This is a genomic window from Acidobacteriota bacterium, from assembly GCA_039028635.1.
In the GTDB taxonomy this organism is placed as follows: Bacteria; Acidobacteriota; Thermoanaerobaculia; order Multivoradales; family JBCCEF01; genus JBCCEF01.
Window position 1 is genome coordinate 1 of sequence record JBCCHV010000003.1, and the last position, 57,671, is coordinate 57,671.

Sequence of the window (57,671 nt, forward strand, 5' to 3'; positions counted from 1 at the left end):
ACCAGGACACGTACGGCCTGGGCGTAGCGTCCGATGGCTTGCGCTTGCGCTGCCAAAGTCTGGAAGCGGGTCTGCGCCTCGGTGACGTGGCCAAGATTGAGCGCCAGCCATGCCAGGTTCTCCTCGACCATCGAGGCCGAGAGGCCATCGCCCACCTCGCGAAACCCCGCCGCTGCATCCGCCCATAGGCGTGTCGCCAGAGCGCCCTCGCCACTTGTCGCCGCGCGCACCCCCAGGCAGGTGTCGACGCGGGCATTGCCCGCGACATCGCCAAGTCGGGAGAATGTCTGACGAGCTTGCTCTAAATACCGAGCAAACTCGGCACGATCGCCACTGGCTCGCGCCAACAATCCCCGCGCCATCGCGATGTCTGCCTCGAAAGCCGGATCCGGGTGATCCCGGACAATCGAGCGGGTTTCGTCGAGCAGGCCCTGCGCCAAGTCGACCTCGCGGCGCTCTACCAGCTTGACGGCAAATCGTGCCAAGACCCGGCCGGTACTGACCAGATCACCGGACTCGGCAAACAGCTGGCGTGCGTTTTCGGCGGCGACCAGCGCCTCGGGCAGGCGCGCGGCCGAGAGCAGCGAATACGCTTCGGCTTGATGCGCTCGCGCCGCCAGGTGGGTGGCGCCGAGCGCCGAAGCCAGGCTCGTTGCCTTGCGGGCAGCTTTCGCCGCCGCCTCATGCCGCCCCATCTGTTCGGCGGAGGCAGCGGCGATCAGCTCGATCCGGGGGTCCTGCTGGGCTGCAGGGTTGCTGCGCAGGCGCTCGATGCTGTCGAGCGAAGCCTCGAGCATCCCGGCGCGCAGCTCGGCCTCAGCGGTTCGCAAGCCGTACTCGAGGCTCTCCGGCGACAGCAGCCAGAGCGCCCGATACTTTCTAGAGCCGCTTCCCACGAGCGCGCCGCCCGGGAAGCGCCGGCCTCGACCCAGAGACGTTGCTCGTTGGGCAGGCCCGGGGCGAGCTCGAGCGCGGTGGCCGCGACTCGCCGCGCCTCGTGGTAGTCGCCGAGCTCCGACCAGGCTTTGGACAGCGCCAGGTGCGCCAGCGGTTGGGACGGGTCTTCGGCGATCGACATTTCCAGCTTGGCGCGCGCCGCCGCGGCTCGATGACGCTGCAACAGCCACTGGCCCTCGTGAAACAGACGCGCGGCCAACGAGGAACGGGAGCGAGCATGTTCGTCGCCGAGCGGCCGTCGGATCGCTTCGCCGCCCAGCCCCAGGCTGGCCCGCAGCCGAGCACCGACCAAGGCCAGCGTCTGGAGCAACTCATCGGCCGGGCGCTCTTCGATCAGCACCTCCTGCAAACCGCCCGGCGCCGAGGTGTCCTTGACCCAGACGTTGATGCGGAGAGCTTCCTGCTCCCCCTGGCCATCTGCCAAGAAAGAGCCGAAGACCACGAGATCCACACCCAAAGCCGCTGACAGATAGCGATGCCCTTGCTCGTCGTCCGAGGGATCGGTCGACAGCTTTCGTTCGACGCTGCGCACCGCCGCCGTCGGCACGACCCGCAACTCCGGAGCCGCCGCCAACTCGGCCGACAGGCTCTCCGCAAGCCCGGTGGTCATCCAGTCATGCTTCGTAGCACCGGTCAGATTCTCGAATCTCAGCACCGCAACCGTTCGCCGCGCTGCCATCGGCTCGTTCGAGACGTCGACGGCGACTGGGCCGTTTCCCGTTGCTGGGATGAGCGGGGCGCCTCCCTTCAGCAGTCCGATGACGCCCCAGGCGCCCGCCAAGACGAGCAGTGCCAGCAGCACCGCGACCCAGGGAGGCCGCCTTGGCCTTCGCTCCTCGGATGGCGCCTCAGGGACCGCTGGGCTCTCGACGACGGCGACCAGGCGGTAGCCGCGGCCCCGCACCGTCTCGATGTAATCCGGGTTCTTCGCGCTGTCGCCCAGAAGCTGACGCAGCTCGGACACGCACCGCGCCAGGGCCCCGTCTTCGACCTCCGCACCTCGCCAAACCGCTGCCAGCAATTCGGCCTTGCTCACCAGCGCCCCTGGACGGGCGCAAAGGAACACCAGCAGATCCATTTGCATCGGGCTCAAGGCCCGATCCTCACCACCGCGTCGAATGCGCAGCTCGCGCGGTTCTACCAACCAGTCACCGACGGTGAAGTCACTGGCCAACAGCGGCTTGTTCGTCACGAGCGCGGACATGGGGATCGAACGACGATTCGCGGGCCTCGCCTGGATTGGTGGACGGTGTTTATGTCGACCCTAGGATATCTCGAAGGATCTATGCGCTACCTCGGATCCCGGAGAGCGCAAGGCAGGGCGCGAAGGTCGGGCGAAGAAACCGCGGAGGAATCGCGAAGCGGAAGCGAAGGACCCAGCGGTTCCCACGAAGCCACAATCAAGCTCACAACGCAAAGGGCCCGCAGACGTCGATTCGCGTTCAGAACCGGCGTTCCGGGTGACCTTCGACAGAGCCAAGGAACCGTGCAGCCTAGCGACCTCGACCCGCGTGATGCCGGCAATGTCGATGGAGACGAGATTGCACGCCGCAATCCACGCAGGAGGAAACCGTGAAGAAAACACCCTGGATGGTTTGGAGCTTGTTCTTGTGTATCGCCCATCTTGCCGCGCAGGCCGAAGCCCAGACGATCATCGACCTGGGGCCCAACGCGATCGTTTCCGGAATGAGCGACGACGGCCAGGTGGTCGTCGGCTCCTTCGGGCTCGGCGGCTCTGCCTTTCGCTGGACTCGGGCCAACGGCCTCCAACTGATCGGCGGCAGCGGGCCGCCCTACGTGTCCGGTGACGGCGCGGTGATCGGCGGCACCATCATGGATGGCGCGATCGAAAAGGCGGCGATCTGGGTGAACGGCACAAACTGGCAGCTGCTCGGCGATGTTCCTGGTGGGGCGCCTTGCGACATCCTTAGTAGCAGTGTCTGGGGGATCAACGGGGACGGGTCGGTGATCGTGGGTTTGGCCTGGCATGACTGTGTCAGCGCTCGAGCCTTTCGCTGGGACGAGGTCAACGGCATGGTCGACCTGGGTGCCGTCGGCGACAACAGTCGGGCCAACGGCGTGTCGGAAGACGGCACGACGGCCGTGGGATGGGATGCAAACCCTGACACGGGGACATGGGAAGGTGCTCGTTGGGTCAGTGGCACAGAAAGCCCTCTGAGCGACGAAGAGACCGTGGGAGAGGCGACGGCGGCCAATTCGGACGGTTCGATCATCGTCGGCGGGCGCGGCGGAGCACTCTCCAACCAGGCATACCGCTGGACCAGCACCACCGGTATCGAGCTGATCGGGGTGCTCAGCAACCCGGCCGGAAGTGCGCGGGCAACAGATCTCAGCGAGGACGGCAACCTGATCGTCGGATTCAGTGGCGGGTCACCCATCGATCGCGCTGGCTTCGCCTGGACCCCAAAGGACGGTATGGTCCGAATCGACGATTACCTGACGACGCAGGGTGTCGAGGGGCTCCAATCCTGGTCCTTGGATACACCGATTGCGGTGTCTCCGGACAAGCGCTTCATCGCCGGCTGGGGCATACGCAACGCCGCGTTTCACGGCTTTCTCGTCGATTTTCTGGGCCTGTTCACCGACGGCTTCGAGAGCGGCGACACGTCCGCCTGGAGCGCCATGGCTCCCTGAGCCGACCCACCTCGCAACGACGTCGCCACACCGGTCGGCGCGATCGGCGAGTGCAAAATTTCGAGAGCCCCTTAACCCGGGCGCCGGCCTTCTCCGGCCCCGGGAACGGCTACTCGAGCGGGAAGAGCGCTGCTAGGACCTCGGCCATCCGGCCCTGCCGAAGGCCCTAGCCAGCGCCGTCGAAGATCATCGGCGGCCGTTCGTCGAATTCTTCGACCGCCACCACCAGGCCCTGCCCCTATCCACCCGCGTTCGACAACAAGGCGACGATCACCGGTGCGACCGTCTCGCCGATGAGGTTTCGAGGCTCTCGCACATCTCGCGAAGTCAAAGGGTGGCACCTCTACCAGCCCGGCCCAGCACCTCTACCAGCCCGGCCGGCTGGAGAGCACCAACTGCGAAGGACATTCGGGAACTCGTGAAACGGGATTTCGAATCGTCCATCGAGCCATCGGCTCAGGGATCCATATTTTCATGGATGTCGAGAGCCACTGACTCCTAGGAATCCTCGATCCTCGGCTCGAGGAATGACTTAGGCCCGGCAAAGCCTTGGGACTCAAACCACTGAACCCATTGATCTAAGTCAATCCCAACTCAAGCGGACGGCAACTACTTCTACAGGCCCTGTCTCACCTGGCCCTGGGCGAGGCACTAACGATAATAGGTTCTCATTTTCATTTCTTTATTCGATCCAATGTAGATATATGTATCCATTGACTGATCGGATAAAGAAGAACGCGGGCTCGCGACCGGAGCTCCGGCCGCGGGCCCCCTCCCAAGGGAGAGCAATCGATGAAGTGGATTTCCAGTGCTGCGATTCTGATGTTGGTGGTGGTGCCGGCCTTCGGCACCGAGGTTGGCTCGGAAGTAGTGTCCGGACAGCTCGATCCGGCGGCCCATGCCCATGCCATGCATGAACTGAACTCCACGCTCCTAACCCTCGAAGCGCCGGACCGCGAAGCCTTGGTGGCACCGCTGCCGGTGGAGGAACAGACCCGCCTGGAGAAGGCCCCGAAGGATCAAGGCCGACTGCTGGTGGGCTCCAACATCGCCCTGGGCCTGAAGGTTAATTCGGCCTCGGAGGGCGGCTTCGGGCAAGTCCTGCGGCGCGCCGAAGGGGACGTCTGGAGCGCCGCCGTGCGCTCTCCTGGGGCCATCGCCGTGCGCCTGCACCTGGGAGACCTCGACCTGCCCAAGGGCGCCGAGCTCTATGCCTACAACGCCTCCGGCCAGGCCTTCGGCCCCTACACCGGCCGCGGGCCCCTGGGGGACGGCAGCCAGTGGACCCATACCCTCCTCGGCGACGAGATCCGTCTGCAATTGCACCTGCCACCGAGGGCCAGGGGAAATGCCGCTTCGGCGGGAGCTTCCTTCACCGTCAAGGAGATCGCCCACCTCGGGCCTAACTTCTTCCTCGCCCAGACACCCGAGGCCTCCGCTTTTTGTGGCTTCAACCAGGCCTGCACCACCAACGCCGCCTGCGAGTCGATCCCCAGCGCCATCCAGCCGGCGGCGGACGCTACTGCCCATCTGCTGTTTGCCGTCGGTAGCAGCTCCTTCATCTGCTCAGGCGGTCTGCTCAACGACACCGACACCTCCACCCAGGTTCCGCTGCTGCTGACCGCCAACCACTGCTTCAGCAGCGGCTCCTCGGCCAACAGCCTGGAGGCCTACTTCCAGTACACCACCCCCTGCGGCGGCGCCTGCTTCAACCCCTACTCCGCCTCATTGCCGCGCACCGTGGGCTCGACCATCCTATCCACCAGCTCCTCCAGCGACTACACCCTGGTTGAGCTGGCCCAGCAGCCGCCAGCAGGTAGCGTCCTGTTGGGCTGGACCGCCACCGCGGTGGCCAACTCCGCCGGCACCAACTTGTTCCGCATTAGCCATCCGGGCGGCGCGCCCCAGGCTTACTCGGAGCACAGCGTCAACACCACCGCGGGCACCTGCGGCTCCTGGCCGCGCGGCCCGTGGATCTACAGCGACGACACCCTGGGAGCCACCGAAGGTGGCAGCTCCGGCTCCGTGGTGCTCAACTCGAGCGGCCAGGTGGTGGGCCAGCTCTCCGGCGCCTGCGGCCTCTCTCCGGAGACCTCCTGCGACGGCGACGACCGTACCGTGGACGGCGCCTTGGCGGCCTACTACTCGAGCGTCGAGCCGTTCCTGGACCCCGGCTCCGGCGGCCCCAGCGGCAGCTGTCCGGCGGGCTACACCGAGTTCAACGGCACCATCTCCGCCGGCAACCCGGACCAGGTGACCAACATCTTCCGCGATAGCGGGAACTTCAATGGTCTCCTGATCTGCTCCGGCGCCGATCTGGACCTGTACCTCGACCGCATGCGCAGCAACGGCAGCTACCGATCCACGGTAGCTTCCTCGACCAGCAGCGGCTGCAACGAGGTGATCAACTACACGAACAACCGGCTGCGCTACTACCGCTGGCGCGTGAGCGCCTACTCCGGCTCGGCCAGCTTCACCCTCTGCGTCAACAAGCCCTAAGCTTCGTTGGCTGAAGCCCCCCAGTCGCGCCGAAGCGCGCTGGGGGGCTTAATTTCTGGGGCCACGGGACCCTCATCGCACGACGTCGCGGGTGACCTCGGCAGAATCTGGTGGACTTTGCGGCGCAGGTTCCTGACGACTTCGTCGAAGGCGGTAGTTCCACCAAGGCAGCGCCCAACTCTTTCGGGTCGATCGCCAGGCCTCTCTCGATCATGCCCCGATGGTAGTCTCGCCCCATGGCCGAGAGCATCAAACACGCGAAGGCCCGGGGCACCATCGAAGGCCCTCTTCTCGATCGTGAGCTCGAGCAGCTCCGTGACGAGGTCGATCCCGGGCTTATCGACTGGTTCCGATCACTCGACGTTTCCGAGCGACTCCGCGTCTGCTCCCACGCCGCCCGAAGTCTCGCTCGCCTGCGCCATGCTGCATCCTCCGACGGCTGACCTCGAAGGCCTCCTGGCGGAGATCACAAGAGCCGAAGTCGAAGTCATCGTCATCGGAGGCGTCGCCGCGGTGATCCATGGAGCCCCAATCACCACCATAGATCTCGATGTCGTCTACCGACGGACCTCGCAGAGTCTCGACCGCTTAGAAACGCTCCTGAAGCAGCTCGACGCCCGAGTCCGCGACCCAGCCGGCCGCAGCCTTCGACCCACCCGCGGTCACCTCGAGGCAGACGGAGCCCTGCTGCTGACCACCCGCCTGGGACCCTTCGACCCTCTTGCCACGCTGCCCGATGGTCGAGACTTCGAGGCCCTCCTTCCCGACTCGGAGGTCGTCGCAACCCAAGACCTCTCCGTCCGGGTCCTGACCCTCGATGCCCTGATCGACATCAAGCGGTCTACAGGGAGAGCAAAGGACCGTCTGATGCTTGGCCCTCTCCTCGCACTCAAAGAGAAGTAGTTCGGTTCGAAACTCACCGACCGACGCCGGCCTGGTGAGACGGAAACTCCTTCGCGCCTTCTCTTTCCGATCGAATAGAATCGAAGTTAGTAAGAGACGCTCAGCATTTGGTCGAGTTCCACAGGAGAGAACATAGGTTGCGGAAAGGCACGCGGCCCGCAAAGCTAATCCTCCGCTCAACTTATAGGACGGACGGGAATAACAACGATGGCTCCCTCGATGATTTGGAGCCTACATGCATTAGGAGCGCAGAACCAATGGCTTAAGCATACGGCGAACGCCGTTGCTTAGCCCGGGAGTCATACGACACTATGACATCGCATCCTTTCGCATTCCGTAGTCTTGCTGGCGTTGAGCCAGGAGTCACGACACTGAACGACGTTCAAGATCGCTTTGGCGATCCGGATTCGCAGTCGCTGACCCAATCGTCTAACGCCACCGGCGGAGATCCTGGAGGCGATCTTATCTGGCATTACCCTCTTCTTGGAGTTCAGGTTTATATAGGCCGTGACGATACGGAAGCGCTAAACCCCTTGGTCGACGAAGTCCACATCATTGCGCCATTCGATCAGCCGCTGCGATGCGGATTGCATATTGGTCAATCGTTGGAATCGGCACGCAAAGTCATTCAGGAGAACTTTCAAGTCACCGACGAATACGAAGACGCAATCTACTTTGTGCCTGCAATCGGCTATCGATTGCTTGCCAGCGTCGAGAACCTGAATACAAACAAAGTCGTGAAGATAGAGTTGATGCGACACCACGACGGAAATGCGGAATAACAAGTGGATAATCCCACTTGAGTTAAGAGGCTGTGACCTCTACCCAAGGGCTGCCACCGCTCCCGGAAATGACGGACCGCAGCACGCCGGGCCGAGGGCGTCACCATTTTCTTGAAAGAGCATCCTTGAGGGCCTGCTGGCGAAGCGTCAAATCCGCCACCGCCACCTTCTAAGTAAGAGGCTGGCTCTTCAGCCAACGGGGCCAGTACCTCGCTCAAAACAATCTGGTCGCTGCAAGCCGGCGGGTCGAGCGACTCCGGAAGCGAGCGCAGCAAGCCACCAAGCATCCTCGTTCAGGCCGCCAGATTCCTGGAACCGTCGAGCCTGAGTCCGGGGAATGATCGAGGCCCAGCGCCGGCCCAGGACTCAAGCCACTGATTCCATTGACCTAAGTCAAGTCGGTGGCACCTCCACACGGCTGACCTAAGTCAAGTGGGTGGCACCTCCACACGGCAGGCACGCACTGACCTAAGTCAAGTCGGTGGCACCTCCACACGGCAGGCACGTACTACCGCTGGAAGGCCAAGTTCGGCGGCACGGACATCAGTGAGGCCAGGCGCCTACGAGAGCTCGAGGAGGAGAACAGACGGCTCAAGGCAGCCGTCGCCGAGCTGACGCTGGACAAGCAGATCCTCAAAGAGGTCGTGGCGAGAGAATGGTAACGCCCACGGCCCGGCGTGAGGCGGTAGGTGTCCGGTGCTCGATTCGATTGTTGGCGATCAGGGCACGGTCACCGACCATGCGCTGGTATCGCCCGACTCGAAGCCGTCCGCGAAAACCAACGACGGGATCAGCGTGATGCGATCGACCAGGGCCACGCTCGAAGCGGCGTCGGTGGTCCGGTAGCGCAAGCGCGGGCGGGCCGAGACTACGTTCTCTGGCAGCTCGACCGAGGCCTTCGACTCCAGCCACGCCATACCGGTGCCGCCCTCCACGCTCGACATCGCCTGCGACGTCACCAGCGTGCCTTGGCAGCCGCTCTCGTCGAAGAAGTCGAGCTCGAGCACGACGGCCGGGGACGCGCCGGTCGGGTCGTCGATCCACACGAGCATGGACGATACGAGGCCGACCTGGCTGGCGTCCACCTCGATGCACGGGTGATCCAAGACCGCCTCCGTGACCGGCATGGCTGCCGTCGCCCCGGAAGATGGCGCCCCATCGGCATCCTCGTCGCTCCAATCGAAGTCGAGCGAGGACCACGGCGCCAAGGCCTGGTCGAAGTTCGGGTTCTCGAGCAGGCTGGAGGCACGGACGCTGAAGCCGACACCGAAATCGCCCCCGGCCACACCATCCACGTCACCGTCGAGCAACTGACCGGCGGCGTCCTCGATCTCGTCACCGCAGGCGAGGACCCGGTACCTTCCCTTCTGCAGTGGCAGCCCCGCGCCGAGCTCGAGCCGGCTGGTCGGCGTGTCGTAGAGCACCGCATCGTCGTAGACCGTCGAGACGATCGTGATCTCCTGATCGTCGCCTTGGAGACCCAGGCAGGACGACGAGACGACGCCGTCGGCTCCGGCCTCGAACAGCCGGAAGCTGTCGGCGGCCGCGCCACCCGTCACGGACTCGGAGAACGCGAGCAAAATCTGGGTGATCGGCACCTCCACGAGGTCGCCGTCGACGAGCCCCTCGGCCAACGGCATGGCCACGGTGTCTACCCCTTCGACGATCGGCGGCAGGTCGACGGGCGTCGCGAGCGCGTCGGTGTTGTCCGCCGGGTTCACGTCCACTTCCCCACTGTTGGTCGTGATCGACGCTTCGTTGGTGATCTCGGTCACGTCGCGCGAGAGCGACGCATCGACGAGGACCACGAAGGCGACGGGCGACGTGTCTCCGCTCGCCAAATCTCCGACGTCGAGGGTGCACGCCGAGCCGGCCGTGGCGTCGGGCACGCATTGCCAACCGGCGTCGCTCGCCGCGCTGTCGAAGCTGGTGTGGTCGGGCACGGTCCCGTTGAGGACCACCCCGGTCGCATCCGACGGGCCGACGTTGCTGGCGGTGACCTCGTAGGTCAAGGTGCCGCCTGGCAACACAGCGGACAGGCCGCCGGCCTCCACCAGAGAGACCGCCAGATCGAGCTCGCGCACGATCGAGGTCGACTCGCTGGCCGTGTCGTTCGACGTATCGCTGTCCCCCTCGTTGACCGCCGTGATGGTCGCCGCGTTGGTGATCACATCCGTGCCCGCGGCCGCCGAGGCGTCCGCTGTCAGCGTGACGGTCAAGGTCTCACTGGTACCCGCGGCCAAGGTCCCGAGGGTCCAGGTCGTGCCGCTGAACGTGCCGGCCGACGGCACCTCCGAGTCCGCCGCGACGCCCGTGGGCAGGGTCAAGCTGTTCGACAGCGTCACTCCCGTGGCGTCGGACCGACCGTCGTTGGTGACCGTCACTGTGTAGACCAGGTTGCCCACGCCCGAGCCGGCCACCACAGGATCGATCGACTCGCCGACCGACACCGACACGTCGACCCCGCGGCCGATGGACGTCGACTCACTCGCCGTGTCGTTCGACGTATCGCTGTCCGCCTCGTTGACCGCCGTGATGGCCGCCGCGTTCGCAATCACGTCGGTGCCCACAGCCGCCGAAGAATCCACGGTCAGCGTGACGGTGAGGGTGGCACTGGCGCTGCTCGCCAAGGTGCCGAGGGTCCAGGTCGTGCCGCTGAACGTGCCGATGGTCGGCACCTGCGAGTCCGCGGCGACGCCTGCAGGCAGGGTCAAAACGTTCTCGAGCACGACACCCGTGGCATCGATCAGACCGTTGTTGGTCACCAAGACCGTGTAGACCAGATTGCCGACACCCGCGCCGGCCACGGCCGGGTCGATCGACTCCGCCACCGACACGGCCAAGTCGAGCTGGCGCGTGATCGAGGTCGACTCGCTCGCTGCGTCGTTCGCGCTGTTGGCATCGGTTTCGGTGACGGCGGCGACGGTCGCCGCGTTGGTGATCACGTCCGTGCCCGCGGCCGCCGAGGCGTCCACCGTCAAGGTGACGGTCAGCATCGCGCTCCCACCCGAAGGCAACGAACCGAGGGTCCAGGTCGTACCGCTGAGCGAGCCCGCAGAGGGCACCTGCGACACGACCGTCACACCGGTCGGTAGCGTCAACACGTTCTCCAAGACCACACCGGTGGCGTCGCTCGGCCCGCCGTTCGATGCGGTGACTGTGTAGATCAGGTTGCCCATACCGCTGCCGGCGACGGCCGGGTCGACCGACTCCACAACCGAGACACCCAGGTCGACCGAGCGTGCGATCGAGGTCGATTCGCTCGCCGTGTCGTTCGAGGCGTCGGTGTCGGTCCCGTCGACCGCCGTGACGGTGACCGTGTCCGCGATCGTGTCGACGCCCGCGGCGGCCGACGCGGCGGCCGTCAGCGTGACGGCCAGCGTCTCGCTGGCACCCGCACCAAGCGGGCCCAAGCTCCACGTCGTACCGCTGAACGACCCGGCCGACGGCACCTGCGACACCACCGTTACGCCCAGCGGCAGGGTCAAGGTGTTGTCGAGCACCACCCCGGTGGCGTTCACAGGGGCCTCGTTGGTGACCGTCACCGTATAGACGAGGTTGCCGACGCCCGAGCCCGCGACGACCGGGTCGATCGATTCCGCGATCGAGACGGCGAGGTCGACGAGTCCGGCCACCGTGGCGCCGTCCGAGAACTCACTGGTGTTGCCTTCGTCGTCGGTGGCGGTGCTGACGACCTGCTGACCGGCGGCCAGGCCGAGCGTCGTGATCGCGCCCAGGTTGACCGTCTTGGGGCAGGGCGCCGCGCCGCAATCACCGTAGTCGTCCACGCTGTACTCGGCCATCCCGAGCGGCAATGCGCCCTGGGCGTTCGCCTCGTCGGCGACGAAGAGCTCGACCGTCAGCGGATAGGTGGCTTGGGCTGGAGGCGTGTCGACCTGGAACGTCACGAGCAGGTCGCCGGTGGCACCGTCGACGGTGGTCAGCACGGGGAAGTTCTGCCCACGATTGGCGGTGTCGTCGACGTCGCCGGCATCGTTCGGCGTGCGTCCCGAGGTGCCTCCGACCTCGAGGTCGATCGCGAGTGTGTCGTTGGCGAAGAAGGCGTTGCCGCGAATGGCCACGCCGTCGCTGTCCTCGGGCACGATGATGCCGGTGTCGTTGAACGCGAAGGTATTGCCTTCCCCTTCCTCGGATCCGCCGATGAGCGGGTCGGTGACGAAGCCAATCGGCGAGATGTTCACGCCGATGGTGTTGCCGAGGTCTTCTGTGCCGCCCTTGTCGGTTCCGATGAGGTTGCCCTGGATGATCGGGCGTTGCGAGTTGGCGAGGAAGATCCCGGCGCCGGGGAACCCCTGGGTTCCGGCGGTGTTGCCCGACATCAGGTTGCCGTCGCCGTCGTCCGGTCCACCGATCCGGTTGTCCTCGCCGAAGAAGTCGAGAATACCCATCCCGTTCCCCGTTGCCATCGCGCCCGTTTCGTCCGTGCCGATGACGTTGCATCGCACGATGTTGCTGTCGCTTTGGTTGAGGAAGATGCCGAAATCCACGAAGTTGCGGACATTGAGCCCTTGGAGGATCGATCCGCTGGCGCCCTCGCGAAGTTCGAGCCCGTTCAAGACCAGGCCGGCGCCGCCGATGTCGCCCTCCAGGACGATCTGGTAGGCGCCGCGATCCGCGATCGCATCGGTACAAACGGTCTCGTTGCCGGCCTGGGAGGCGCCGTCAACGATGAGCGGTTGCTGAATCGCCGGCAGGTTCGAGGCGGGCGCGATGACGTGGGGACCCTCGCCCGCGATGTGGAAGGTGAGCCAGCTCAGGCCGGAGGCGCTATTCGCGTTGAGGATCGCCTGGCGAAGGGAGCCGACGCCGCTGTCAGCGGTGGTGGTCACCACGTAGGCGTCGACCCCGACCGATGCGGAGAACTCACTGGTGTTCCCGTTGGCGTCCGTCGCGGTGGCCACGAGCACGTCGCCGGTCGCGACCAGTCCAGGATTCGTGAAGGTGACGACGACGGGCGATTGCGCGTCGGCCGTGCCGTACGTCTTGCTGCCGACGTAGACGGCGCCTTCTTCGCCGTCGCCGTCCGCCACATAGAGGTCGACGGTGAGCGGATAGGCCGAGTTGGCGGTCGCGCTGTCGACCAGGTAGGCGATCTCGAGCACGCCGCTCATGGTCGTGGCGCTCAGGATCTGCGGCGTGTTCTGGAGCTGGTTGGTCCCGGTGTCCGCGTCGTCCGCATCGTTCGCGGTCACACCGTCATTGCCCAGGTCGATGCCCAAGCCGGTATTGGCGAAGATGCGGTTGCCGCGAATCGTATGCCCGACCGTGACGCTCTGGTCGAGAACCCCCACGTCGTTGTAGGCGATCACGTTGCCTTCACGCTCGCCGGTGCCACCGACCGTCGCGGTGCCGGCTTGGAAGTCCAGAAGAACGCCCGCGCCACCGTTGCCGAGGGGGGCGAGCCCCGTCTTGTCGGTGCCAATGAAGTTGCCCTGGATGGTCTCGTCGAGGGCATTCACGCCGCGCAGGGCGAGACCGTCGCCCGTGTTGCCGGAAATCAGGTTGCCGTCGCCTTGATCGGAGCCGCCGACCGTCACGTTCGCGACGCTGCCGATGAAGATGCCGAGCACGTTGGCCGCCGCGGCGAGGCCAGTCTCGTCGGTGCCGATGAAGTTGCACTGAATGGACTGCAAACTGGCGCCGGCACCGGTGACCGAGATGGCTGTGTTCGCCCCACGGATGTTGAGCCCGCGGATCGTAGAGCCGCCCGAATTGGAGAAGAGCTGAAGGCCCCTGCTGGCGACGCCGTTGCCATCGATCACGATGCCGTAGGGCGGTCGATCGGGAATGGCCTGCTTGCAGACGCCCTCGCTGCCCGGCTGCGACGCGCCATCGATGATGACCGGATCCACGATGTCGGGCAAATTCGACGCCAGGGTGATCACGTGCGGTCCGGCGCCCGGAATGGCGAAGGTGATGGTGTCGAGCCCTGCCTGCGTGTTGGCGCACGTGATGGCCTCGCGCAGAGAGCCGAGTCCGGTGTCGGCGGCGGTGGTCACCGTCAGGCAACCGGCTGCGGCGGTGGTCGTGCTCGAGAACTGCGAGGTGTTGCCATTCGCGTCCGTGGCCGTGGCGAGCACGGTATCGCCATCCGCCACGTCGCCGCCCAACGCGATGCTCGCCGCCTTCGTGCACGGGGCGGCGCCGCATCCCGCGTAGTCGCTCGCGGTGTACGCATCGAAGCCCAGGTAGGTCATGCCCTCCTGACCGTCTCCGTCGGCCATGAAGAACTCGACCCGCAGCGGGTACGCGGCGTTGGTGGTCGTCGCGTCGACGGCATAGCTGATCTCGAGGGTGCCGCCGTCGATGATCGGCGTGCCGGTCAAGACCGGGAAGTTCTGAAGCTGGTTGTTGCCCGTATCGGGGTCACCCGCGTCGTTGGTGCCGCCGCCCGCCCCCAAGTCGATGCCCAATTGGGTGTTCGAGAAAATGTGGTTACCGAGAAGCGCAACGCGCGAGCTTTGCCCGACGGTGACGCCCTGGGCGCCGTTGAAAGCGATGGTGTTGCCGTCGCCGACGTCGGTGCCACCGATGGTGATGCCGTCCGCCGTGCGGGTGAAACCCGCGGCGATGCCCTGATCGCCGTTGGCGAGGGGTTGGGTGCCCGTGAGATCGGTGCCGATGAGGTTGCGCTTCATCTCCAGGCCGTCGACGTCGTCGACGATGACGCCGATGGCGGCGTTCCCGGAGATCAGGTTGTCGAGGATGGCGAGATCCTCCTGCGTTCCAGAGAAGCTGCTGACGACCACGCCGAAGTCGTTGGGCAGCGCCGCCGTACCGGTCTTGTCGGTGCCGATGAAGTTGTGCTGCAGGCGATTGCCCGAACCCCCATTGATGAACCTGACGCCGGCCACATTGCTGAGGGGGGAGGCGACAATCAGATTGCCCTGGGTCGCGTCGGCGCCGCCGACCGTCACGTTATTCCCGGCCTCGATCCGTACTTCGCCATTGACGCCCACGCGGCTCATGCCGGTTTCGTTCGTGCCGAGGAAGTTGCAGGCGACGACGTGATTCGCGCTGCCGTCCACGTGGATCAGGCGACCGGAGAACCCGCGGACGTTGAGGCCCCGAATGGTCGATCCATCGGAGCCGGCACCCAGCCTAAAGCCGGTCGAACTGACGATGACCTGGTAGGTGGGCCGGTCGGGAATCGCCGTGGTGCACACGGTGCCGTTGCCCGATTGCGTCGTGCCGTCGATCGTGACGGGCGCCGTGATCGTGGGCAGCGCGGTGCTGAGCGCGATCTCGTGCGGCCCGGTACCAGGGATGGCAAAGGTGATGGTGTCGTGCTCGGGCGTGGCGTTGGCGCAGGTGACAGCCTCACGTAGGGAACCGGTGCCGCTGTCGGCGGTGGTGGTGACGTTCAGGCAGCCCGGGGCCATGAGGGCCACGGAGGTCGAGAACTCGCTGGTGTTGCCGTTCGCGTCGGTGGCGAGGGCGACCACCCGATCGCCGGCGCCGAGGCCGAAAGTCGACGCCGTGACCGACACCACGACGTCGCCCGGGTGGTCGCCGGCCTCGAAGACGTCCGAGAAGAGCAGGGTCTGCCCTTCCTCGACGTCCGCGTCCGGCGTGTAGAAATCCACCGCAATCGGATACGCCTGGTTCGACGGATCCGAATCGACGGTGTAGGTGATCTGGGCCTCGGTATCGACGATCAAGGCGCCCACCAGCGCAGGCGCGTTTTGCAGCAGGTTGGCGCCAAGATCAGCGTCGGCCGCGTCGTTGGCCGTGGCACCGTCGGCGCCGAGGTCGATGGCGAGGCCAGTGTTCTGGAAGAAGCTGTTGCCGCGGAGGTTGTTGGCCACGCCGCTCGCCGCGAGAATGCCCGTGACGTTGAAGGCGATCTCGTTGGCGTCCACGGCGAGCAGGCCACCGACGGTGTTGCCCGCGGAGGCGAGGGAGACACCGACCGTGTTGCTCATCGCAAGCATGCCGGTCTCGTCCGTGCCGATGCCGTTGCAGCGGATCGTATGGTCGGCGCTCAGCGCGACGATGGCGGCATTGCCGTTGCGGAGGTTGAGTCCCTGGATCGTCGAGCCCTCGGAGCCCGCGACCAGGGTCAGAAGGTCCGGACGCCCGCCCGCGGCACCGTCGATCACGATCTGGTAATCGGGCCGGCTGGCGAGATCGGTGCTGCACACCGTCTCGGCACCCGGCTGCGTGGCACCATCGATCGCCGTCACGCCGGTGATCGGCGGCAGGGCCGATAGAGGGCTGATCACGTGGGGTCCGCTGCCCGCGATGTCGAAGGTGATCATCGTCGGCACGGACTGCGGGTTGCTGTCGAGGATGGCCTGGCGCAGGGAGCCCGCGCCGGCGTCGTTGGTGTTGGTGACCTCGAAGGCGCAGCTCGAGCTGACGGCGATGGCGGGCGAAAATTCGGAGGTGTCGCCCAAGTTGCTCTGGGCCGTGGCAACCAGCGGGTCGCCGAACGTCACCCCCAGGTCGGCGCCCGTTCCCAGGACCGTGGATCTCACGTTGGGGAAGAACGTGTAGTTCGCCCTGCCGAGGGAGACAGCGCCCTCTTCGGCGTCGGCATCCGCGAGGAAGAACTCGAGGACATGGGTATTGGAACCCGTCGCCTGGCTCGAAGACAGGCTGTACTCGACGGTCAACTGATCGGAGCAGTCGAGGCTTGCGCTCACCAGGTCCGGGAAGTTCTGTCGCCGGTTGGGCCCACCGTCACCGTCATTGTTGTCGTTCGGCGTCACGCCGTCATCTGCGAGGTCGATCCCGAGCCCGTCGTTCTCGAAGATGAAGTTCTGATCGATGCGGTTGCCCTGACTGGTGCCGCCGACAATGTTGACGCCGTTGCCGTCGTTGAATGCAATGGTATTGGCCAGGGTCGGGCCGTCGCTCTGAAACTGACCAATGCGGGAGTTTTCGATGTTGTTGCCGAAGTTGATGCCATCGAGTCCGTTCCCGAGATCGACCGTTTCGGTGCGGTCGGTCCCGATGAAGTTGCCGAGAATGAAAACGCGCGTCCGCAGGTTGTTGTTTTCATCGGTCACGTGGATGCCGTGCCCGACGTTGCCGCCGATGACGTTGCTGAAGGTATTTCTGCGGAAGCCGACCCCCACGTTCAGGAGCTCGGTGCTGCCCCCGTCGTCGTTGAAAATCGTGATGCCGTTGCCACCGTTCGGAACCGCAGCGGTCTCGTCGGCGTTGGTTCCGATGGAGTTGCAGTGGACATCCGTATTGTCGGCCTCATGCCCTGAGATAAGGACGCCATCCCCGACGTTGCCTGAGATGAGATTGCCGTTGTTGCAGCCCCCGAAACCGATGGAGTTGTCCGCACCGGTGACCGTGACGCCATGGCTACCGTTGGACACGGCAAAGGTGCCGCTGATGTCCGTGCCGATGTAGTTGGAAACCACTTCGTTGTCGTCACCGTCGACGGACACGCCAACGCCCGTGTTGCCGGAGATGACGTTCCGCCCGCTTCGACCGATGTCGTTGTCATCACCTGCGATGAAAATACCCACGCCGTTGGGCACCGCAAAGGTGCCGGAGACGTCCGTGCCGATGAGGTTGGCATCGACCCTTGTACCGGTTCCGCCGATGCTGACGCCTCGGTTGGCATTACCGGAAATCAGGTTGCCGTTGCCTGACCTGCCGACCTCGTGATTTCCACTGATAGAAACGCCGATATTGTTCGGCACCGCGCCGGTTCCGGCGCGATTGGTCCCGATGAAATTGTCGAGAATGCTGATACTGCCGATCACCGAGCCGACACGAATACCGTTGCCGTTGCCTGAAATCAGGCTGGTTCGAATGGTGCTTCCTCCAGCGGCAGCCTGGAGGTCGAAGCCTCGATTGGTCCCCTGCGTGGCTGAAGAACCGTCCGCGTTCGTACCGACGAAGTTGCACTCAAACGTATGGTTGCCCGACTGAACGATGATCGTACGGAAGTTGAATCCTTGCAGGTTCAATCCCTTGACGGTCGATCCGTCGCTGCCGTCACTGAAGCGAAACGCGGTGTTGGCCCCGGCACCGGTCAGGAGGTCTCCCAAGATCGAAAGGGTGTAGGTTGGCCGATCGGGGATCGGCATGGTGCATGCACCAGAATTGCCCGGCTGGGTCGTGCCGTCGAGAACGACCGGATCGGTGACGATCAACTGATCGACCAACTCGATCTCGACTGGGGCGGTGCCAGGGATGTTGAATGCGATCGTGTCCGTGCCCGAGCCGGTGGTGCAGTCGCCGCTGGTGGTGTTGTTGTTGGCGTTGGCGTTGTTGAGGGCCTCGCGGAGGGTGCACACACCGTCGCCTTGGGTCTCGTTGTCGAGGCTCGAGTTGACCGTGATGGTGGCGGCCCACATGGGCTCGGCGGCTACCAGGAGGGCCAGCCCGGCGAAGAGTAGCGTCGTGAGCCAACGGCCACGTGTCCGCCGGCTGGCGGTCGAGTCCGACGAGACGCCGGGGATGGGCGGGTCGATCCGGGGAAGGACGGAGGGGGGGGTGTGGATGAACGTCATGGCAGGGATCCTCTGAATCGATGTTCGGGCGTACCGGACGCCCCCCGACTCATCGCCGAGCGCGAAACGCCCCGGTTCGGAGGCCGCCCTACCAAGGCATGCGCAGGAATCGCAAGCAGTGGCACATCCACCGTCAACACCAGTAAGTGCCGCACAGACTTGGTCTCGGTCTGAACCGACTCTCGGGGACCGGCGCCTAGACTTTGAATGTGCGGGAAGAAGCGGTCGCCTAGTGGCCAGGATACGGCTCACCCATCGAAGCATTGACACCCTCACCGCCGGCAAGTGGCTGACGGACTACTGAGACGATCGCTTGCCCGGTTTCGGCGTCCGGGTCGCGCAGAGCGGGCGCAAGTCCTTCATCGTCCGCTACAGCGCCGCCGATGGCCGCAAGCGTCGCCTCACCCTCGGGGCCTATCCGATGCTGACCCTCGCCGATGCCCGCGACAAGTCTCGCGAGGCTCTGGCCGCCGTCGCACGGGGCGAAGACCCCAGGGTAAGAAGAAGGCCGAGCGGCGGGCGCCGACCTTCGGTGAGCTGGCGAAGGTTTACCTCGAGCGCCACGCCAAGGTGAAAAAGCGCCGCTGGCGGGAGGACGAGCGGGTGCTCCGGGTCGACCTTTTGCCGCACTGGAAGCGCCGCAAGGCCAAAAGCATCGGCCGGCAAGACGTCAGCGAGGTGCTCGACGGCATCGTCGCCCGTGGAGCGCCGATCATGGCGAACCGCACAAAGGCGCTGATCTCGAAGATCTACAACTTCGGCATCGGCCGCGGCCTGGTCGAGCACAATCCCTGCCTCGGCGTGCCGATGCCAGCCAAGGCTCGGCAGCGCGACCGGGTGCTGTCCGAAGAAGAGATCCGAGCCCTGTGGCGCGTGCTCGACCACGCCCACCCGGTGATGGCCGCCACCTTCAAGATGCGGCTGCTCACCGCTCAGCGCGGCGTCGAGGTGCTCGCCATGCGCTGGGAGCACATCGACGGCGACTGGTGGACGAATCCCGCCGAGGTGGCCAAGAACGGCCTGACCCACCGCGTGCCACTGGCGCCGCAGGTCCAGTCGCTGCTCGACGAGCTACGGCCGGTCACCGGCGGGTCCGTGTGGGTCTTTGCGAGCCCGCGCCGCAAGGGTGCCCACATCACCGCCGTCCAGAAGGCGGCCGAGCGAATCGCGAAGCGGGCCGAGGTCGACTTCGTACCCCACGACCTGCGCCGGACGGCGGCGAGCTTCATGACCTCGATGGGCATCTCTCGGCTGGTGGTGTCGAAGATCCTCAACCACGTCGAGAGCGGCATCACCGCGGTCTACGACCGGCAGAGCTACGACGCCGAGAAGCGTCAGGCCCTGGTCCGATGGGCGGGTAAAATGGACGAGATCCTGGGCGCGAGTCGGAGCACGAGCAATGTGATCCAAATCGCTTGAGACTCGAAAGGAGTCCTGACCTTGTCTCTCGAAATCCCTCGGCCGCTAGAGGCCAGACTCGCTCGCGAGGCAGAGCGCCGCGGAGTATCGACCGAGCAACACGCTCTCGAAATACTTGAGGCTCGGCTTGGGCGAAGTGGCTGGCTGCGCAGTGGGGCCGAGGTCGTGGCGTTCTGGCGCCGCGAGGGGGTCATCGGCTCCTGGCCAGCTATCGTGGACAGCAGCGCCCACGCCCGCAGAATACGGCAGAAGGCCGAGAAGCGAGCACGATCGTGTGCTCGATCGGACGAGCGAGGAAGCGACCTCCCATGAGCACCTTCTCCCCGATCTTCACGATCACCAATGCCATCACGCGAGGGCTGACGTCCATCGAGCGCGCACGGGGCTTTCTGGAAGCGGCATCGCTATCTGAAGAGTGGCTTCGCCGCATGAGCCAGCGGGCGCTGCTGCTCGAAGCCCACCATACGACGCACATCGAAGGAACTGAGCTGACCATCGAACAAGCCGAGCGCCTGTGGACAGGGCAAGAGGTCGAGCAAGCTCAAGAAGACGATGTCCGAGAGCTGTTGAACTACCGCGAGGCCTTCAACCTGGTCTCGGACTACCTCGACAGCGGAGAGCCGGTCACCGAGGGGCTGATCCGGGAGATCCACAAGCGGCTGGTGGACGGTGTGCGAGGCGGCGAAGGAGGACCCGGCGCCTATCGCACGGTTCAGAACTACGTGATCAGCAGCCGAACGCGTGAGGTGATCTACACGCCACCGCCGCCCGAGGCGGTCGCACCGGCCATGGGAGACCTGGTGACGTGGCTGCGCGAAGAGGACGCGATTCACCCGGTCTTGGTCGCGGGCATCGCCCAGTTTCAGCTCGTGCACATTCACCCCTTCGTCGACGGCAACGGACGTACCTCCCGCCTGCTCTCAACCCTTTGTCTGTACCGCGCAGGCTACGACTTCAAGCGTCTATTCACGATCAGCGAGTTCTACGATCGCGACCGAACCGCCTTCTACCAAGCGCTCCAAAGCGTGCGCGACCATGGGATGGACCTGACCAGCTGGCTCGGGTACTTCGTCGAAGGACTCGCGACACAGCTGGCAGAGGTCAAGGCTCGAGGAGAGGTCGCGATCCGGACAGACGTCATCGCCGCCGAGCAGGGGCTCAATCCCCGCCAGGCAGCTGCCCTCGACCATGTCCTTGCGCACCATAGGCTCACAGTCGGCGATTTCGAGGGGCTCTTTCCCAAGGTCAGCCGCCGAAGCTTGCAGCGTGACCTGAAAGCGCTCCTCGCCCAGGGAATCCTGAAAGAGGTGGCAACGGGTCCGACCGACCCCAATCGTCACTACGTGCTCGGGAAGCTATGACAAGCTGTGACACGGAGCTGTGACATGCTGTGACATGAGCAGGTGAATCGCCTTGTCAGTAGAAGCAGAAAAGGAAGTCAAGAGTCCGTCCCAAGACGAGCAGATCGACTGGTCGTGGGACCGGTTCATTTCGATTCTTGCAGGGGAGATCGGCGAGGAAGAGCGCCAGCGCGCTACGAGCTACCTACGAAGCTCCCAGGGTTACAGCTTCGAGCAACTTCGAGACGCCATCAACGATCCAGAGCATGTGACATCTTGGGCCGATCCCTGGCTCGGCATCCGACTATCTCATCCCTGGGAGTGGATTCAGAGCGTGCCGCGCAAGGAGTTCGATCCCAGGAACCCTAGGAAGCCCGAGGTCCACGAAGAGCTGATTCCACTGGATCTACTGGTAGCAGGGGCAAGCATCGTCATCGATGGCGACATGGAGTATCCGTCGATTCCTTTTCCCCTTCTGGAGGGTGTGGCCAGACTACCTCCAGCCAAGCAGAAGCCGATCTTCGAGAAGTGGCTGAGTTTCGATGAATGGATGGGAAGAGTCTCCTACGGTGATCCGTTCGAAAACGAGTCCGACATTGGCCGGGGATCGATCATCGGCCGAGGGCCGGGCGGGACATTCCGCGCCTCCCTCTGCTATTTCCTCTGCCCTCATGTAATCGACAAGAAAGAAAAACGGGCATATCACGATATCCATGTTGGGCTCCCCTGGGTTGGGGAATCATCGCCGGACACATGGACCCGCGAGGAGCAAGATGCCCTCTGGGAATCGGTCCTGAAGATGCTGGATGCACTGGTTCGTGAGGCGGAGGAGGGCAAGCCCTATCCCAACGCAGTTCGCACGACGGTGCGATCAGCGAAAGGGGTTCGGTTTCGAGAATTCGTCGCAGTCATCGAGAAGCCGTCCGGAAGGTCGTTCGCGGAGCGAGCCACTCTCAGAACCCTGGAGCGTTCGGTTCTTCGCCGCATTCCTGTCTACGCGCGAGGCATCAAGGACCCAACCCTCGACATCTCGGGCAGCGGGGATGGTCTCGATATGCTTGCCAGCTTCGAGATATTTGCGACGATGTACTACCCCGAGGATGAGAAGAAGAGACGGGAGTATGTGGCAGTCGCCTCGTCTCACCTGATGGCGGAGATCATTCCTCAGAGCATTGCGAAAGAGTTTCCTACGCTGGATCTCAAATCCCCGGAATGCTGGAAGGTCTAATCGGAAGCCCTCGAAGCGCAGTCTCCTCGTATGAAGATGAATCTCGAGAAGCAGCACGCCCTGTTGTCCGCCGGGACATTCGATGAAGTCATGGAAGCCTCGTTTGACCGTGGCCAGGGTGGGATCACGGCAGGGGAGATGCTGCTCTTCATGCTGATGGCCAGCGAGCATTGCCCTGAGCACATGAGTGTTGGTCGCGCGGCGTACCTTCGGGTTCTCGACCTCAAGGACAAGAAAGATCACTTAGGACGATCCAGAAGCCGTGGAAGATCCACAGTTTTGAACGACTGGAGCTGCTTCAGGTCGGTGGCCCACCTCTGGGCTGCCTTTCAGATCACCAGAGAGCATGGCGGCGAGGATTGCAGTTTCGGCTTGAAGCCAGGGACCGAGAAAGAGTTCCTGGCGGTGGCCGAGTATCTCCGCAATCTTGGAGAGGCTACCTTTGCACGCGCCCAGGAGTCCAAACACGGGCCTATTCTCAACCCCTCTCAGACTTGGCGAGTCCCTGGGGAACTGATCTTGCCCAGGACGGTCAGAGCGTCCTGGTGGGACAAGCACCGTGGCAGCCTCTGCTCTGGATCGCTTTCTCGCACGCCGAATCACCCGGGGACATCTCCAGGCAGGCGATCGAGGACTGGATCTTCTTCGGAAGGAGCGAAAGGAGCTGGTCGCCAAAGACGATCCGGAATCGCTTGCAGGCGCTTGGGTTGTTCTTCGACTGGATGGTTCGGGAAGGGCTTCTTCGGAGCAATCCAGTAGCAGAGATCCCAAAGCCGAAGCTGCCCGTGAGAATCCCGCGGCACCTCACTCAGGAAGAGGCGTTTCAGCTCCTGGACTGGACGAAGAACTTCCCATTCGGCTATCTGTTCGAAAGGTCTCGTGCCGCCGCCATCATCGCGACCTTCATCTACACGGGAATCCGTGCTGAAGAGCTGAGGATGCTCAAGATGTCAGCCATTGACCTCGCCAACAGGACGCTCTTCGTAGCTTCTGGGAAGGGCAACAAGGACCGCATCATTCCGATCACCCGTTCGTTGGCGCTCTTCTTGGAAGAGTATCTGAGGGACCGGAGACGGATGCGAAGATCTTGCCCGTACTTCTTCACAGCGATGAGGCAGGATAGCCAGATGGGGCCTCTGGTGGTCAAGCGTCTGGTCGATCGCCTCAGGGAAAGGAGCGGGATCTACTTCTACCCACACATGCTCCGCCACACCTTCGCGACGCTGATGCTAGAAGGTGGCTGCGACCTCTTCAGCCTGTCGAAGATGATGGGTCACTCCGACATCAAGACGACAACGATCTACCTGTCGGCGACGACAGGCCACTTGCGGGAACAGATCAGGAAGCACCCGCTGGATGCCTAAGACCGAGAAGAGGGTTCGCCTACTTCTTCTTGGGTCTCTTGATGGTCTCGACCACCGTGGTGCTTGGCCTCTTCTTGGCTTCCCGGACAGGAATGAACTTGCCACTCTTTGCGTCTCTGCCGATCTTCGTGGACTTCGAACTCTTCTTCATCAGTGGATCCTCTTGCCTCTCTTGTTCGGGTTTCAGGCGGCTCGGACAACTCGGCAACTCGCGCGAACGGTGCCGGGATACCCGCCCAGGTTGACGACGACCTTCCAGGTCCCTAGATAGGGCGCACGAAGGCACACTGGACTCTGCTTCGCGAGCCCGCCCCTATACTGATAGCGCCGACCGCTCTTGAAGTTCTGGAAGGCGCATTGGTCTAGCAGCAGGACATTGGCCTGCTTGTCCAGCGAGACCTGGACTACATCCCCGGGGCCTGTCTGGACCGTGTAGTGGAGAAAGCTCATGAGTCTAGCTCCTGATCACGCCTAACGCGGCGTCGAAGTTGAAGTTTGGCCTGCTACCATCTGACGTTTGGCATTGCCGTACTCTCGGGAGTATGGCTCGTTGCCGGCTCTCGAGATCACTTTCTCCAGTGTCCCTTCACCCACTCCCATTGACCCCGCTCATAATCCCATCGCCAATGAGCCCTGACCCATTCGGTCCTTCCCAAGGGGCGAGGTTTTCTGAGATTCTGTACTCGGTCAGGTGGCTTGGGCGGCCTCGAAGATCGTAACGTTCCGATTCTGCGCATTCTCTTCCTCCCCTTACTTGCACCGCATCGGCTTGCATTTCGTACGGCACTTGGCCCTGTTGTTGGCCGCACCGCCCCAAGACTCTGAAAAGTGCAGGGAATACAGATCGGCTGTCTCATCGAAGGCCGCGCAGAGTCTCAAGTAATCGTCGTCGCCCTGCATGCCGAAGTACGGGTAATGGTGCAGAAATTTACCAAAGATCACCTGGCAGTCCTCAGCGTACCTTTCCGTGTCTAGGATGTGCTGGTGCCAAAAGATATCCACATCGCGATTGGGGACAATGTCCTTGTCTGGGTAGGCTCGCTTGAGCGCGAGGAATCGCTTGTAGCTCTTTTCGACCTCATCGCATCTCGCTGAAGACCAGCCCTGGCCCTCCTCGACGTCTTGCAGCTTCAGCTTGATCATCTCGAAATCAAGATGGTCCAGATCCCTTAGGTTCAGTTGGATGCCACAACCAACGCGGTCAGCTAGTGCTGTTTCAGACCGAGCGATTTCCATTTGGAATACCTCCCTGGTATCGGTCCACGTTCCTTGGCGCGGCCACCCACGCTGGACGGGCCTACGACCACGAACGCGAAAATGCTAGCGAATAGGCTCCGTTGGAGATATGGATGCGCGAGGGAAAGATGTGACGGGGGAGGCCAGAGAGCCCCGAAAACTAGAGGACAGGGCAAGAGAGATGTGACGGCGATGAGGAAGATGTGACGGCACTGCGGCAAGCAGCACAGTAAGTCCTCGCCCCACCCCGTCTTGACACCCCTGAGGAGCAGAGGCAGTCAGAGTCAACCGAGCAGCATCACGGCCCCGGCCGCCGGATCGCGGCCTTGACGGCTCAGCAGGTACTGAGCTGGATCCTCGCCGCAGAGATTGGCGGTCTCGACGAGGCTCTAAAGGATGACGGCGACTTTGGCGCCGCGGCGCGGGCGCTTGCCGGAGAAGTTCTTGCGCCCGATGACCGGGCCGTGCAGGGCCCGCTCAGCTGCGCTTTTGTCGAGCGGGATGCGTGCGCTGTCGGGGAACATCGTCAGCCCTTTCCAGTGCTTGAGCAGGTAGCACAACGCCTTGTCGCAGAGGAAGCACGCAGTACTTGCGCTGACGCTAACTACCTTCTGACAACATAGCAGGTCTCGAAGTTCAGATCGTAGCCCTTCCAGTCTCTGGTGTTACGGATGATCTCGTGTTGCTCAACCGCTCCTAGGCCTCGACTCTCATACTCTCTGGCAATCCACTTCCGGAACTCAGACACCTGCTTCCGTACTGTAGCTTCTTGCACGCTAACTGTCTTCGCGATCTCCTTTCCTGTCATTCGTCGCGTGTCGTCGTCAGCTATGCCGCGGGAGGACATTAGTGTCCGGCTGGCCAAAAGCCACAAGAGCTTCGCGAAGCGAGGAGGCCCAACTTCAATGCCGCTGATGAGCACAGTTCCATTCGTGAAGAGAATCTGGTGCTTCCCTGTAGTGCTTTCGTGGGTACTCGATTCGCCTATAGCGCGAGTTATCGCGGCGAGCTTGTCGTCAAGAGGGACAGGACTGTCTTGAAACGGCTTTGTGATGTAGTCATTCGCTCCGGAAGTCAGCGCTCTAACTGCGGTTTGTGATGACTCCTCGTAGGCTGTCATCACAATCACCGGAAGCTGGTTGGGGGCGAACCGATCTCGGATATGAGCAAGCGTGTCAAATCCGACTTGTGTGTGCGGATACATATCGCCATCGTGCGTCGGCAATCGGAGATCTAGCAGGGCGAAGTCGAATTGCTGCTGGTCTAGAAGGTGGTAAGCCTCTCGTTGCGTAGGAGCGACGGTTACCCGGTGGCCATCGTGCTGAAGCCTCATGCGGAGAACGTCAGCCACAACATGATCGTCTTCGATGACGAGGGCTTCATATCCCATGGTTGCACTCTCCTCGCTTGAAAGGTAGCCTAATCGTCACTGTCGTCCCTATTCCTAGTTCGCTTTCGATCGCTAATTGTCCTTGATGCTCGCGCTCGATGATCTTTAGGGCTAAGGGTAGACCCAAACCTATTCCCCCTCGCCTCTTCTTGAGCGACCTGAATCTCTTGGTTGCGCTTTCCAGCTGAAGTGGATCCATTCCTGTTCCCGTATCAGCAACTGAAAGCAACAGATGGTCTGGCGGATCCTTCATTGCGTTGACTTCGAGCCGTGCGCCTGAAGTTCTCTCAGACAACGACTCGAATGCGTTAGAGAAGACATTAACCAGTGCTCGAACAAGACGGTCCTTGCTGGCCTCGATCTTGATGTCATCTGGGACGTCAAGAACGACTTCTACCTCTGCTCCGTCCAGGTACGCTTCGGCCTTCTCCTGCGCCAAGCATAGTGCCTCAGCAGCTAAGGAGTGGAAAGACTCCACCTGAAAAACTAGCTCAACGTTACGCGAGTATTCAAGAAGGCTGCTGACGAGCGTCTTGAGATAGCGCGACCGGTCTTCAATCTTATCAACGATTTCGAGGATCTCCGGGGCGCCACCACTGTAGCTACCCACTCTGCGTTTGAGCTCCAGAATCAAGCCTTCCACCGCCGTACGGTAGGTGTTCAGTTCGTGGGCGGTGTCTCCTGCAAGCTCCTCGTAGTGCCTCTCGCCAACGCGGATCGCCGCCTCGTAGATCCTTTCGGATGTCTCGCCCTCCAGGCTCTTAATGGTCTCGAACGCGAAACGTGCCTGGCGATCCGACTTCTCCGCCGAACTCGTGATTCTTGCTAGCTTTCGCCTACCTCGCTCAGCTGCCTGGCGGACCCACCTGTTGCGATCTCTAGCAAGCTGCTCAACTAGGCTGTTGGCCGCAGGACGTCTTGCCTCGACCAGTACCGGAACCACAGCTCTCCTGACCTCCCACTTGGCGTCTACTGCGAGCTTTGCCAGGCCATCGATAATGCGCTCAACGGTATGCTCTGTTGGAAGGTCTTGAAGCAGCCCGCGAAGATACTCGATCGCAGACAACCTCTCTTGCCAGGACTCGGAGGCGGTCTTTGCCGCGATCTTCTCGAGGATTGCGCTATGCCCCTGTCGTTCGTTTCCATCAGTAGCCATACCGCTCTTTCCGCTTCTGAAACGCTTCTCTCCCTCCCTCAAGAATCGTCTCGATCTCGTCCTTCACCTCATCTACCGTTCCTGCTGCCTTAACTGAGGCCCTCCGGCCTGTGGACTGCAAGACAACCACTCGCTGGGCATCGCCCAGGACAGGTACGTTGGGATTGTGGGTCACGAATATTAGCTGGCGGCGGCCGCTGACACCCCGGATACTCTTGACGATAGTTTCGTAGATGAAGGCATTGTCTAGGTTGTCCTCTGGCTGGTCGATCAAGAGCGGGCTGGCGCTCTCCAGCAATAGTATTGGCAGTATCGTGGTGCATTTCTGGCCCGTGGAAAGCACGGTTGAGTCCTTGTAGTCCGGACCATCCTTGAGTTCGATAGTAGGGCGGTCGTGAAGGTCGACAGTTTCTACCTCGAACACAGTAGTTGTATCCTTGATCTGAAGGATAAGGCGGTTCGCTCGATCGGTGTCGATCTCCAGATGGTCTGACAAGGTCTGGGAGTCGCCCCGTTGGACGATACTCGCGAACTCATGCGGCGGAATCCTCTGAACTACTCGATCAACAACCTGAGTGTACTTGAATCCCGAACCCTTCATAGCTTCCAGCAACAGACTCCGGTAGGAGTCGGTATTTCCATACTGCTCAATCTGGACGCGGATAGCTGGAGAGAGCTGTTCAGAAAGCGACTGTGCCACAGTCAAGCGTTCTTCGAATCGATCATCTTTCAAGTCTGACAGCCGGTGGAGTAGTGTCGCTCGGGCCAATTCCGTCTGCTGCAATACAGCCTGGCGCTCTTCAAGCCGCTTCTGTTCTTCCTCGAGCTCGGCTTCGCGACGAAGAAGCTGATCGCGTTCCTTTAGCTTGTCTTTCTCCTTCTCGCGTTCGTCTAGGAGATCTTGGTAGGCTTTCTCCTGCTTGATGTGCAAGGCCGATAGATTGTCAGACTCTTTCTGGAGTTCTTCACGCATGCCCTCGAGTAGGCGAGACGCCTCTTGGACCTTTAGGATAAGCTCCTTGGCGCTATCGGTGAGTATGTCTTTTATCCGCTGAAGCCGCGTGCCATTCGGTCCGCTAAGTATGCGTTCGTGTATCAGCTCACTTATGGACGCGGGCAAATCGGTGAGGCCTCTGCTGAGCCTTTCAGTCTCGTCCGACAGAATCTCGTCAAGCCGGTTGAGAGCGCGTGTCTCCTGATCTCGAAGGGCCTTGCCTTGACTCGCTTGACGGAGGACTTTTCCTTCTTCATCGCCCGCTTCAATCTTGTGAGCTTTGAGTTTTTCCGAGACTTCAGGCAGAGCGGATAATTTCTCTCTAAGGCCTGTGATGTCGCCTCGAAGCTTGAGGATCTTCTCTGCGTTCTCTCGTAGTTCCGATTCAAGTCGTTGAATCTGCCTAGTGATCTCACTGATTTTCTCTTCGACGAACTTATCGATGAGCTTTAGCTGAAAGAGTGGATCGTTTGCGATTTCCTCGACCTGGTTCTGGCTATAGAAATCGGCTGAGAAGATCGTGCCCCTCCCTATCTCGATTCCTACCGGGTCGCCGGCAGAGTTCATGACTAGCGAAGTCCCATCGGCATCTTTCCGAACTCTATAGCGGATGTCGTCGCGGGTCTCGACCTCTAGCTCGACCTGTCCGCCCTGGAGGTTGGCGGTGATGAGCTTGTCGACTCTACGATAGTGGGCGGAAGAATCTGTCTGATCCGGCATGTGATCGAGCGTCCAGCGCAGGACTTCGAGCACTGTTGTCTTTCCCGCACCTCTTCCTCCGATTAGGCAGTTCAAACCATCCTTGAACTCGACGTCTAACCCATCGAGGAAGCCTCCCTTGACTCGTATGCTACGTATCCGATGGAAGGCATTCGAAGTAGGCTCAATCCCGATCATGCAAGCTTCCGATCATTCAGCTTGGGTGCGTTGCTGGTTCGCGGCTGTCGCCGCAGTCGATCGACCTATTCGGCTCCTAGTCGCTGGTTGGAGGAAGATTCTAACGCAGGGAGATCGGCAGATCAGGTTCCTGTCTTGGTCGGTCCCCCGAGGGCTACCCAGGATCGTCTTCACTCTGTTCGATGCGTTGGTCGAGCCCTCGGCTCGGCCGGCTGGCAGAGGAGTTCCCTCAAGATGCGGACGACGATTCACGGCGGGGATTGCTGGACGTCACGCCAACTTGACGTCCAGCCGATCTGTCCAACGTCGCAGGACCCGGAGCGGAGTACGACAGACTGCGATGGTCCCTCCGCCGAGGTGGTTACTCAGCGGTTACTCTGGAGAGGTCTTCTGAGGCTTGAGTTGCTGTAAACTTTTGATTCTAATGGAGCCGACGGCCGGATTTGAACCGGCGACCTGCTGATTACGAATCAGCAGGTCAGCTTGCCCACGCCCCTATCCCACCACCACATTCACCAGCCGCCCCGGCACGACGATCACCTTCCGCACGGTCTTCCCCTCCATGAACTTCTGAGCCCCTTCGCAGGCGAGGGCCTGCTTCTCGGCGTCTTCTTTGGAGATGTCCGCCGGGACCTCGAGCCGGTCGCGGACTTTGCCATTCACCTGAACGACCAACGTGATGGTGTTTTCGACCGTCGCCGCCTCGTCCACTTCGGGCCAGGCCGCGGTGTGGACGGAGCCTTCATAGCCCTGGCGCTGCCAGAGCTCTTCGGCGACGTGGGGGGCGATGGGGGCGAGCATGCGGAGGTAGATGCTTTCGGCTTCTTTCCAGGCGTCGGTGCCGTGGGCGCCTTGGCTTGCGAGCTTGCTCATGTCGTTCAGGAGCTCCATGAGGGCCGAGACGGTGGTGTTGAACTGAAAGTCGTCGAAGTCGCGAGTGACCTGGGCCAGGGTCTGGTGGACTTTGCGGCGCAGGTTGGTGACGACTTCGTCGGAGGCGGGGGTGTCGCCTTCGGCCGGGGTGAGGAGCAGGCCCCACAGGCGGCGTAGCCAGCGGGCGGTGCCTTCGATGCCGGCGCTGGACCAGGGGGCGCCCTGCTCCCAGCGAGCGAAGAACATGAGGAAGGCGCGCAGGGTGTCGCTGCCGTAGCGCTCGACGAGGGCGTCCGGGGCGACGACGTTGCCGCGGCTCTTGGACATCTTTTCGGAGTCTTCGCCCAGGATGATGCCCTGGTTGCGGAGCTGGCTCATCGGCTCGTCGCCCTGCACCAGGCCGAGATCGCGGAAGGCCTTGTGGAAGAAGCGCGTGTAAATGAGGTGCATGGTGGCGTGCTCGATGCCGCCGGTGTAGGTGGCCACGGGCATCCAGTAGGAGTACTCGGCCGGGTCGAAGGGACCATCGTCGTACCCCAGGGTGAGGTACCGAAGGTGGTACCAGGAGGAGTCGACAAAGGTGTCCATGGTGTCGGTGTCGCGCTCGGCCTCACCGCCGCACTCGGGGCAGGTGGTCTGCTTCCAGGTGGGGTGCAGCTTGAGCGGGCTCTCGCCGGTGGGACGCCACTCGATGTCGTCCGGCAGGCGCACCGGGAGCTGCTCGTCGGGCACCGGCTGGGCGCCGCAATCGTCGCAATAGACCACCGGGATGGGCGCCCCCCAGTAGCGCTGACGGGAGACCAGCCAGTCGCGCAGGCGATAGGTGACGGCGCCGCGGCCGAGGCCTTTGTCTTCGAGGTAGGCGATGGTGCGCGGGATGGCCTGGTCCGCCGACGTGCCGCTGAGCTCGCCGGAGTTGACCATGGCGCCGCTGGCGGGAACCGCTTCGGTCATCGTGGCGGGATCGAGGTTCTCGTCCCCCACCGGCGCCACCACCGGGCGAATCTCGAGGCCGAACTTGCGGGCGAACTCGAAGTCGCGCTGGTCGTGGGCCGGCACCGCCATGATGCCGCCGGTGCCGTAGGTCATGAGCACGTAGTCGGCAATCCACACCGGGATGCGCTCACCGTTGACCGGGTTGATGGCGTAGCCGCCGGTGAAGACGCCGGACTTCTCCTTGTCGGCGGCTTCCCGCTGGACGTCGGTCTGGCGACCGGCCTCGGTGACGTAGGCCTCGATCTCGGCGCGCTGGGCATCGCTGGTGAGACCCGCCACCAGCGGATGCTCCGGCGCCAGCACCATGAAGGTGGCGCCCCAGAGAGTGTCGGGCCGGGTGGTGAAGACCTCGATCTCCTCGCCGCTTTCGGTCTTGAAGACGACGTGGGCGCCCTCGGAGCGCCCGATCCAGCGGCTCTGCAGGGTCTGCACCCGCTCGGGCCAGTCGATGGGGCCGAAGTCGAGCAGCTCTTCGGCGTAGCGGGTGGTGCGGAAGAACCACTGCGACAGCTCTTTGCGGATGACCGGCGTTTCGCAGCGCTCGCAGTGGCGGTCGTCGCCCTTGACCTGCTCGCGCGCCAGGGTGGTGTTGCAGGACGGGCACCAGTCGACCGGCGCCTTCTTGCGGTAGGCGAGGTCGTTGCGCAGGAGCTGGTTGAACAGCCACTGGGTCCAGCGGTAGTACTCCGGGTCCGACGACACCATCTCGCGCCGCCAGTCGAACATGGCACCCATGCTGCGCAGCTGGCCGCGCATGCGGTCGATGTTGGCGTAGGTCCACTCGCGCGGGTGGATGTTGTTCTTGATGGCGGCGTTTTCCGCCGGCAGGCCGAAGGAGTCGAAGCCGATCGGGAAGACGACGTTGTTGCCGCGCATGCGCTGGAAGCGGGCGCGGGCGTCGGACGGGGTGATCGCATACCAGTGCCCGATGTGGAGATCGCCCGATGGGTAGGGGAGCATGGTGAGGGCGTAGTGGGCCGGCCGATCGCGATCGATGTCGGAACGGTAGAGGCCCTCGTCCTCCCAACGCTGTTGCCAACGGGCTTCGATCTCGGAGGGGCGATAGTCGGGGGTGGAATGCGACTCACTCATGATGGCACCTGGGTTCGATTTATTCGACTTGAAGAGTGGCTATTGGGAATGGATTCGAGCTCTTCCACGGATACGCGGGGCCAGGGGCTTGCTTTCGCGGAGGAGCGAAGGGTGATTCTATGGCACGCGGGGTGATGAGCGCTGCTGCAGGGCGCGTGGAGCGCCATGGGGACCTCAGTCCCAGCGCTTCGCTCGACGCCCGCGTGGGCCTGTCTCGGGGCCGTTGCGTTGCTGGGGGGCGCGTGGAGAGCCATGGGGACCTCGACCCAGCGCTTCGCTCGACGCCCGCGTGGGCCTGTCTCAGGGCCGTTGCGTTGCTGGGGGGGCGCGTGGAGCGCCATGGGGGCCTCGACCCAGCGCTTCGCTCGACGCCCGCGAGGTCAACCTCGGACTCCGGACGGTCCGTGGGAGAGCGGAGGCAGAACTCGCCTTCGGCTCAGACAGATGCCTCCGCTTTTTCTCCCACGGACCTGGAGTCGGACTTCCAAGATCTTGCCCGCGGGCTGACGCTCCGCTTCTGGGTCGAGGGCCCCATGGCTGGACCGATATCTCCATCACACTGAGGTTGAGGAATCGCCTGCAGTTCCCTCATTTCGAGTGCGCTACTCGAAGAAAGACCGGGGGCGAAAAAAGAAGCCCGCACAAGACCAACCGGAGGTCTCGGTTCGGTTGCCCCAGAGCGGAGCGTCAGCCCGCGAGCACCGGCCGCGACAGTCCGAGGCTCGGCCCGTGGAGGATGAGCGGAGGCATCTGTTTGAGCCGCAGGCGAGTTGTGCCGCCGCCCGGAACGGGCCGATTCGCAGGTCACCAGAGGCCCTCGCGGGCGTCGAGCGGAGCTCCTGGGGTGACCGGGCCGAGACCGGCCCAGCAAGCCACCAACTTGGGCTCGTCCCGTCTAGAAACCTTCCGAGGCCAGACTCCAGGGGGACTCGACCATGTCGAGGAAGCAGCGCCAGAGGGCGTCGGTGGAGCCTTTCTCTTCGCCTTCGAGGACGCCGTAGCGGCGAAAGATCTCCTGGACCCCGACGGTGACGATGGAGCGGGCGTCGGCGTCGACCGCCTCGGGCTTCCACTGCGGTGCCAGCTCATGGCTGACGGCGATGACGCCGCCGGGGCTGACCAAGGGGTCGGGCACGAACCAGATGCGCTCGGAGGTGAGGTCGTCGAGGGCGGCGCGGCGGGCGGTTTCGCCGGCATCGCTGATCGGTACCTGGTCGTTGCCGGCGCCGAGTACGAGGCGGAGCTTGCCACCGGCGGCGACGCCATCGGCGAGGATCCGAGCGCGGCTGCGCTTCTCTTCGCCCCCCTTGGGCGCCGACGACAACCAGCCCGTGGAGCCACCGTTGGGCGATAGGACCGCGACGTTCGAGAGGGCGAGGGCGTCGGCCTCGCTGGTCAGGATGCGTCCGGCAGCGTGCAAGCGGCGCAAGACCTGGCGGTAGGTGTCGCGGACGTCTTCGGCGGCCTTCGACACCAGCACCTCGATGCGATCGCGAAGGTCACCCTTCTCGAAGGCCCAGTCGTAGATCCAGACCTCGGCTCCCTCGTTGAGGTCGAGGTCGGCGAGCAGCGGCAAGCCGACTTTGCCGGCGCCGATCACCAGGATCGGCAAGGCCCCGAGGGGCTGCTTGCGCCCTCCGGGGCCCGCGGCGAGCTCCCCGAGGGCGCGCAGCTCGATCACCGCCTGACGCAGGCCGGCGACCACCCCGGCGGCGGTCGCCTCGCCGGTGTCGCGCAGGCAGCCGTTGCCGATGGTGAAGCGAGTCGCGAACTCCATCCACTTGAGCTCGCGGCTCCCCACCCCCATGTCCTTCGAGCCGATGTACTCGCCGGCGAGGCGCTGCAGCAGCAGCCCGTGGCAGAGCAGGCGGCGCGGGGTGAGGAAGCGCCGCCGGTTGGCGGCGGCGGTCAGCTCGGGCTTGTGGGGAGTCCAGACGACACCCTTGCCGCCCTGCCAGCCGAAAAGACCGCGGGCCTCCGTTTCGTCCGGCGGCAGGCACTCCTCCGCCCGACGCAGCAGGGAGTTCTTGAGATACATCGCCTCGGCCAGCTCCACTGCCTCGTGCAGCGCCGCCTGTTGACGGGCGCCATGGGAGGCGCGCTGCGCTCCCTGGTAGAGGCGGGTGCCGCCGAGGGCCGGCCAGCCACCACCCCAGTTGCGGCGGCAGAGGGCAACGCACGAGTAGATGTGCTCGTCCGGATCCGGCGAGCTGTCGTCGACCGCCTCGAAGACCTCGCAATCGCCGATGCGACGCGGGGCCGGAAACCGCAGGGTCGACAGATTCTCCTCGAGCGTCTCGAACATGGCGCTACCTCGCTGACGATGGCGGGGGAATTCCCCCGGTGCGAATAGGCGGAACCGGCGAGGTCGCAGACGAACCCCGCGCGGCCTGCCGATGGGCGGTTCCGAGAGTTCTACGGGCGATACCGGAGAAAAGATTCTATTTTTTCAATACAAAGAGAATCAATCCTTCCAGCGAGCGCTCTCGGCCGCCCCAAGGTAGCAGATTCGGGACGATGGCGGGGAGGACGAAGCTCCATGGCAAAGACCCTCGAGCCGGCCCCGAGTCGGACCAGGAATGGCGCTAGGACACCTCCGCCAGACGACCACGCTCGGCTAGGAGGCTGGTCCGCAACCGCCGCAGGCCGAACAGGATGCGGCTCTTCACGGTCCCCAACGGCAGCGCGAGGCGTTCGGCGACTTGGCGGTGGGAAAGGTCGCCGAAGAAGGCCAAGCGAATGACCTCTTCCTGCGCCGCCGGCAGCTCTGCAAGGGCGGCCTCGAGGAGGTCGGCGGTCTCGCGCTCGAAGAGCGCCCGAATCGGCTCCGGCGGACTCGGCCGGCGCAGCTCGTCGCGCTGGAGAGCCTCTTCGCGACGCCCCCGGGCGGTGCCCGAGCGCAGGGCATCGAGGGCCCGCGAACGGGCGATCAGCAAAAGCCAGCCGCGCGCCGTGGCGCGGCGGGGCTCGAAGGTGTCGGCGGTGCGCCAGACCTGCCAGGCGACCTCTTGAAAAACCTCTTCGGCGACGCCGCCCTCTCCCACCAGGCGACGCAAGAACTGCAAGACGAAAGAACGATACCGGCCGAGGAAGGCGTCGAGGGCGGCCTCGTCGCCGCCGCCGATGCGCTCGACGAGACCATCGTCCGTCCAGTCGTCGAAAGAAACCAGATTCGCAGCTTGGGACCACTCCATCTCACGTCCTCCGGCTCCGCGGGTGATGAGTCCGTGGGCCGGCGTGCCTGATACACTGCCTTCCAACCCACCGACATCCCCTCGAAGCTGACGTGGAGCAAAATAGGTGGCCCTCCCCGCTCGAGTCCTCAGAGCCAGTCCAAAGTTCCCTCAACGGAATTTCAAAGCCGTAACATGAAGCAGGAAAAGAACTTCTACGAGTTCGGATCGTTCCGTTTAGATCCCTCGGGAGGGCTCTTGACGTGCCAGGGGGAGCCGGTGGGGTTGACCCCGAAGGCCTTCGACACGCTGCAGCTCCTGGTGGAGCGAAGGGGTGAGGTGCTGTCGAAGGAGGAGATGCTGGAGTCGCTCTGGCCGGGGTCCTTTGTCGAGGAATCGAACCTCTCCCAGAACATCTACACCCTGCGCAAGGCCCTCGGCGAGCAGCGCGCCTTCATCGAGACGCTGCCGCGACGGGGCTATCGCTTCGTCGGACCGGTGCGCGAAGGCAGCGCCGATGCGCCGGCGGCGGCAGTGCCCGATTCCCTGGCCGTGCTGCCCTTCACCGCCCTCACGGACCAGCCCGAAGACCGCTACCTCGGCCTCGGTCTGGCGGACGCGGTGATCACCCGCATGACCCAGCTGCAGCGCTTCGTGGTGCGGCCCACCAGCGCCATTCGCCCCTGGCTCGAGCGCAATGATGGACCGGTGGCGGCAGGCCAGGCGCTCGGCGTCGATGCCGTGCTCGAGGGCACCCTGCAGCGCTCCGGCAGCGACATTCGGGTGACCGCCCAACTGGTGCGGGTCAGCGACGGCGTGCCGCTGTGGGCGGAGACCTTCGATGGCGACGACGCCAGCGTCTTCGAGCTGCAGGATTCGATCTCGCGTCGCCTCGCCGGCTCACTGGTGCGGCACTGGACCCTGCAGGACGAGGAGCGCCTGTCGCGGCGCGAGAGCACCGCCGTGCCGGCGGCCTTCCAGGCCTATGTCAAGGGACGCTACTACTGGAACAAGCGCTCCGGCAGCGCCCTCACCAAGGCCATCGCCTGCTTTCGCGAAGCGCTGCAGCACGATCCGGCCTACGCCGCCGCTTTCTCGGGCATCGCCGACTGCTATGGGCTGCTGCCGATTCACGGCAGCCGGCCGCCCTGGGAGTGCTTTCCGCAGGCCCGCGAGGCCGCCGAGCGCGCCCTCGCCCTGGAGCCGTCCCTCGCCGAGGCCCACACCTCCCGCGCCTACGTGCACTTCTTTTTCGACAGGGACTGGTCGGCGGCGGAAGAGGAGTTCCTGCGCGCCCTCGAGCTCAACAGCGACTACCCCACCGGCTACCACTGGTACTCCTACTATCTGAGCGCCATGGGGCGCCACGACGAGGCCATCGACCGCGCCCGACGCGCCCTTGAGCTCGACCCCAGCTCGCTGGTGATCAACACCGACCTGGCGCTGGTCTACTACTTCGCGCGCCGCTTCGAGCAGGCCGAGGCCCACGCCAGCGAGGCCCTCGAGCTCGATCCCGCGTTCTCCTACGGCTGCTTCGCCCTCGCCCACACCTATCAGCAGCAGGGTCGCCTCGACCGCGCTGTCGACACCTTCCGCCAGGGGGTGGAGCGCTCCGGCGGCAGCACCACCATGCTGGCCTCCTGGGCCCAGGCCCTGGCAGCGGCCGGTCGCCAGGAGGAAGCGCACGAGGTGATGGCGCGCCTCGAGGAGCGCGGCCAACGCAGCTACGTGGATCCCTTCCACCGCGGCCTGATCGAGCTCGCCTTCGGGCACCACGATCGCGCCCTCGAACAGTTTCGGGCGGCCTGTGAAGACCGCTCTCGCTTTGTCGTGCTGTTGGGGGTCTGGCCGGTTTCCGACGCCCTGCGCCAGGAGCCGGGCTGGAGGGACTTGCTGGGAAAGGTCGGGCTGCCGGCGGAAGGCGCCGGCGGATTCGATCCGGAAAACTGATCGCCCTCGCAGGCGGAAGAGCGAGCTTCAGAAGGCCGGGAAGGCGGCCAGGCTGCCTCCCCGGCGACAACCCTCAGCCTCCTCCGACAATCGCTGAACCCCGGCTCATGGTCACCACGACCTCGCCGGTGTCGACATCCTCGAACTCGACCGTGCCCATAAGCTCGAAGCGAGCCCCCGAGGGAGGCCAGGAGTCGAGATTCTCACTCCGCACAGAGAACGGATTGAGGGTGCGGAAAGTCCTCCCCGGAAGAGCCTCGGTCTGGAGCACGAGGTGGCTGTACATTTCCTGGGTCGCCGGGAATCCGGTGCCCGGCTGGTTCTCGCGCAAGAAACTCCCATCCAGGGGACGGTCCCGGTCGAGCCAGAGGCGAGTCTCGCCCAGACCCTCGACATAGCCACGCATCGAGCTACCGAGAATCTCCACCGTCACCGCTCCCCGGCCCCCATCGTTGTAGGTCTGCCCGACCCGGGCCGTCAGACTGCCGGTCATCTGGGCGTCGAAGGTACCGAGGTCAGCCACCGCGATCAGGTGGCCACACGCCTCATGGCAGTCGAAAGGCTCGGTCGAGAGATCTTCGATCGTACCGGCCACCAACTGCTGCTTGCCGGCAGACGCCCACGAGCTGAGCAAGGCCAGTGCACCTGCAACGACAATCAGGGTAAGCAATAGTTTTTTGGACATGACCTCTCCTTTCAAAAGAGAAATATTGAGGAGAGAGGGGCCACGTCGCTAAACGCTGGACCGTGGCCTCCTCTGAGCCGGGCCCCAGTCAGGGGCTCGGCAGCTCCCAAGAATCTGCTTCTGTCCGGACAGGCATTTTCAACATAGTACAAATTAATTTATAATGCAAAATTTGAATAAATAAACAGATAAGATTGGACCCTGGTGCGCAAAGGATCGCCAGTTCCCGAGTCCTGATGCGCAAAAGCTCGCCAGTTCCCGAGTCCTGATGCGCAAAGGCTCGCTGGTTCTCGGGTCCTGATGCGCAAGGGCTCGCCAATTCCGCGAAGTCCTTACGGAACGCGCCCGCTCAAGCGGCGCCGGCCTGCTCCACCATCCACCACATCGCGACCGCCAGGGCCACGAAGAAGGCCAACGTGAGTCCGGCGACGAGGGCACCCATCGCACGGGAGCGGAAGCGCGCGCCGATCCAGTAGCCGCCACCGGCGCTCATCAAGGCGAAGAGGACAAAGAGGATGAGGGCGAGGATCATGGCTTGCGATCCCACCACATCCTTCGCCCGCTGCCAAGATCCGGCGTCTAATCGCCGCCGAAAGTGGCGAGGGCCGCGAGTCCGGCGGTCACCATGCTGGCCACCAGCAAAACGCCGAGCTTGGCGATGGTGGGATTGGCGGACAGCATCAGCACGGCGAGTCCAGCTCCCACCACCAGGACGTTGACCGCCACCCGCAACCGCACCGCTCCGAGACGTCCCCGAGCATCGGTGAAGGCCAGGTGGATGGCGTAGTCGAGGCCGACCCCGAATCCGAGGGCGAGGAAGCAGGACGACGCGACGCCGAGCTCGAGACCGCCCCATCCCGCCAGGGCGAGGGTGGCCGCCAGCGCCGCCGCGGTGGCGATGACGCACAGCAGGGAGCGCCGCCAGCGTCCTGAAGCCAGACCGAGGGCGGCGATCGAAAGCGCCAAGGCCGCCAGAATCGAGCGCCCCTGAGTCGAAACCACCGCCGCGATCAGGGTACGACCCCGTTCGGCGCTGCCGCCGATCGAGATGGTTCCCGGAAAGTCGGCGAACAACCGGTCGATGGTCTGCCGGGCCCGCGTGGTGGTGGCGTAGTCGTCGCCGGCACTGAACAGAATGAGGCGGGTGACGCGCTCATCGGCGGTGAGGAAGGAGCGCACGAAGACTTCTTCGTTGAACAGCCGGAAGGTACCCAGCCAATGGCGCACGGCGGCGGGGTCATCGGGAATCTGGGGGCGAGCGGTCGTCGGGCCGGCGAGCTCCCAGCCGCGATCACGCAACAGGTCCGCCATCGAAAAGCCGACCCCGAAGGCGGGATCCGCCTGCAGTCGCTGGCGCCAGTGATCGAGCTGGCGTAAGGCCGCAGGCTCGGTCCAGCGGCGGCCGTCCTGGCGCGCGAGAACGATGTCGAAGGGATAGAGCCCGGTCGACTCGCGCTGGAACCAGCGCACGTCCCGGACGATCGGGTGGTCGGGAGCGAAGTTGCGGGTCCAGCCATCGTCCACCGCCAGGCGCGCCAGCCCCCAGGGTACCCACAGCACGGCAAGTCCCAGGATCACCGGCAAACTGCCCCGCGGCAAGGTCAGACCGCGCCCCTCCCGCGCCCAGCGCGGCCCGCGCCCCCAGGGCAGCCACAGCAGCATCGCCGGCACGAAGGTGAGGGTGAAGAACCAAGACAAGAAAACCCCCAGGCCGGCGACCAGGCCAAAGGCCCGCAGGGCCGGAATGTCGGTGGCGAAGAAGGACAGCAGGCCGATGACGGTGGTCAAGGTGGTCGCGGTGACCGGAAAGAACACCCGTCCGACGGCCCCGGCCACCCAAGCGGGACGACCGGCGGCGGGCCGCAGCTCGCGCTCGTGGAAGAGCTCCCCCACCAAATGGACCTCGTCGGCGACGCCGAGGGTGGTCACCAGCACCGGTACCAGCGCGGTCATCAACGAGATGTCGAAACCCAGGACCTGCTGCAAGGCCAAGGTCGAGACCACCGCCAGCCCGACCTCCACCATCGCCAACAGCGCCAGGATCACGGACCGGAGACAGAGGGCGAGCACCACCACCAGAACGGCGAAGCACCACGGCAGAAGGGTGCGCAGGTCCTCGAAAATGGCCTGGCCGAGGCCATTGAGCACGATCTGGCGGCCGAGCAACCGCACCCGATAGCGGCGACCGGTCTCCGCCTCGAGGCGCTCCCGAGCCTGCTCGATGCGCTCCACCAGGGTGCTCACGCCGGTGGCCGACAGGGCCGGGAACTCGAGAAAACCGGCCTGCTCCGAGGCGCTCACCGAAAGGTGCCGGAAGCTGCGCGCCTGATGGCGAGCGGCCCTCAGCCAGTCGGCGCTCGGCTGGTCGAGAACAAAGGTCTCAGGCCCCGCCGGAGCATGGCGCAGCCGGGCGCGGTCGACGCGATCGAGCATCAGTGTCTGCAGATTACGGCGCTCGAGGAGAAAGCCGCGGAAGCGGCGAAAGTCGCTCAGCCAGAGGTCGTCCCCGAACCTCGAGTCGAGGCCTTCGAAGGCGAGGAAGAAGCGCTCGTCGGAACCGAAACGGGCGCGGTTCTCGGCGTCGACCGCCAGCACCGGCGAGCTCGCCGGCAGAAACTCTTCATCGAGCACCCGGATGCGCAGCTCCGGCAGTCGGGTCGCCGCCCAGGCGGCCAGAACGAGCTGACCGAGAATCAGGAGCGCCGACGCCAGCCGCCAGCTCATGGCTCCGCTCCGCAGCGCAGCCAGGCCTCGGTAGTGCCCTCGGCGGTCGGGGCCCGTGACAGAACCTCTCCGGTATCGAGGGGATCGCCGTCGCCATCGTCGTCATCGACGAATCCGCGGACAGCATGGCGGGGTTCGATTGCGCCGCCGGCGAGCGGCGGCGCAATCGCCAAAACCGCCAGCTCGGAGCGGCTCAAGGTTCGCCGCACCCAGTGGTGGCGCGACAGGCGCAGCCACAGCTCGCAATCTTCCGGAGACCCCCGATCGGAGGATCGTTGGGAAAGCTCCGCAGGGGGGCCTTCGCCTCTCGGCCAGAGAACCGAGCGCGACTGCAAGAGATCGGGGAGATCGTCGGCGAACTCTTCGCCGATGGTGACCGGCGCGGCGGAGACGGCCACCGGCAGGAGTTGCTGGCCTTCTTCCCAGACCACCTCATAGGTCGGTGGCAGGAGGGGCTCGAGCTGCACCGCCTGGATCACCAGCATCGCCAGAGCGAGGGTAAAGAGCAGCACGAGACGGGCCCTTCCCAGACCCAGGATGGTGGATCCGGAGAAGAGCCGCCGGGGAGGGCCTTGCGGCGGCTCCCCGGCTGACGACATCAGCTACTGCCCACCACGGCCTCGCCGCTGAGCAGCCGGACGACCACCTCGCCCGGAGCGTTGATGTCCTCGAACTCGACCGGCTCGACGAGCACGAACTCGGCATCCTGCGGCGGCCAGTACTTCATGCCCTGGCTCTCCACCGTGAAGGGCCCGATCGAGCGGAAGGTCTGGCCGGGCAGCGCATCGGTGCGCAGCAGGAGATGGGACCTCATCACCTGGGTCGCCGGGAAGTTGGTTCCGGCCTTGTTCTCACGCAGGAAGCTGCCGGTGAGCGGACGGCTTTTGTCGAGCCAGATCATGGTCTCGCCAAGGCCCTCGACATAGCCGCGCATGGCGCTGCCCATGACGACGATCGGAACCGCCTTGCGGCCATTGTCGTTGTACTCGCGCCCGGCACGGGCGGTGAGGGTGCCACGCAGCTCGGCCTCGAAAGTTCCGAGGCGAGCGACCTCGATCACCGGACCGCAATACTCCTGGCAATCACCGGACTGGTCGGGTGCCGGGAATTCGGGCTTCAGATCGCCCTTGTTGGCGAGGATCGCGGTGCTGAGGAGCATCAAGGTGGCGAGCGTCAGGGCAACCGCCAGATGAGTCTTCTTGAACATGCCTTCTCCTTATTCGAACCACTCTCTGCGCAACCACGGCAGCGCCTTGGCCGAGGGCACCACCGTGATGCGGGCCGGATCCCAAGGACACGCTCCCGAGCTCCGGTCCCTCCGTCGGCCCGAGCTCGAGGACTTTCCGAAAGCTGGGCCTGCTGTTCGAACAGATCGCATTGATATTACATAATCGAAACTCATTATGCAAAATATTACAGAAATGCATAGCGAAGCAATGCTCCGCGAATCCTCTCAGGAACGGAATCTCTGAGGCAGAGGAATAGGAGCGCGAATCCGCCCCTCGAAGCAACGGCGGCCAGCGCGAGAAAGGCCGCCCCGAGTGAGCTCGGAGCGGCCTTGGAAGGGGCGGCGGGCAGGCGCCCGGCCGGGCGCCCGGGTCAGTCCTTGTGGAAGGTTTCGCCCCGTGACGCCATGTCGCGCAGGAGCTGGGCCGGGCGCAGACGATCGCCGTGGATCTCGGCATAGGCATCGAGACGATCGACGATGTTGCCCAGACCAACGCGGTCGGCCTCGCGCAGGATGCCGCCGCGGAAGGGCGGGAAGCCGAAGCCGAAGATCACCGAGATATCGATGTCGCGGGGGTTGTCGATCACCCCGTCTTCGATGGTCATGGCGGTCTCGTTCAGCATCTGGAGCCAGCAGCGCTCGGCGATCTCGTCGTCGGACACCTTGCGCTCCTGCCAATCGATCAGGCCATAGACGCTTTCGTCGACCTGCTTGCCCTTGCCACCGTCATAGCGATAGAAGCCCTTCTTGCCCTTGCGGCCGGTGCGGCCGTCGGCGCTCATGCGCTCGAAGACCGGCGGCGGCTGGACGCGCTCGCCGAAGCTCTCCACCATCACCCGCGACACGTGGCTGGCGACATCGAGGCCGACCTCGTCGAGCAGCGCCATCGGACCGACGGGCCAACCCCAGGCCTTGACGGCGCGGTCGATCTGGTCGATGCGGGCGCCCTCCGTGAGCAGGTAAGCGGCTTCGTTGACGAACGGACCGAGCACCCGGCTGGTATAGAAGCCGGGGCCATCGTTGACCACCACCACGGTCTTGCCCATGCGGCGGCCGACGTCGACGGTGGTGGCGAGGGTTTCCTCGGAGGTGCCGGCGTGACGAATCACCTCGATCAGGGGCATCTTGTGCACCGGGCTGAAGAAGTGCATGCCGACGAAGTTCTCGGGCCGGCTGCTGGCCTCGGCGAGTTGGGTGATCGGAATCGTCGAGGTGTTGGAAGCGAAGATCAGATTGTCGGGACAGGCAGCCTCGGTCTCGCGGATCACCTGGTGCTTGATGCCGACATCCTCGAACACCGCCTCGATCACGAAGTCGACCCGCTGGAAGGGCTGATAGTCGACGGTCCCAAAGAGACGACCCATGGCGATCTCGCGCGCTTCCGGCGTCATCCGGCGACGCTTGACGAGCTCGGCGAAGCGCTCGCCGGCATAGCCCAGACCACGGCCCAGGGAGGCGTGGTCGCGATCCTTCATCACCACCGGAACACCCTTGTGGGACAGCACCTGGGCCACTCCGGCGCCCATGAAGCCCGCCCCCAGAACACCCACCTTCTCCACCGGGCGACCCTTCTTGGCGAGCGCCGCGGCGCGACCTTCGACCTCGTTCTTGGTGAAGAAGATCGACATCAGGCTCTTCGCCGTGTCCGACACCACCAGCTCCGAGAAGGCACCGGCCTCGATGTCGAGGCCACGCTCGAGGGGCAGGCTGATGCCGTCCTTGATGACGTTGATCGCCACCAGCGGCGCCGGGTAGTGCCCACCGGTCTTGGCCAGCACGCTCTTGCGCGCCTGCTGGTACACCACCTTGTCACCCAGCGGGCTCTTGGCGAGGAAATCGCCGACCCACTTGGCGAGCGGCTTCTTGGAGCTCGCCTTCTTGGCCTTCGGGGCCTTGGTCAACAGCCCGAGGGCGGCCTCGGCGAGATCTGTCGGGTGGCAGATGGCGTCCACCAAGCCGACCCGCAGGGCCTTCTTGGCGCGCAGCTGCTTGCCGGTGAGGATCAGGTCGAGGGCATCGGGGACCCCGATCAGGCGCGGCAGGCGCTGGGTGCCGCCGAAGCCGGGAATGATGCCGAGCTGGACCTCCGGCAGGCCGAGACGGGTCTTGGGGTGCTCGGTGGCCACCCGCAGATCGCAGCACAGGGCGAGCTCGAGGCCACCGCCGAGGCAGGCGCCGTGGATCGCCGCCACCTTCTTGCAGGGCAGCGCCTCGAAGCGGCGGCCGAGGGCATGGCCACGCTGCAGCAGGTCAAGCACATCGGCGGAGGTCTCGGTTTCCTTGAGCTCGTCGATGTCGGCGCCGGCGATGAAGGTATCGGCCTTGCCGGAGACGATCACGACCCCCCTGGGGCGCTCCGCCTCGAGTTGGGCCACCTGCTCCTCGATCCACTCGAACACCGCCGTCGAGAGGGTATTGACCTTCTTTCCCGGCACATCGAAGACCAGCCAGGCCACGTCGTCGACGAAGGTCAAGGTCCCAGGTGCGGACTGCACCGCTGTAGTCTCATCCTTCCCTGCCATGGCTCGGCTCCTTCCCAGTGGGGTTGAATCGGACGCCGCGAGAAAAAAGCACAGTCGTCCGGCACTGCCGATCGTAAGGACCGATGCCGCAGTGTGTCAAGAAGGCCGCCCTGAAGGTCTGAAGGAGACCGCTCCCGCAAGCATCGAAAAGGCCCCTCCCGCCGCGACGCATTGCGGCGAGAGGAAGCAGCGCGGTTGGCGCCGACGTCGACGAGGGGAATCCGTACGACACGCGCAGAAGGCCGTAAGGCACCCTTAACCACAACAGCAACGGCAGTTAGCGACAGGCTGCTACGCCAGCAGCCTGTCTCCGAGCCGACAAGGCGAGGCGGCGGCACATGCCGCCGTGGACGGGGCCGCCCTGGACGGGGGTGAAGGCGAACGACATGTGCGAAGCCGAGCCGCGAAGGCCTGAGGGGGGCGCCCAGCCCCCCTGAAAACACCACGTAGCAGCGCCGAGAGAATCCGCCTCGCGGATTCTCTCGATGTTGCTACAGCGCTTCGGTGTCGCCGCGGCCGCAGATGTTGCCGCCCTGGTTCTGATAGACCGCCTGGTTGCCGGTCTCGGTGTCGGTGACCGTGATGGTGTACTCGACGTCCGAAAGCGCCCCGTAGAAGACCCAGAATTTGCCGGTGACCGGACGGCCATCGATCATCTTGACCACCAGCTCGACGTTGCCGGCATCGAAGAACCAGTAGAAGCCCGATTCGTCGGTGAAGGGAATCGCCGTCGCGACCCCTTCGTCGCCGTTGCGATGGTTGCGCCAGTCGACCTGCACCCGGAAGCGGTTGTCGAGCAGGCACAGGGTACGCGTGTCGGGGGTGCAGGGGCCCGCGGCGCCGGCCGCCGTGTGCGGCACCACCAGCTCGGCGAGATCGAGCGGGGGCTCCCCGGCCGCAGAGCCCAGCGGCGAACCCACCGACGAGCCCACGGACGAGCCCACGGACTCAAACGGCACCTGGTGGAAGAGCTGCGGCCTGGTTTCGTCAACAGCCTCCGGAGCCTGGGCCGAGGCCCCCAGCGGGAAGGCCGTGGTGTCGCCCCGGCCACAGATGTTGCCGGCCTCGTTCTCGTAGAAGCGCCGCTCGCCGGTTTCGGTGTCGGTCACCGTGATGGTGTACTCGACGTCCGAAAGGGCGCCGTAGAACACCCAGAAGAAGCCGTTCGACGACCGCCCATCGATGATCTTGACCACCAGCTCGACATTGGCGGCGTTGAAGAACCAGAAGAAGCCGGTCTCGGTAGAGCGCTCGATCGCCTTGCCGGTGCCCACTTCGCCGGTGCGCTGGTTGCGCCAATCGACCTCGACGGAGAAGCGGCCCGCGGCCCCCAAGCAAAGGGTTTCGAGGCCCGCCTCGCAGGGATCGACGGCCACCGGCAGGTTGAAGCGGCGCGCCAGCACGCGGCGGCGAAACTCCTGGTCGCGGCGCTGCCAGAACACCATCGGTCCGGCCGAGCCGAAGGCGACGTCGGGCTGGGTGTGGCTGACGCCGGAGCTGGTGCTCACCGCCACCGGCGTCCCCAGGGGAACCCCCTCGGAGCTCACCAGGCGGCCGAGAATGTTGCCGTTCTGCACCGCGATTTCCTGCCAGACCACGAAGTAGCGGCCACTGTCGTCACCGGCGACGGCGGGAGCGCTGCGCTGCGCATCGCCGCCCAGGGACATGCGGTTCTCGGCCGGACCGACGGGCCCGGTCGCAAAGACTCGCCGGGCGTAGATCCCGGGACCGGTGCCGGAGTCGGAACGGCTCTCCCAGGTGACCATCGCCTCCTCGTTGCCGGCGACAGCGATGTCGGGAGAGTCCTGAATACCGTCGCTCTGCAGGTGGACGACGAACTCGCCGGCGAGCGGCTGACCGGTGGCATCGAGCCAGCGCACCAGGACGTCGTCGCCGTCGAGGTCGAAGTCGAAGCTCTGCCAGGCCACCACCAGTCGGCCGCTCGGAGTCACCGCGACTTTCGGCTTGCTGACGATGTCCGGCGCCGCCTCGTCGACCCGGAACACCGCTCCCACCGGTCCGCCCGCGGCGCTCAGCAACCGACCCTCGATGGCGACGCCGGTGTAGAGGGGGACATCGCCCACCAAGCCTTCGAAGCGCAGGTTCTCCCACACCACCACGAAGGCCCCACCGGGAGTGACCGCGACGTCAGGGCTGGCCAGCAGCCGCCCTACCTGCGACGCGATCAGCGTTTCCGCTCCGAGAGGATTGCCGGAAAGGTCGAAGCGCCGCGCCACGATGTCGCCGGTGAAGGCTCCCGAGGTCCGCGACCAAACGACGATCTGCTCGCCCCCGAGGGTGACGGCCGTCGCCGGAATCTCTTCGAATGCGCTGGTGCTGACGGAGCGTGACGATTCCCCACCGAGGGCGGCTCCGGCGGCATCGTAGGCCCGCGCACAGAGGCCCGGGACTCCGCACTGACCGCTCCACAGAGCCACCACCTCGCCGCGACCGTTGCGTGCCGCCGTCGGTCCCAGAACGACCCCCGAGATTTCGCTGCTGACCTCGATCTCACCGTCGGCAGGGGTGAGTTGGCCGAGGGCAGGCGCGAGAGCGGACAGTCCGGCGAGAAGGCAGACGACGAGAACGCGGTTCAGACGAGCTGGTTTCATCACGGATCTCCGGCCTCGAGAAACGGCTGGGTTCGAATTCAGGAACTTGGCTAGCAACCTGCCAGCAGGCTGCTGAAAAAGTCCGCCTTGCGGATCTCCAGCGCTGCTAGCTGTTTTTTTCCGAGAGGGGCTACGCGCCCCTCCGGCCCAAGAAGCGCGGTTCTTGGGCCTCCTCTCCCGTCGCGGCGGCTGCGCCGCCGCCGGGCCCCTACGGGCCCGGAAGCAGCTTGCCGATGAGTTTTCAGCAACCTACTAGCTGAGTGACTGTAGCAAGGACCGGCGGTCTCTCTCTTGATGGTCGGCCCCCTAGGCGCGGACGGCAAGAGAGCCGACAGCTCTCTCGTCCCGAGATTTATGTCCTGGCATCATACGACAGTCACTCCCGCACACCGAGTCCCTTGCACCGACATGCCCCAAGCCAGGCCTCGAGACACCTCCAGAACGAGATCATAAGACACTCGAAAGAAGCGAGATAGAGCTCCCGAACCGATCTCCCTCGAGGGCCCTTCTCAACCACCACTGAAGTTCTGAGACGGAGCATTCTTGACCCGAAGCGGGAAGACATGCAACGATGTTGGCGCAACATTTCTTGCAGCTCCTGTTGTTCCTTCAGCAAAACCGTTTCCATCAACGATGTTGATCGTGGGAGTGGTTTGCCGTGAAGAGAACGATCCTCTGTTTTGCCCTCTGTTTGATTCCCTTGTCCCTGCTGGGCCAGGTCCTCGAGCTCACCCGAGACGAGACCTTCAGAAGTCGCCTGATACCGATGGACGACGATCTTTCGATCGCCGTTTGGTCCCGTCTGGCGACCAACCCCAGTGTGGAAAGGCGTTATCAGCTCGAGACTCGGGCCATCACTGACGATGGCAGTGCTCTCGGACCGATTTTCACCCTCGGCAGCCCAGCGTCCGAGAGCAGATTCGACGCCGCTCGTAGCGGGGATCACATACTGGTCGCGTGGTTGCACCAGATCCCGTTCTCGATCCGGGGTCATGTGCTGAGCTCGGCGGGAGAACCCACCGGCAACACGTTCGAGATCCTCCGCCCAGGAACCAGTCCCAGCAGCCACCTTGCGGTTGCCGGAAGCACCAGCGGATTCACGGTCGCCTGGAGCACCCGGAATGGCCACCTCTATGGCCAACGTTTCGATCTCTCGGGCCATCCCGTGGGAGCCCGCCTCACCCTTTTCGAGCCCGCAGGCAACGACCCCTTGGTGAGCAATCCGATCGTAGATTTGGCGCCGGCCGGCGACATGACGGTGGCAGCTTTCATCATCAATTCCGAATCGTTCCCGACCAACCGCGGCACCCTGTATTTCCGCCAAATTCCGTCAGCCGGACCTCCAGGCCCCCTCACCGAGATTGCCAACCAGCAGATATCGCTCGGCGCTCAGATCGCACCCGCACCTTCCAACCGATTCGTCGTGACCTGGATCGAGATCCGACGCGCCTCGCCGCGTGCGATCAAGTGGCAGCTCATCGATGCGGACGGCCACCGCCAAGGCCCGATCCATACCGCCGTAGAAACCGACAGCCCGATCTTCGAGACCAGACTCTCTTCTCGTGGAAATCAGGCAGTCATCGCTTGGATCGAGGCTCAGCGTGTGCAAGCGCTTCCCTTCGGACTTGCGGGCGAAAGCTTCGGCCCTGCCTTTGCCATCTCGCCTCTCGACGGATCCACGGAGCGGAGCGTAGATGTCGCCTGGGTCGGCCCGGGCATTGTCCAAACCACTTACTACGCCTCTCTCGACGGCTCGACGCCGTTGGCCAACGGCTCTCTACCGGCCCTCTTCACCCAGCGCCTGAGCTTCCGCTGTCAACGCAGTCTGACCAATGCCTGCTTGCAAGAAGATCGCTTCACGGTACGAGTCCTTCGCGATACGGAGGACGGCCCGCGACCGGCCCGCGCCACGGTTCTGACACCGGACACGGGCGGCTTCTGGTTCTTCAGCGAGGACAACCTCGAGGTGCTGGTCAAAGTGCTCGACGGTCGCCTGCAGAACGGCCACTTCTGGGTGCTGTTCGGCTCGATGTCGAACCTGCCCTACACAGTGGTGGTCACCGACACCGAAACCGGCATCTCACGCCACTTCGAGAATCCCGCCGGCACCCTCGCCAGCCAAGCGATCACCACTGCCTTTGCAGACGACGGCGAGCCCCCGGCTCGAGACGACATCCCGCTCCCGGCGACCGACAGCGGCTGCTTCGAAAGCGACAGTCCACAGCTTTGCCTGACCAACGATCGCTTTCAGATCACCGCTGCCTGGAGCGACCCGCGCAGCGGCCTGTCCGGCCTCGGCGTCGGGCGCCTGATCTCCAGAAACAGCGGCGCCTTCTGGTTCTTCGAGGAGAAAAACCTCGAGCTCATCGTCAAGGTGCTCGACGGCACCCTCTCCAACGGCCACTACTGGGTCTTCGTCGGCTCCCTGACGGACGTCGAGGTCGAGCTCCAGGTCCAGGATCTCTTCACCGGCGAAAGTTGGACCCACCGCAAGCCCGCCTTCACCCTCCAAAGCCATGCCGACACCTTTGCACTGCCGGCAGATCCGCCGCTTTACTGAAGAGAAGGCCTGCCGCGTCCCTGCGCTCGACCTCGCAGCGACCGGTTGAAGACTCTCCAGAGTCCCTCCGGCCGACCGCACCCACCGCGGGTGCGGTCGGCGGCCAAGGGCAGGTTCACACCTCGGCCTGAGCGGTCACTTCGACGCATCGCCATGTCCATAGACCATAGGTAACCCGATCGCGGTCTTCTGCCGGCCAACCCACTCGCCCCTCGAGCACCGTCTCGCAAGCAGGCGAAGAAGACAAATTAATCAACGCTTTATCGGTTGCGATGGAAGATTCACGGCAGGGTCTTTCCCCCTTGACAGCCGGTTCGAGACAATCCTAATATGTCGCTACGACATTTTCATAGATCGCCCGGGATCGTTCGCCACGATCCCAGTTCCGCTCGATGCTCGACGTTCGCTTGCTAGGTGAGTCCCTGGGAGAACTTCTGATGAAACCGCGACACTTCCTCTGCCTTCTGCTTCTTCTGAGCGCCATGACTTCCGGCCTCGCCGCCGACGACATTCGACGCCTCGATCCCCAGCTCGAGGGCCAGAGCTGGTCGGTCCGCACCGCCGAAGACTCCTTCGTCACGCTGTGGTTCCGCCCCGCCAACCCGAACTGGCAGCTCGTCAGCCGCGGGTTCGACGGCACCACGAGCTACGAGATCGGTCCTCCCACCACCAACCCTCTGATCGCCGTCACGACCTCGCCCCGCGACACCATCCTGGTCACCTGGTTCGACGACCTGGGCTTCATCCGCGGTCAGTTCCTCGACTCGGACGGAGCCCCCGACGGCTCCGATTTCTCCCTCGTGCCGGCCGGAGGCGTGGTGACCTCGATCGGCCTCGCTGCCGACACCGATGGCTTCTCGGTGGTCTGGACCACCGGCAGCGGTTTCAGTTTCTTTCAGCGCCTCGACAACTCAGGAGCCACCGTCGGCGACCGCATCACCCGCAGCGCCCCCTTCGATGGCTTCGGCGTCGGCGGCCGGGCTCACCTCACCAGCCTCGCCGCCAACGGCAACGGCATGGTGGGGGCCTCCTCCTCCGATCAGCGGCGAGACGCCAACTTCTTCACCACCCTCGGCAGTGCTCGGGTGACGGCGAATGGGTCGAGCCTCGGCGGCTCCGAGCTCGCCGTCGCCCCGGTGCAGAGCTCTTTCGAGCTGGCGATCGCCGCCGACGCCGGTCTCGGCTACGGGGTCGTCTACAGCCGCTTCGACCCCAGCGACAATGGCCGCGAGATCTGGTTCCAGCGCCTCGACCTCGGCGGCCTACCCGCGACCAGCCCGCGGCGGGTCGACCCCGGTCCCGAGCCGACGGACGTTCACTCACCGCGCATCGCCTGCGACCTCGGCGGCGCCTGCATCGTCCTCTGGCAGCGCGGCCGGGGCCAAGGTTCGAAGATCTTCACCCGCACCTACGACTCACTCGCCCACCCCTTCGGTCCGGCCCGCCCCCTGATTAACTACGACACGACCGCGGAGAGCGGCGCCAACGTGACCTTCGATCGCCAAGGCGAGGCCCTCTTCACCGCCTTCGTCGAGGCCAGCGATCCACAAGGCCCTCCGCAGCCGACCGGCCTGCTGGCGATCCGCCGAGCCCTTCCCTGCCGCCCCGGCCTCGACACGGTCTGCTTGCGAGAAGGGCGCTTCGCGGTGCAGGTCACCCTCGAGGACGACCTCCACGCCACCGGCTTCCCGGCCCCCGCGGAGCCGATGACGTCGGACACGGGAGGCTTCTGGTTCTTCAGCCAGGACAACCTCGAAGTGCTCGTCAAAGTCCTCGACGGACGGCCCGTCAACGGCCACTTCTGGGTCCTCTTCGGGTCGCTTTCGAACCTCGCCTACACGGTGACCGTCACCGACACCTCGACCGGCGAAACCCGCCAATTCGCCAACCCGGAGGGAACGCTCGCCTCGCAGGCAAACACCGAAGCATTCACCGACGACGGCTCACCCCTGACCGTCGCCGCGCCAGCGCCCGACAGCCCGCCCGGCGCCTGTCCCGCGCTCTCCGACGCCGCCCTCTGTCTGACCAATGCCCGCTTCCGCGCCACCGTCGAGTGGATCGATCCGCGCAGCGGCCGCACCGGCTTCGGGGTCGGACGCCTGATCTCCGAGAACAGCGGCGCCTTCTGGTTCTTCGGCCCGGAGAACCTCGAGCTCATCGTCAAGGTGCTCGACGGTCGCGTGTCCAACAGTCATTTCTGGGTCTTCGTCGGCTCCCTCACCGACGTCGAGTACGAGATCCGCATCGACGACGACGTCACCGGCGAGTCGTGGACCTATCGCAAGCCTCCCTTCAGCCTCGAAAGTCACGCCGACATCGAAGCTCTTCCCGCACCGTGAAGCGCGTGAACTCGCCTTGACGCAGGATCTATTGGAGAGAGTAATATGAGATATCGACATTTTCTTTTGCTCAGCGCCCTTGCCCTCGCCCTTTGCGGGCCGGCCAGCGGCCAGACCTTCGACATCGATACCCAGGTTCAGGGCACCAGCCGGATCGTGGCTCTCGAGAACGGCGGCTTCGTGACCGTATGGGCGCGACCGACCAGTCCCTTCCCGACCGGTACCTGGCAGATCGCCAACCGCGCCGTGCTGGTGGACGACATCGGCGAGCTCAACATCCTCGGCGCACCGGTCAACGAGCCGGCCTTCGATGCCGCCGCCTCTGGCAATACCGTACTGGTGGTCTGGCAAGACCTGATCGCCGGCAGCCTGAAGGGTCAGGTGCTCGACGCCAGCGGCCAGCCGACGGGGAACGCCTTCGACATCGCCGGAATCGGCGCTGCTCCCAGCAGCATCGCCGCCGCCGGAGGAGACGAGGGCTTCGCCGTGGTCTGGTCGCTGGCCGGCGTCCTGTACGCGCGCTTTCTCGACCGTTCCGGCAATCCGACCAGCGGCGTCATCGCGGGACCGTCACCGCTGACCGGCAACGGCACCAGCGTCGGCGTGGGGATCGCCACGGTGGCGATGAAGGGCGACTCGACGATGCTCCTCTATGCCGTCGACACGATCCAGCTCGGAGCCCGCCTTTTCTCGGATCTCTACTCCCAGCGCATCTTCTCGGACGGCCGCTTCGGCCCGGAGCGGCTGCGCGGCACCCAGCCGGGACCGACCGGCTACGAGCTCGACCTCGCCCCCTATCCGGACGGGGGCTTCGTCGCCGCCTGGTCCGACCGCCGCTTCGGAACCACCAGCGATGTCACCTTCCAACGCCTCGATGCCGACGGCGTACTGGTCACCGACTATCTGGCGGCGGATCGCCGCCCGATCACCGGGGACCGCACGATGCCGCGGGTTGCCGCCGACCGCAACGGCGCCATCGCCCTTTCCTGGCTGGCCCCCTTCGAATCGCAAACTCGCTTTGCGACGCGCACCTTCGACCCTCAGGGGCACCCCCTGGGGACGCCTCAGGTCACCTCCGGAGACTTCCTGTTCACGGCAGGCGGCGATCTCGACTTCCTGCCGAGTGGCGAGTGGGTGCGATCCGAGTTCCGCCGCCAAGAAGCGCCGATCCTGCTTCCCGATGGGACTGACTCGGGCCTTTTCGCGGTCCAGGAATCTCTTCCCTGCCGACCCGATGGCCACACCCTCTGCCTACGCGAAGGCCGCTTCGCGGTGCAGGTGCTGCGCAACGGCCAAGCGAGCCCGGTTCAGGTCTTGACCTCCGACACCGGCGGATTCTGGTTCTTTTCCGAGGACAACCTCGAAGTGCTCGTCAAGGTGCTCGACGGCCGGCCCGTCAACGGCCATTTCTGGGTTCTCTTCGGATCCCTTTCGAATCTCGCCTACGTGGTCGAAGTGACCGATACGGCCACCGGCGAGATGCGCCGCTACGGCAATCCCGACGGCATGCTGGCCAGCCAGGCCCATACCGAAGCCTTCGTCGATGACGGCTCGCCGCTGACGGAGACCTCCCCGGTGGTCGGCGCTCCCGACGGCAACTGCCCACCGGGAGCTCCGGAGGTGCTGTGCGTCACCGAGGGTCGCTTCGAAATCTCTGCCGAGTGGATCGACCCACGCAGCGGCCGCACCGGCAGCGGCACCGGCCGCCTGATCTCGGACAACAGCGGCGCCTTCTGGTTCTTCGGCCCGGAGAACATCGAGCTGATCGTCAAGGTGCTCGACGGCCGGACCTCGAACGGCCACTTCTGGGTCTTCATCGGCTCCCTGACCGACGTCGAGGTCAACCTGCGGGTCGACGACACGGTCACCGGCGAGACCTGGACCCATCGCAAACCGCCGTTCGTCCTCGAAAGCTACGCCGACACGGAGGCCTTGCCGGCAGCGACACAAGACTGAACGCAACGTCGGCCGGCGAAGATCTCGCCGGCCGACCCCCTGCAATCGAGGATCGACGAGCCACCATCTCGAAACCGGCGACCACGTCCGGCGTCGATGTCGCCTTCGCCGGACTCGGCTCCCTGGTAGCGACCTACTTCATCCAGGCCGTCCAGCCGGTGATCATGGCGTCTCATCCGCCGGTGGAAACGGGCTTCTTCGCCCGTCGCTTGAGACTCGCTTGCCGCCCGGACTCGGCGACCCTCTGCCTGCGCGAGGGGCGCTTCGCGGTGCGGATCGAGATCGAGGACGTCGTCGCGCCTCAGGGCCGGCCGGCGGTGGCGACGGCCTTGACCTCCGACACCGGCGGCTTCTGGGTCTTTCTGGGCTCCTTGACGGATGTCGAGGTGATCATCCGGGTCGAAGACAACGAAACCGGCGAGACCTGGACCTATCGCAAGCCGCCTTTCGTCCTGGAAAGCCACGCCGACATCGAGGCCTTGCCGGCACCGGGCCCCTAGAACCGGATCTATGGTGCGCCGAGGAAGGTCAGTCTTCCGGCTCTTCTTCGAGGGACTGGACGATCTGACGCACTTCGACCTCGGCGCGCCGGATCTTGCCGCGGCAGAGCTCGAGCAGGCCGGCGGCGCGGCCCAGCTCCTCGGCGAGGCGGTCGATGTCGACCTCCTCGCCCTCGATCTTGCCGAGGATTCCCTCGAGAGCTTCGAGGGCTTCCCCGAAGCTCAGGTCGTCGGGGGCGTTGTCTGGGGATGCACTCTTCTGGCTCATGACTTCTCCACCCGGCTGCGCACTTCGCCGTGCGCCAGGGTCGTGACCAAGGGTTCTCCGGCGGCGATCTCTTGCGGCGAGCGCAACGCTCGGCCGCGGCTGTCGCGGGTGATGCTGAAGCCGCGCTCGAGGGTGCGGCGCGGCGACAGATGATCGCACAGGCGCTCGATGCCCTGCAGCTCCGAAGAGGCTTCCCGCAAGCGCTGGCGAGCCCCCCGGAGGAGCTGCCGAGAGAGCTCTTCGAGGCGCTGCCGGCGACGCTCGAAGAGGGCCGGCAAGGGGCGCCGCAAGCGATCTTCGAAACCGGCGAGACTCTGACCGCCGGCCCGGAGCTGGCTCCACGACTCCCGTTCGAGGGCCCGACCGATCTCGGCCAACCGGTCGCCCGCCCGCACCAGCCGCCAGCGAGCCACCTCGGCCGCTCGGCCGGCCCTCGCCAATCGGTCCCTCTGCTCGCGCAAGCGCTCACCGGCAGCGCGCGGGATCATCTCTTCCAGGCGCAGCAGACGAGCATCGGCTTCGGCGACCCGCTCAACCAGCGACTCGGCCGCCTTGGTGGGCGTCTTGAGGGCTGTATGGGCCGTCAGATCGGCGATCGCGACATCGATCTCGTGACCGAGTCCGGTGAGCACCGGCACCGGGGCGCGAGCGATCGCCTCGGCCACCGCCCGGTGGTCGAAGGCGGCGAGATCGCTGCGCGCTCCACCGCCACGCACCAGGGCGATGCAGTCCGGCGCCAGCTCGCCGGCAGCGCGCAGAGCCGACACCAGCTCCTCCTCGGCTCCCACACCCTGCACCGACGCATGAAGGAGGGTGACGCGAAAGCCGTAGCCACTTTCATCGAGGGTGGCGAGAAAGTCGTGGTAGGCGGCGCTGTCGGCGGACGTGATCAGGGCCACGTCGAGGGGCAAGGTCGCGAAGGGTAGCGCCGCGTTGCGCTCGAGCAAGCCGGCCTCCGCCAGAGCTTCGAGGGTGGCGCGGCGCTGGCGCTCGAGGAGCCCGAGGGTGTAGAGCGGGTCGAGCTCGCGCAGGACGAACTGCAGGCGCCCAGAGGGCGCGTAGAAGTCGAGATTGCCCCGAGCGCGAATCTCCACCCCTTCGGCGAGGGGCTCGGCGCTCCGGCCGAGGCGGCGCCGATCGCCGGCCCAGAGCACCGCCTCGAGCTTGCCGCGGATCCCTTCGCGGCCGTCCTTCTCGACCAGCTCGAAGTAGACGTGGCCGCGACGGCTCTCGCGCAGCCGCTGCACCTCTCCCGCCACCCACACCGAATAGAAGCCCTGGGCGAGAAAGTCGCGAACTTCCTCGCAGAGCTGCGAAACCGAGTAGGTTTCCTCCTCGAAGGGCAGATTCAAGGGATGACGCTAGTGGTAGGTCTTGAGCTCGCTCGACGACGCCAGCGGAATTCCCTCGGCCCACTCGAGGGCTTTCTGGTCGCCCATGGTCAGCTTGTCGAGGAACTTCACCGCCTCGTCGCGCTCATGAAAAAGACGCCAGATGAACGTATGACCGGCGGGCGCGGTAAAATAGGTGAAGTTCTTGGTGCCTTTGCTTAAATCGAAGCCTAAATTGCTCTCGCCGTTGACCCCGACACACGCCAAAGCGATGGCCCGAAAAGCCAACGCCAAGGCCTTGATCGGCTCCTCGAAGTCTCCCAGCTCTTCCTTCGACAGGGGGGAGTGGAGCAGCGAGATTCGGTCGCTCGTTTCAGTCGCCAGGAGGTTGTAGGGGACATCGTAACGGTCCATGGCGTCCTTGGTCTCGGACGTCGTGACGAAGACATCGTCGGTGCCTGTTACCTTATAGGTAATGGCATATATCTCGCTGTCGAATCGCGAGAAGGCTTCCGAGAGCATGCTCTCGTCTTCGATGGTGAAGTAGTAGAGACGGTTCATCAGGCTTCGGGTGGTCATGGGTACATCCCCGTCGTGGTTGCTTTTCGGCGAGCGGAGTGGAAACTCGAAGCTCAGGGAAGGAATTTTCGAGGGCGGGCGTGACGCCCTGGGCCCGAAAGCATAGGGTAACAGAACTTGATCGACGCCGTAGATTCCGCGAGCTTCGAAGCCCCCGAAAGTCGCCAAGACCCGCAGCCGCAGCGGGTTCTGCCGGCCGGCCTGCTCCATCTCTGGCCGCAATCGGAACCCGAAGTGTGGGCCGCTCTGGTCGACCATCTGACCGCCTCCCTGGGCCCCGACTCCGGGGTCTACGCGGTACGCGACGGGCTGATCGCGGTGGTGCCGACGGCCGGCGATCCGGCGGTGCTCGACACCGCCACCTCCTACGCACGATTTCTGGCCGCCGCCGCCCGCCGGCCGAAGAGCGGTGGCGGCGCCGAAGCCACCATGCTGGTGACTCCGGGCACCGTTCGGGTCGGATCGGATCGCATCACGGTGGTCGCCGACCGCCTGTTTGAAGACCTGATCAGCCAGCCTCCGCAGTTGACACCCGGACAGGTCCACCTCACCGGCCGCGCCGTGCAGACCCTCGAGATTCGGCGCGAGGCGGAGGCGGTCGATCCCCTGGTGGGAGCTTCCGGTCGGCCGGTGCCGCTGTTTCGACTCGGCCACGTCAGCCAAACCCATCGCCTGTGGCGCAATCCCAACCTGCTCGGCCGCAAGCTCGCTTCGGCCCATCGGCCCGAGCTGGTGGAGGCCTTGAAGGATGCCCTCGGCCAGGCGGTGGTCCGAGTTCGAGGCGCCATGGGCTGCGGCAAGACTCGCGCGGTTCTCGAGGCCCTGGACCCGGAGAGCCGCCGCATTGTTCGGGTGGTGGTCCCGGCCGGCCGCTCGGCGGTGCCGCCGCTGGCGGCGCAACTGGCGCGTGCCCTGCTCCAGCTCACGGACGGCCTCGAGCGCGTCGAGCTCGGCACCCTGA

The 57,671-nt window shown here is 64.6% G+C and carries 38 protein-coding genes (1 of these 38 running past the window's edge); 15 read left to right on the forward strand and 23 right to left on the reverse strand.

Annotation, left to right across the window (positions count from 1 at the left end):
- Together AAF604_01985 and AAF604_01990 are read right to left on the reverse strand one after the other, a co-directional pair.
- A partial coding sequence (locus tag AAF604_01985; protein MEM7048392.1) for a hypothetical protein occupies nt 1-797 on the reverse strand: 797 nt, incomplete at its 3' end.
- Complete coding sequence (locus tag AAF604_01990; protein ID MEM7048393.1) at nt 719-2,161, reverse strand: winged helix-turn-helix domain-containing protein; 1,443 nt, start codon at nt 2,159-2,161, stop codon at nt 719-721. The genes AAF604_01990 and AAF604_01985, both read right to left, overlap by 79 nt.
- A 368-nt stretch (nt 2,162-2,529) precedes the next feature.
- On the opposite strand from AAF604_01990, the gene AAF604_01995 reads away from it, so the two are divergent.
- The 4 genes from AAF604_01995 (at nt 2,530) to AAF604_02010 (ending at nt 7,796) form a co-directional block, all read left to right on the forward strand.
- Nucleotides 2,530-3,612: a hypothetical protein gene (locus tag AAF604_01995; protein ID MEM7048394.1), complete on the forward strand. Its 1,083-nt coding sequence runs from the start codon at nt 2,530-2,532 to the stop codon at nt 3,610-3,612.
- A gap of 792 nt (nt 3,613-4,404) precedes the next feature.
- Entirely contained in the window at nt 4,405-6,111 is a 1,707-nt protein-coding gene (locus AAF604_02000; protein MEM7048395.1) for a serine protease, read from the forward strand.
- A 420-nt stretch (nt 6,112-6,531) separates the two neighbouring features.
- Nucleotides 6,532-7,014 (forward strand): hypothetical protein, encoded by a 483-nt coding sequence (locus tag AAF604_02005; GenBank protein MEM7048396.1) that lies wholly within the window; start codon nt 6,532-6,534, stop codon nt 7,012-7,014.
- Nucleotides 7,015-7,325: 311 nt separating this feature from the next.
- Complete coding sequence (locus tag AAF604_02010; protein MEM7048397.1) at nt 7,326-7,796, forward strand: hypothetical protein; 471 nt, start codon at nt 7,326-7,328, stop codon at nt 7,794-7,796.
- 719 nt (nt 7,797-8,515) lie between these two features.
- On the opposite strand, the gene AAF604_02015 is transcribed toward AAF604_02010, so the two are convergent.
- Nucleotides 8,516-18,298: a hypothetical protein gene (locus tag AAF604_02015; GenBank protein ID MEM7048398.1), complete on the reverse strand. Its 9,783-nt coding sequence runs from the start codon at nt 18,296-18,298 to the stop codon at nt 8,516-8,518.
- A 313-nt stretch (nt 18,299-18,611) separates the two neighbouring features.
- Between AAF604_02015 and AAF604_02020 the strand changes: the two genes are divergently transcribed.
- The 5 genes from AAF604_02020 to AAF604_02040 all read left to right on the forward strand — a co-directional run bounded on the left by AAF604_02020 (nt 18,612) and on the right by AAF604_02040 (nt 23,649).
- Nucleotides 18,612-18,872, forward strand: coding sequence for an Arm DNA-binding domain-containing protein (locus AAF604_02020; protein MEM7048399.1), 261 nt, complete (start codon nt 18,612-18,614; stop codon nt 18,870-18,872).
- Nucleotides 18,869-19,717: a site-specific integrase gene (locus AAF604_02025; GenBank protein MEM7048400.1), complete on the forward strand. Its 849-nt coding sequence runs from the start codon at nt 18,869-18,871 to the stop codon at nt 19,715-19,717. Before AAF604_02020 ends, AAF604_02025 begins: the two co-directional genes overlap by 4 nt.
- Before the next feature lie 308 nt (nt 19,718-20,025).
- Nucleotides 20,026-21,078, forward strand: coding sequence for a Fic family protein (locus AAF604_02030; protein MEM7048401.1), 1,053 nt, complete (start codon nt 20,026-20,028; stop codon nt 21,076-21,078).
- A 52-nt stretch (nt 21,079-21,130) separates the two neighbouring features.
- Nucleotides 21,131-22,285, forward strand: coding sequence for a hypothetical protein (locus tag AAF604_02035; GenBank protein MEM7048402.1), 1,155 nt, complete (start codon nt 21,131-21,133; stop codon nt 22,283-22,285).
- Between the two features lie 545 nt (nt 22,286-22,830).
- Nucleotides 22,831-23,649 carry a tyrosine-type recombinase/integrase gene (locus tag AAF604_02040; GenBank protein MEM7048403.1) on the forward strand — a complete coding sequence of 273 codons (819 nt, stop codon included), beginning with the start codon at nt 22,831-22,833 and terminating at the stop codon, nt 23,647-23,649.
- A 19-nt stretch (nt 23,650-23,668) separates the two neighbouring features.
- On the opposite strand, the gene AAF604_02045 is transcribed toward AAF604_02040, so the two are convergent.
- The 10 genes from AAF604_02045 to AAF604_02090 form a co-directional block, all read right to left on the reverse strand.
- On the reverse strand, nt 23,669-23,800 hold the full coding sequence (locus tag AAF604_02045) for a hypothetical protein (GenBank protein MEM7048404.1): 132 nt from the start codon (nt 23,798-23,800) through the stop codon (nt 23,669-23,671).
- 32 nt (nt 23,801-23,832) lie between these two features.
- Complete coding sequence (locus AAF604_02050) at nt 23,833-24,099, reverse strand: DUF1883 domain-containing protein (protein ID MEM7048405.1); 267 nt, start codon at nt 24,097-24,099, stop codon at nt 23,833-23,835.
- Between the two features lie 300 nt (nt 24,100-24,399).
- Nucleotides 24,400-24,885: a glycine-rich domain-containing protein-like gene (locus AAF604_02055; GenBank protein MEM7048406.1), complete on the reverse strand. Its 486-nt coding sequence runs from the start codon at nt 24,883-24,885 to the stop codon at nt 24,400-24,402.
- Between the two features lie 389 nt (nt 24,886-25,274).
- Entirely contained in the window at nt 25,275-25,445 is a 171-nt protein-coding gene (locus tag AAF604_02060; protein MEM7048407.1) for a transposase, read from the reverse strand.
- A gap of 44 nt (nt 25,446-25,489) precedes the next feature.
- Nucleotides 25,490-26,275, reverse strand: a complete 786-nt coding sequence (locus AAF604_02065; GenBank protein ID MEM7048408.1) for a response regulator — start codon at nt 26,273-26,275, stop codon at nt 25,490-25,492.
- Nucleotides 26,265-27,431: a HAMP domain-containing sensor histidine kinase gene (locus AAF604_02070; protein ID MEM7048409.1), complete on the reverse strand. Its 1,167-nt coding sequence runs from the start codon at nt 27,429-27,431 to the stop codon at nt 26,265-26,267. The genes AAF604_02065 and AAF604_02070 overlap by 11 nt, the downstream gene beginning before the upstream one ends.
- Nucleotides 27,421-29,322 (reverse strand): AAA family ATPase, encoded by a 1,902-nt coding sequence (locus AAF604_02075; protein ID MEM7048410.1) that lies wholly within the window; start codon nt 29,320-29,322, stop codon nt 27,421-27,423. The genes AAF604_02070 and AAF604_02075 overlap by 11 nt, the downstream gene beginning before the upstream one ends.
- Before the next feature lie 495 nt (nt 29,323-29,817).
- Nucleotides 29,818-32,283 (reverse strand): leucine--tRNA ligase, encoded by a 2,466-nt coding sequence (gene leuS, locus AAF604_02080; GenBank protein MEM7048411.1) that lies wholly within the window; start codon nt 32,281-32,283, stop codon nt 29,818-29,820.
- 895 nt (nt 32,284-33,178) lie between these two features.
- Nucleotides 33,179-34,588 (reverse strand): hypothetical protein, encoded by a 1,410-nt coding sequence (locus tag AAF604_02085; GenBank protein ID MEM7048412.1) that lies wholly within the window; start codon nt 34,586-34,588, stop codon nt 33,179-33,181.
- A 280-nt stretch (nt 34,589-34,868) separates the two neighbouring features.
- Nucleotides 34,869-35,477 (reverse strand): sigma-70 family RNA polymerase sigma factor, encoded by a 609-nt coding sequence (locus tag AAF604_02090; protein ID MEM7048413.1) that lies wholly within the window; start codon nt 35,475-35,477, stop codon nt 34,869-34,871.
- A gap of 237 nt (nt 35,478-35,714) precedes the next feature.
- Here AAF604_02090 and AAF604_02095 point away from each other — a divergent pair, with 237 nt between their 5' ends.
- On the forward strand, nt 35,715-37,406 hold the full coding sequence (locus tag AAF604_02095; protein MEM7048414.1) for a winged helix-turn-helix domain-containing protein: 1,692 nt from the start codon (nt 35,715-35,717) through the stop codon (nt 37,404-37,406).
- A gap of 73 nt (nt 37,407-37,479) precedes the next feature.
- Here the strand turns inward: AAF604_02095 and AAF604_02100 are convergent, their stop codons facing one another.
- The 7 genes from AAF604_02100 to AAF604_02130 all read right to left on the reverse strand — a co-directional run bounded on the left by AAF604_02100 (nt 37,480) and on the right by AAF604_02130 (nt 47,177).
- Nucleotides 37,480-38,091 carry a hypothetical protein gene (locus AAF604_02100; GenBank protein ID MEM7048415.1) on the reverse strand — a complete coding sequence of 204 codons (612 nt, stop codon included), beginning with the start codon at nt 38,089-38,091 and terminating at the stop codon, nt 37,480-37,482.
- Between the two features lie 349 nt (nt 38,092-38,440).
- Entirely contained in the window at nt 38,441-38,623 is a 183-nt protein-coding gene (locus AAF604_02105; protein ID MEM7048416.1) for a hypothetical protein, read from the reverse strand.
- 47 nt (nt 38,624-38,670) lie between these two features.
- Nucleotides 38,671-40,815, reverse strand: coding sequence for an MMPL family transporter (locus AAF604_02110; GenBank protein MEM7048417.1), 2,145 nt, complete (start codon nt 40,813-40,815; stop codon nt 38,671-38,673).
- Entirely contained in the window at nt 40,812-41,327 is a 516-nt protein-coding gene (locus tag AAF604_02115) for a hypothetical protein (GenBank protein ID MEM7048418.1), read from the reverse strand. The genes AAF604_02110 and AAF604_02115 overlap by 4 nt, the downstream gene beginning before the upstream one ends.
- Nucleotides 41,328-41,413: 86 nt before the next feature.
- On the reverse strand, nt 41,414-42,022 hold the full coding sequence (locus AAF604_02120; protein ID MEM7048419.1) for a hypothetical protein: 609 nt from the start codon (nt 42,020-42,022) through the stop codon (nt 41,414-41,416).
- A gap of 392 nt (nt 42,023-42,414) precedes the next feature.
- Nucleotides 42,415-44,565: a 3-hydroxyacyl-CoA dehydrogenase NAD-binding domain-containing protein gene (locus tag AAF604_02125; GenBank protein MEM7048420.1), complete on the reverse strand. Its 2,151-nt coding sequence runs from the start codon at nt 44,563-44,565 to the stop codon at nt 42,415-42,417.
- A gap of 491 nt (nt 44,566-45,056) precedes the next feature.
- On the reverse strand, nt 45,057-47,177 hold the full coding sequence (locus AAF604_02130) for a hypothetical protein (GenBank protein ID MEM7048421.1): 2,121 nt from the start codon (nt 47,175-47,177) through the stop codon (nt 45,057-45,059).
- Between the two features lie 658 nt (nt 47,178-47,835).
- Between AAF604_02130 and AAF604_02135 the strand changes: the two genes are divergently transcribed.
- The 4 genes from AAF604_02135 (at nt 47,836) to AAF604_02150 (ending at nt 54,532) form a co-directional block, all read left to right on the forward strand.
- Nucleotides 47,836-49,737, forward strand: a complete 1,902-nt coding sequence (locus AAF604_02135; protein MEM7048422.1) for a hypothetical protein — start codon at nt 47,836-47,838, stop codon at nt 49,735-49,737.
- Nucleotides 49,738-50,174: 437 nt separating this feature from the next.
- Nucleotides 50,175-52,076 (forward strand): hypothetical protein, encoded by a 1,902-nt coding sequence (locus AAF604_02140; GenBank protein ID MEM7048423.1) that lies wholly within the window; start codon nt 50,175-50,177, stop codon nt 52,074-52,076.
- 45 nt (nt 52,077-52,121) lie between these two features.
- Entirely contained in the window at nt 52,122-54,032 is a 1,911-nt protein-coding gene (locus AAF604_02145; GenBank protein MEM7048424.1) for a hypothetical protein, read from the forward strand.
- Nucleotides 54,033-54,196: 164 nt separating this feature from the next.
- Nucleotides 54,197-54,532, forward strand: coding sequence for a hypothetical protein (locus AAF604_02150; GenBank protein ID MEM7048425.1), 336 nt, complete (start codon nt 54,197-54,199; stop codon nt 54,530-54,532).
- Nucleotides 54,533-54,560: 28 nt separating this feature from the next.
- Here the strand turns inward: AAF604_02150 and xseB are convergent, their stop codons facing one another.
- The 3 genes from xseB to AAF604_02165 are packed head-to-tail and all read right to left on the reverse strand — an operon-like array spanning nt 54,561 to nt 56,710.
- Nucleotides 54,561-54,800, reverse strand: a complete 240-nt coding sequence (gene xseB, locus AAF604_02155) for an exodeoxyribonuclease VII small subunit (protein ID MEM7048426.1) — start codon at nt 54,798-54,800, stop codon at nt 54,561-54,563.
- Complete coding sequence (gene xseA / locus AAF604_02160; GenBank protein MEM7048427.1) at nt 54,797-56,152, reverse strand: exodeoxyribonuclease VII large subunit; 1,356 nt, start codon at nt 56,150-56,152, stop codon at nt 54,797-54,799. Before xseA ends, xseB begins: the two co-directional genes overlap by 4 nt.
- A 9-nt stretch (nt 56,153-56,161) precedes the next feature.
- A complete protein-coding gene (locus AAF604_02165) occupies nt 56,162-56,710 on the reverse strand; it encodes a hypothetical protein (protein MEM7048428.1) in 549 nt (182 codons plus the stop codon).
- Between the two features lie 117 nt (nt 56,711-56,827).
- On the opposite strand from AAF604_02165, the gene AAF604_02170 reads away from it, so the two are divergent.
- On the forward strand, nt 56,828-57,671 hold the 5' end (the start) of the coding sequence (locus AAF604_02170; protein ID MEM7048429.1) for a tetratricopeptide repeat protein. 2,330 nt of this gene lie beyond the right edge of the window; 844 of the gene's 3,174 nt are visible here — the first part of the coding sequence; it begins with the start codon at nt 56,828-56,830; its stop codon lies off the right edge, out of view.

Bases quoted from the DNA above. Each gene is read 5' to 3' on its own strand.
- AAF604_02015 (MEM7048398.1), bottom strand. From the start codon at position 18,298: ATGACGTTCATCCACACCCCCCCCTCCGTCCTTCCCCGGATCGACCCG.
- AAF604_02050 (MEM7048405.1), bottom strand. From the start codon at position 24,099: ATGAGCTTTCTCCACTACACGGTCCAGACAGGCCCCGGGGATGTAGTC.
- AAF604_02090 (MEM7048413.1), bottom strand. From the start codon at position 35,477: ATGGAGTGGTCCCAAGCTGCGAATCTGGTTTCTTTCGACGACTGGACG.
- AAF604_02005 (MEM7048396.1), top strand. From the start codon at position 6,532: ATGCTGCATCCTCCGACGGCTGACCTCGAAGGCCTCCTGGCGGAGATC.
- AAF604_02140 (MEM7048423.1), top strand. From the start codon at position 50,175: ATGAAACCGCGACACTTCCTCTGCCTTCTGCTTCTTCTGAGCGCCATG.
- AAF604_01990 (MEM7048393.1), bottom strand. From the start codon at position 2,161: ATGTCCGCGCTCGTGACGAACAAGCCGCTGTTGGCCAGTGACTTCACC.
- AAF604_02010 (MEM7048397.1), top strand. From the start codon at position 7,326: ATGACATCGCATCCTTTCGCATTCCGTAGTCTTGCTGGCGTTGAGCCA.
- AAF604_02085 (MEM7048412.1), bottom strand. From the start codon at position 34,588: ATGTTCGAGACGCTCGAGGAGAATCTGTCGACCCTGCGGTTTCCGGCC.
- xseB (MEM7048426.1), bottom strand. From the start codon at position 54,800: ATGAGCCAGAAGAGTGCATCCCCAGACAACGCCCCCGACGACCTGAGC.
- AAF604_02030 (MEM7048401.1), top strand. From the start codon at position 20,026: ATGAGCACCTTCTCCCCGATCTTCACGATCACCAATGCCATCACGCGA.
- AAF604_02125 (MEM7048420.1), bottom strand. From the start codon at position 44,565: ATGGCAGGGAAGGATGAGACTACAGCGGTGCAGTCCGCACCTGGGACC.
- AAF604_02120 (MEM7048419.1), bottom strand. From the start codon at position 42,022: ATGTTCAAGAAGACTCATCTGGCGGTTGCCCTGACGCTCGCCACCTTG.
- AAF604_02130 (MEM7048421.1), bottom strand. From the start codon at position 47,177: ATGAAACCAGCTCGTCTGAACCGCGTTCTCGTCGTCTGCCTTCTCGCC.
- AAF604_02110 (MEM7048417.1), bottom strand. From the start codon at position 40,815: ATGAGCTGGCGGCTGGCGTCGGCGCTCCTGATTCTCGGTCAGCTCGTT.
- leuS (MEM7048411.1), bottom strand. From the start codon at position 32,283: ATGAGTGAGTCGCATTCCACCCCCGACTATCGCCCCTCCGAGATCGAA.
- AAF604_02100 (MEM7048415.1), bottom strand. From the start codon at position 38,091: ATGTCCAAAAAACTATTGCTTACCCTGATTGTCGTTGCAGGTGCACTG.
- AAF604_02070 (MEM7048409.1), bottom strand. From the start codon at position 27,431: ATGGCTACTGATGGAAACGAACGACAGGGGCATAGCGCAATCCTCGAG.
- AAF604_02145 (MEM7048424.1), top strand. From the start codon at position 52,122: ATGAGATATCGACATTTTCTTTTGCTCAGCGCCCTTGCCCTCGCCCTT.
- AAF604_02055 (MEM7048406.1), bottom strand. From the start codon at position 24,885: ATGGAAATCGCTCGGTCTGAAACAGCACTAGCTGACCGCGTTGGTTGT.
- AAF604_02165 (MEM7048428.1), bottom strand. From the start codon at position 56,710: ATGACCACCCGAAGCCTGATGAACCGTCTCTACTACTTCACCATCGAA.
- AAF604_02105 (MEM7048416.1), bottom strand. From the start codon at position 38,623: ATGATCCTCGCCCTCATCCTCTTTGTCCTCTTCGCCTTGATGAGCGCC.
- AAF604_02150 (MEM7048425.1), top strand. From the start codon at position 54,197: ATGGCGTCTCATCCGCCGGTGGAAACGGGCTTCTTCGCCCGTCGCTTG.
- AAF604_02065 (MEM7048408.1), bottom strand. From the start codon at position 26,275: ATGGGATATGAAGCCCTCGTCATCGAAGACGATCATGTTGTGGCTGAC.
- AAF604_02075 (MEM7048410.1), bottom strand. From the start codon at position 29,322: ATGATCGGGATTGAGCCTACTTCGAATGCCTTCCATCGGATACGTAGC.
- AAF604_02000 (MEM7048395.1), top strand. From the start codon at position 4,405: ATGAAGTGGATTTCCAGTGCTGCGATTCTGATGTTGGTGGTGGTGCCG.
- AAF604_02045 (MEM7048404.1), bottom strand. From the start codon at position 23,800: ATGAAGAAGAGTTCGAAGTCCACGAAGATCGGCAGAGACGCAAAGAGT.